The sequence below is a fragment of the Escherichia sp. E4702 genome, assembly GCF_963883545.1.
GTDB lineage: Bacteria > Pseudomonadota > Gammaproteobacteria > Enterobacterales > Enterobacteriaceae > Escherichia.
The window spans coordinates 1-57222 of sequence record NZ_CAWORF010000003.1 but is presented as its reverse complement, the minus strand read 5'-3'; the positions used below and the strand labels follow the sequence as shown (position 1 = coordinate 57222).

Annotated in this window: 54 protein-coding genes, 1 tRNA gene, 2 pseudogenes and 1 riboswitch (1 of these 58 only partly in view); of the genes and pseudogenes, 29 read left to right on the top strand and 28 right to left on the bottom strand. The window is 51.3% G+C overall.

Translation table 11 applies throughout. From position 1 onward, the window contains the following. The 5 genes and pseudogenes from plsC to ygiW form a co-directional block, all read right to left on the bottom strand. On the bottom strand, positions 1 to 673 hold the 5' portion of the coding sequence (gene plsC / locus AACU94_RS00805) for a 1-acylglycerol-3-phosphate O-acyltransferase (protein WP_000965725.1). It extends 65 nt beyond the left edge of the window; 673 of the gene's 738 nt are visible here — the first part of the coding sequence; it begins with the start codon at positions 671 to 673; its stop codon lies beyond the left edge, outside the window. A 234-nt stretch (positions 674 to 907) separates the two neighbouring features. Further along, entirely contained in the window at positions 908 to 3157 is a 2250-nt protein-coding gene (gene parC, locus AACU94_RS00800) for a DNA topoisomerase IV subunit A (protein WP_135488742.1), read from the bottom strand. 137 nt (positions 3158 to 3294) lie between these two features. Next, positions 3295 to 4272, bottom strand: a pseudogene (locus AACU94_RS00795) (ABC transporter substrate-binding protein); the annotation flags it as partial. Between the two features lie 24 nt (positions 4273 to 4296). Beyond that, complete coding sequence (locus AACU94_RS00790; protein WP_135488741.1) at positions 4297 to 4779, bottom strand: AraC family transcriptional regulator; 483 nt, start codon at positions 4777 to 4779, stop codon at positions 4297 to 4299. Between the two features lie 51 nt (positions 4780 to 4830). After that, positions 4831 to 5223: an OB fold stress tolerance protein YgiW gene (gene ygiW / locus AACU94_RS00785; RefSeq protein WP_096251400.1), complete on the bottom strand. Its 393-nt coding sequence runs from the start codon at positions 5221 to 5223 to the stop codon at positions 4831 to 4833. Positions 5224 to 5374: 151 nt separating this feature from the next. Here ygiW and qseB point away from each other — a divergent pair, with 151 nt between their 5' ends. The 4 genes from qseB to AACU94_RS00765 all read left to right on the top strand — a co-directional run bounded on the left by qseB (position 5375) and on the right by AACU94_RS00765 (position 8416). Continuing rightward, entirely contained in the window at positions 5375 to 6034 is a 660-nt protein-coding gene (gene qseB, locus AACU94_RS00780) for a quorum sensing response regulator transcription factor QseB (protein ID WP_130223937.1), read from the top strand. Beyond that, entirely contained in the window at positions 6031 to 7380 is a 1350-nt protein-coding gene (qseC, locus tag AACU94_RS00775; protein ID WP_135488740.1) for a quorum sensing histidine kinase QseC, read from the top strand. The genes qseB and qseC overlap by 4 nt, the downstream gene beginning before the upstream one ends. Before the next feature lie 109 nt (positions 7381 to 7489). After that, positions 7490 to 8071, top strand: coding sequence for an NADPH:quinone oxidoreductase MdaB (mdaB, locus tag AACU94_RS00770; RefSeq protein WP_000065441.1), 582 nt, complete (start codon positions 7490 to 7492; stop codon positions 8069 to 8071). A gap of 30 nt (positions 8072 to 8101) precedes the next feature. After that, positions 8102 to 8416, top strand: coding sequence for a putative quinol monooxygenase (locus AACU94_RS00765; protein ID WP_000633737.1), 315 nt, complete (start codon positions 8102 to 8104; stop codon positions 8414 to 8416). A 44-nt stretch (positions 8417 to 8460) separates the two neighbouring features. On the opposite strand, the gene AACU94_RS00760 is transcribed toward AACU94_RS00765, so the two are convergent. Genes AACU94_RS00760 through AACU94_RS00740 form a run of 5 tightly spaced genes read right to left on the bottom strand, consistent with a single transcriptional unit; the run spans position 8461 to position 13138 of the window. Beyond that, a complete protein-coding gene (locus AACU94_RS00760; protein ID WP_000614953.1) occupies positions 8461 to 9348 on the bottom strand; it encodes a MurR/RpiR family transcriptional regulator in 888 nt (295 codons plus the stop codon). Further along, positions 9345 to 10292, bottom strand: a complete 948-nt coding sequence (locus AACU94_RS00755; protein WP_135488739.1) for an iron-siderophore ABC transporter substrate-binding protein — start codon at positions 10290 to 10292, stop codon at positions 9345 to 9347. The genes AACU94_RS00760 and AACU94_RS00755 overlap by 4 nt, the downstream gene beginning before the upstream one ends. A 10-nt stretch (positions 10293 to 10302) precedes the next feature. After that, on the bottom strand, positions 10303 to 11340 hold the full coding sequence (locus AACU94_RS00750; RefSeq protein ID WP_130258129.1) for a FecCD family ABC transporter permease: 1038 nt from the start codon (positions 11338 to 11340) through the stop codon (positions 10303 to 10305). Positions 11341 to 11348: 8 nt separating this feature from the next. Beyond that, positions 11349 to 12332 (bottom strand): FecCD family ABC transporter permease, encoded by a 984-nt coding sequence (locus AACU94_RS00745; RefSeq protein ID WP_135488738.1) that lies wholly within the window; start codon positions 12330 to 12332, stop codon positions 11349 to 11351. Beyond that, positions 12329 to 13138: an ABC transporter ATP-binding protein gene (locus tag AACU94_RS00740; protein WP_000940874.1), complete on the bottom strand. Its 810-nt coding sequence runs from the start codon at positions 13136 to 13138 to the stop codon at positions 12329 to 12331. Before AACU94_RS00740 ends, AACU94_RS00745 begins: the two co-directional genes overlap by 4 nt. A 373-nt stretch (positions 13139 to 13511) precedes the next feature. Between AACU94_RS00740 and AACU94_RS00735 the strand changes: the two genes are divergently transcribed. After that, complete coding sequence (locus tag AACU94_RS00735) at positions 13512 to 15653, top strand: TonB-dependent siderophore receptor (RefSeq protein ID WP_135488737.1); 2142 nt, start codon at positions 13512 to 13514, stop codon at positions 15651 to 15653. 63 nt (positions 15654 to 15716) lie between these two features. On the opposite strand, the gene parE is transcribed toward AACU94_RS00735, so the two are convergent. From parE to nudF, 5 genes are read right to left on the bottom strand one after another with little or no spacing between them, the layout of a single operon-like run. Continuing rightward, positions 15717 to 17609, bottom strand: coding sequence for a DNA topoisomerase IV subunit B (parE, locus tag AACU94_RS00730; RefSeq protein ID WP_130218204.1), 1893 nt, complete (start codon positions 17607 to 17609; stop codon positions 15717 to 15719). Between the two features lie 28 nt (positions 17610 to 17637). Beyond that, complete coding sequence (yqiA, locus tag AACU94_RS00725) at positions 17638 to 18219, bottom strand: esterase YqiA (RefSeq protein ID WP_000105733.1); 582 nt, start codon at positions 18217 to 18219, stop codon at positions 17638 to 17640. After that, entirely contained in the window at positions 18219 to 19046 is an 828-nt protein-coding gene (gene cpdA / locus AACU94_RS00720; protein ID WP_130218206.1) for a 3',5'-cyclic-AMP phosphodiesterase, read from the bottom strand. Before cpdA ends, yqiA begins: the two co-directional genes overlap by 1 nt. Before the next feature lie 24 nt (positions 19047 to 19070). Further along, complete coding sequence (locus AACU94_RS00715; protein WP_000833390.1) at positions 19071 to 19493, bottom strand: DUF1249 family protein; 423 nt, start codon at positions 19491 to 19493, stop codon at positions 19071 to 19073. Then, positions 19494 to 20123, bottom strand: a complete 630-nt coding sequence (gene nudF, locus AACU94_RS00710) for an ADP-ribose diphosphatase (protein ID WP_021564655.1) — start codon at positions 20121 to 20123, stop codon at positions 19494 to 19496. A gap of 204 nt (positions 20124 to 20327) precedes the next feature. Between nudF and tolC the strand changes: the two genes are divergently transcribed. From tolC to dsbI, 6 genes and pseudogenes are all read left to right on the top strand, one after another. Further along, entirely contained in the window at positions 20328 to 21809 is a 1482-nt protein-coding gene (gene tolC, locus AACU94_RS00705) for an outer membrane channel protein TolC (RefSeq protein WP_130257975.1), read from the top strand. 147 nt (positions 21810 to 21956) lie between these two features. Beyond that, the gene (locus AACU94_RS00700) at positions 21957 to 22628 is read left to right on the top strand and encodes a DUF1190 family protein (protein WP_000831534.1); all 672 of its coding nucleotides are present in this window, start codon (positions 21957 to 21959) and stop codon (positions 22626 to 22628) included. Positions 22629 to 22633: 5 nt separating this feature from the next. Then, positions 22634 to 23794, top strand: coding sequence for a glutathionylspermidine synthase family protein (locus AACU94_RS00695; RefSeq protein WP_130218210.1), 1161 nt, complete (start codon positions 22634 to 22636; stop codon positions 23792 to 23794). A 481-nt stretch (positions 23795 to 24275) separates the two neighbouring features. Next, positions 24276 to 26072, top strand: a complete 1797-nt coding sequence (locus AACU94_RS00690; protein WP_135488736.1) for an aryl-sulfate sulfotransferase — start codon at positions 24276 to 24278, stop codon at positions 26070 to 26072. Between the two features lie 17 nt (positions 26073 to 26089). Then, on the top strand, positions 26090 to 26758 hold the full coding sequence (locus AACU94_RS00685) for a thiol:disulfide interchange protein DsbA/DsbL (RefSeq protein ID WP_000040018.1): 669 nt from the start codon (positions 26090 to 26092) through the stop codon (positions 26756 to 26758). A gap of 14 nt (positions 26759 to 26772) precedes the next feature. Beyond that, a pseudogene (gene dsbI, locus AACU94_RS00680) lies at positions 26773 to 27444 on the top strand (protein-disulfide oxidoreductase DsbI). A gap of 47 nt (positions 27445 to 27491) precedes the next feature. Here the strand turns inward: dsbI and ygiD are convergent. Next, the gene (gene ygiD, locus AACU94_RS00675) at positions 27492 to 28280 is read right to left on the bottom strand and encodes a 4,5-DOPA-extradiol-dioxygenase (protein ID WP_167852517.1); all 789 of its coding nucleotides are present in this window, start codon (positions 28278 to 28280) and stop codon (positions 27492 to 27494) included. Positions 28281 to 28422: 142 nt separating this feature from the next. Between ygiD and zupT the strand changes: the two genes are divergently transcribed. Next, positions 28423 to 29196: a zinc transporter ZupT gene (gene zupT / locus AACU94_RS00670; protein ID WP_001339991.1), complete on the top strand. Its 774-nt coding sequence runs from the start codon at positions 28423 to 28425 to the stop codon at positions 29194 to 29196. A 55-nt stretch (positions 29197 to 29251) separates the two neighbouring features. On the opposite strand, the gene yqiD is transcribed toward zupT, so the two are convergent. After that, positions 29252 to 29422, bottom strand: coding sequence for a protein YqiD (yqiD, locus tag AACU94_RS00665; RefSeq protein WP_165382779.1), 171 nt, complete (start codon positions 29420 to 29422; stop codon positions 29252 to 29254). Positions 29423 to 29685: 263 nt separating this feature from the next. Further along, entirely contained in the window at positions 29686 to 30339 is a 654-nt protein-coding gene (ribB, locus tag AACU94_RS00660; protein WP_113305203.1) for a 3,4-dihydroxy-2-butanone-4-phosphate synthase, read from the bottom strand. 103 nt (positions 30340 to 30442) lie between these two features. Next, a riboswitch (FMN riboswitch) is annotated at positions 30443 to 30591 on the bottom strand. A 121-nt stretch (positions 30592 to 30712) separates the two neighbouring features. On the opposite strand from ribB, the gene ubiK reads away from it, so the two are divergent. Next, positions 30713 to 31012: a ubiquinone biosynthesis accessory factor UbiK gene (gene ubiK, locus AACU94_RS00655; protein WP_064529620.1), complete on the top strand. Its 300-nt coding sequence runs from the start codon at positions 30713 to 30715 to the stop codon at positions 31010 to 31012. 34 nt (positions 31013 to 31046) lie between these two features. Here the strand turns inward: ubiK and glgS are convergent, their stop codons facing one another. After that, positions 31047 to 31247, bottom strand: coding sequence for a cell surface composition regulator GlgS (gene glgS / locus AACU94_RS00650; RefSeq protein ID WP_130210460.1), 201 nt, complete (start codon positions 31245 to 31247; stop codon positions 31047 to 31049). Positions 31248 to 31513: 266 nt separating this feature from the next. Here glgS and AACU94_RS00645 point away from each other — a divergent pair, with 266 nt between their 5' ends. The 5 genes from AACU94_RS00645 (at position 31514) to ibsE (ending at position 34881) form a co-directional block, all read left to right on the top strand. Beyond that, the gene (locus AACU94_RS00645) at positions 31514 to 32143 is read left to right on the top strand and encodes an OB-fold-containig protein (protein WP_130210458.1); all 630 of its coding nucleotides are present in this window, start codon (positions 31514 to 31516) and stop codon (positions 32141 to 32143) included. Positions 32144 to 32169: 26 nt separating this feature from the next. Continuing rightward, positions 32170 to 33831, top strand: coding sequence for a flotillin family protein (locus AACU94_RS00640; protein ID WP_130218218.1), 1662 nt, complete (start codon positions 32170 to 32172; stop codon positions 33829 to 33831). Positions 33832 to 34069: 238 nt separating this feature from the next. Further along, the gene (locus tag AACU94_RS00635) at positions 34070 to 34129 is read left to right on the top strand and encodes a type I toxin-antitoxin system Ibs family toxin (protein ID WP_001387081.1); all 60 of its coding nucleotides are present in this window, start codon (positions 34070 to 34072) and stop codon (positions 34127 to 34129) included. Positions 34130 to 34445: 316 nt separating this feature from the next. Then, positions 34446 to 34505, top strand: coding sequence for a type I toxin-antitoxin system Ibs family toxin (locus AACU94_RS00630; RefSeq protein ID WP_100733770.1), 60 nt, complete (start codon positions 34446 to 34448; stop codon positions 34503 to 34505). Positions 34506 to 34821: 316 nt separating this feature from the next. Then, complete coding sequence (gene ibsE, locus AACU94_RS00625; protein WP_001387082.1) at positions 34822 to 34881, top strand: type I toxin-antitoxin system Ibs family toxin; 60 nt, start codon at positions 34822 to 34824, stop codon at positions 34879 to 34881. Between the two features lie 119 nt (positions 34882 to 35000). Here ibsE and hldE read toward each other — a convergent pair whose 3' ends face one another. From hldE to ygiF, 3 genes are read right to left on the bottom strand one after another with little or no spacing between them, the layout of a single operon-like run. Further along, positions 35001 to 36434, bottom strand: coding sequence for a bifunctional D-glycero-beta-D-manno-heptose-7-phosphate kinase/D-glycero-beta-D-manno-heptose 1-phosphate adenylyltransferase HldE (gene hldE / locus AACU94_RS00620; protein ID WP_130218220.1), 1434 nt, complete (start codon positions 36432 to 36434; stop codon positions 35001 to 35003). Between the two features lie 47 nt (positions 36435 to 36481). After that, complete coding sequence (gene glnE, locus AACU94_RS00615; protein ID WP_135488735.1) at positions 36482 to 39322, bottom strand: bifunctional [glutamate--ammonia ligase]-adenylyl-L-tyrosine phosphorylase/[glutamate--ammonia-ligase] adenylyltransferase; 2841 nt, start codon at positions 39320 to 39322, stop codon at positions 36482 to 36484. Positions 39323 to 39344: 22 nt separating this feature from the next. Continuing rightward, positions 39345 to 40646, bottom strand: coding sequence for an inorganic triphosphatase (gene ygiF, locus AACU94_RS00610; protein ID WP_135488734.1), 1302 nt, complete (start codon positions 40644 to 40646; stop codon positions 39345 to 39347). Positions 40647 to 40889: 243 nt separating this feature from the next. Here ygiF and AACU94_RS00605 point away from each other — a divergent pair, with 243 nt between their 5' ends. Next, on the top strand, positions 40890 to 41510 hold the full coding sequence (locus AACU94_RS00605) for a TIGR04211 family SH3 domain-containing protein (protein ID WP_130210468.1): 621 nt from the start codon (positions 40890 to 40892) through the stop codon (positions 41508 to 41510). A 63-nt stretch (positions 41511 to 41573) separates the two neighbouring features. Beyond that, positions 41574 to 42812 (top strand): fused tRNA nucleotidyltransferase/2',3'-cyclic phosphodiesterase/2' nucleotidase/phosphatase Cca, encoded by a 1239-nt coding sequence (gene cca, locus AACU94_RS00600; RefSeq protein WP_135410472.1) that lies wholly within the window; start codon positions 41574 to 41576, stop codon positions 42810 to 42812. 181 nt (positions 42813 to 42993) lie between these two features. On the opposite strand, the gene bacA is transcribed toward cca, so the two are convergent. Further along, entirely contained in the window at positions 42994 to 43815 is an 822-nt protein-coding gene (bacA, locus tag AACU94_RS00595) for an undecaprenyl-diphosphate phosphatase (protein ID WP_001305111.1), read from the bottom strand. Positions 43816 to 43905: 90 nt separating this feature from the next. Further along, positions 43906 to 44274, bottom strand: a complete 369-nt coding sequence (gene folB / locus AACU94_RS00590; protein WP_010347879.1) for a bifunctional dihydroneopterin aldolase/7,8-dihydroneopterin epimerase — start codon at positions 44272 to 44274, stop codon at positions 43906 to 43908. A gap of 104 nt (positions 44275 to 44378) precedes the next feature. Here folB and plsY point away from each other — a divergent pair, with 104 nt between their 5' ends. Then, positions 44379 to 44996, top strand: coding sequence for a glycerol-3-phosphate 1-O-acyltransferase PlsY (gene plsY, locus AACU94_RS00585; protein ID WP_130210442.1), 618 nt, complete (start codon positions 44379 to 44381; stop codon positions 44994 to 44996). Between the two features lie 12 nt (positions 44997 to 45008). Here plsY and ttdR read toward each other — a convergent pair whose 3' ends face one another. Continuing rightward, positions 45009 to 45941 (bottom strand): L-tartrate utilization transcriptional activator TtdR, encoded by a 933-nt coding sequence (gene ttdR, locus AACU94_RS00580; RefSeq protein WP_130218229.1) that lies wholly within the window; start codon positions 45939 to 45941, stop codon positions 45009 to 45011. 206 nt (positions 45942 to 46147) lie between these two features. Between ttdR and ttdA the strand changes: the two genes are divergently transcribed. Genes ttdA through ttdT form a run of 3 tightly spaced genes read left to right on the top strand, consistent with a single transcriptional unit; the run spans position 46148 to position 49172 of the window. Beyond that, positions 46148 to 47059 carry a L(+)-tartrate dehydratase subunit alpha gene (ttdA, locus tag AACU94_RS00575; protein WP_130223898.1) on the top strand — a complete coding sequence of 304 codons (912 nt, stop codon included), beginning with the start codon at positions 46148 to 46150 and terminating at the stop codon, positions 47057 to 47059. Beyond that, positions 47056 to 47661, top strand: a complete 606-nt coding sequence (gene ttdB, locus AACU94_RS00570) for a L(+)-tartrate dehydratase subunit beta (RefSeq protein WP_000722957.1) — start codon at positions 47056 to 47058, stop codon at positions 47659 to 47661. The genes ttdA and ttdB overlap by 4 nt, the downstream gene beginning before the upstream one ends. Positions 47662 to 47708: 47 nt before the next feature. Next, positions 47709 to 49172 (top strand): L-tartrate/succinate antiporter, encoded by a 1464-nt coding sequence (gene ttdT, locus AACU94_RS00565; protein ID WP_135488733.1) that lies wholly within the window; start codon positions 47709 to 47711, stop codon positions 49170 to 49172. A gap of 42 nt (positions 49173 to 49214) precedes the next feature. On the opposite strand, the gene tsaD is transcribed toward ttdT, so the two are convergent. After that, on the bottom strand, positions 49215 to 50228 hold the full coding sequence (gene tsaD, locus AACU94_RS00560; RefSeq protein WP_001264352.1) for a tRNA (adenosine(37)-N6)-threonylcarbamoyltransferase complex transferase subunit TsaD: 1014 nt from the start codon (positions 50226 to 50228) through the stop codon (positions 49215 to 49217). Positions 50229 to 50465: 237 nt separating this feature from the next. Here tsaD and rpsU point away from each other — a divergent pair, with 237 nt between their 5' ends. The 3 genes from rpsU (at position 50466) to rpoD (ending at position 54573) form a co-directional block, all read left to right on the top strand. Beyond that, entirely contained in the window at positions 50466 to 50681 is a 216-nt protein-coding gene (gene rpsU, locus AACU94_RS00555; RefSeq protein WP_001144069.1) for a 30S ribosomal protein S21, read from the top strand. A 110-nt stretch (positions 50682 to 50791) separates the two neighbouring features. After that, positions 50792 to 52537, top strand: a complete 1746-nt coding sequence (dnaG, locus tag AACU94_RS00550; protein WP_000918810.1) for a DNA primase — start codon at positions 50792 to 50794, stop codon at positions 52535 to 52537. Between the two features lie 194 nt (positions 52538 to 52731). Then, positions 52732 to 54573 carry an RNA polymerase sigma factor RpoD gene (rpoD, locus tag AACU94_RS00545; protein WP_130223894.1) on the top strand — a complete coding sequence of 614 codons (1842 nt, stop codon included), beginning with the start codon at positions 52732 to 52734 and terminating at the stop codon, positions 54571 to 54573. A gap of 78 nt (positions 54574 to 54651) precedes the next feature. Here the strand turns inward: rpoD and mug are convergent, their stop codons facing one another. Then, on the bottom strand, positions 54652 to 55158 hold the full coding sequence (mug, locus tag AACU94_RS00540) for a G/U mismatch-specific DNA glycosylase (protein WP_130260138.1): 507 nt from the start codon (positions 55156 to 55158) through the stop codon (positions 54652 to 54654). A 125-nt stretch (positions 55159 to 55283) separates the two neighbouring features. On the opposite strand from mug, the gene AACU94_RS00535 reads away from it, so the two are divergent. Then, positions 55284 to 55359 (top strand) — tRNA-Ile (locus AACU94_RS00535). A 53-nt stretch (positions 55360 to 55412) separates the two neighbouring features. Here the strand turns inward: AACU94_RS00535 and nfeF are convergent. Next, positions 55413 to 56177 (bottom strand): NADPH-dependent ferric chelate reductase NfeF, encoded by a 765-nt coding sequence (nfeF, locus tag AACU94_RS00530; protein WP_135488732.1) that lies wholly within the window; start codon positions 56175 to 56177, stop codon positions 55413 to 55415. 276 nt (positions 56178 to 56453) lie between these two features. On the opposite strand from nfeF, the gene nfeR reads away from it, so the two are divergent. Next, positions 56454 to 57077, top strand: a complete 624-nt coding sequence (gene nfeR, locus AACU94_RS00525) for a DNA-binding transcriptional regulator NfeR (RefSeq protein ID WP_130218239.1) — start codon at positions 56454 to 56456, stop codon at positions 57075 to 57077. The last annotated feature ends 145 nt before the right edge of the window (positions 57078 to 57222 follow it).

Sequence of the window (57222 nt, the reverse complement as noted above, 5' to 3'; positions counted from 1 at the left end):
TTATCGAACGACAATGGGCCGCCAGCTCGCGAACCTGATCTTTACCATATTGACTGACATCAATTGGCGGCAGCATTTCTACGATCACTAAACCATTATTCAGTCGGTTAAGATTAATCTTATTCGAAGTCGTGGAAACACACACGGGAATAATCGGCACACCTGCTGCAATTGCCGCGTGAAATGCCCCGGTCTTGAACGGTAGCAGGCCGCGACCACGACTGCGGGTACCTTCCGGGAACATCCAGATGGAAATACGGCGTTTTTTGAAGTGATTCACCACTTCCGCGATAGTGCCGTGTGCCTTAGTACGGTTGTTTCTGTCGATCAATAAGTTACCGGTTAACCAGTACAACTGCCCAAAGAAGGGGATCCACAGCAAACTCTTTTTACCTACAGTGACTGTCGGCGGCTGCACGATGTTTGATGCCGTCACCATGTCATAGTTGTTCTGATGGTTAGCAATATAGATAGCATTACCGTAGCTTTCGGCATCAGCAGGTTTGCGACATTCGACCTTCAGGCCGTACAGCGGCGCAAGACGACCAAACATATGCCCGAAGGTAGCCACATGCTTCGGATTACGCGGGCTGAAAAGGCAGTAAATGGAGCCGAATACACAGACTAAGATGCTGTAAATAACGGTAATAATAAGACGAAAGATATATAGCATAACACCCTCTGAAGATCTGAGAGACTGGCATTGTACGTCACCTGAAATCAGGTTAGGGCATTGTTAAAAGCCGCTCTCTGGAAAAACGTATTGTTAATCGCAACGCATGAATAAACAACGGTTTCAAGGGAATTTTTATTGTTTATACAGACTAAATGCGGCACCGGATGACGACTTCAACGTTTCATCCGGTTCACCTTTTTGACAGGAGAAGGTACGGCCCTCTCCTGCATTTTACTCTTCGCTGTCAGCGCGTCGCGGAGCGTCAATCTCGACGCGGTCGATACGCTGTAAACCACGCATCAAGGTGCCGCGACGGCCACGCTCACCGGTCACTTTCAGCAACTCTTCCGGGCGCAGTTTGATTTTGCGTTTCCCGACATGAATCGTCAGCGTACTTTGTGGGGGCAGGACATACAGATGTGCAAGACCATCCTCGCCACGAGCGGCTTCTGCCGACGGGATGTTAATGATCTTGTTGCCTTTACCCTTCGACAGTTGCGGGAGCTCACTGACCGGGAACATCAGCATACGTCCAGCCAGAGTAATCGCCAGCAACATATCGGAAGGATCCTGAATCACCACTGGCGGCATAACATGCGCGTTTTCTGGCAGATTAATCAGTGCTTTACCTGCACGGTTACGCGCCACCAGATCGTTAAAGGTACAGACGAATCCGTAACCTGCATCGGAAGCCATCAACAGTTTCTGATCGTCGCTTTCCATTAGCATGTGATCAACGGTAGCGCCTGGCGGCAACGTCAGTTTACCGGTGAGCGGTTCGCCCTGACCACGCGCTGAAGGCAGCGTAATGGGGTCGATGGCGTAGCTGCGTCCAGTAGAGTCTACAAACACCACAGGCTGGTTACTCTTACCTTTCACCGCAGCTTTGAAACTATCACCTGCTTTGTAGTTCAGACCAGGGGCGTCGATATCATGACCTTTGGCACTACGCACCCAGCCCATCTGCGACAACACAATGGTAACCGGCTCAGACGGCAACATGTCGTGCTCGCTCATCGCTTTCGCTTCTTCGCGTTCCTGCAACGGCGAACGGCGATCGTCGCCATACGCTTGTGCGTCGGCCTGTAGCTCTTTCTTCAGCAGGTTATTCATTTTGCGCTCGGAAGCCAGAATGCCCTGCAACTGATCGCGCTCTTTTTCCAGCTCGTTCTGCTCACCGCGAATCTTCATCTCTTCCAGTTTGGCGAGGTGACGCAGTTTCAGTTCGAGAATCGCTTCCGCCTGAGTTTCCGTAATGCCAAAGCGCGACATCAGCGCCGGTTTCGGTTCATCTTCATTACGAATGATCTCAATCACTTCGTCGATGTTGAGAAACGCCACCAGCAAACCTTCGAGGATATGCAGGCGCTTGAGGACTTTCTCCAGACGATAGTTCAGACGGCGGCGTACGGTATCACGACGGAACACCAGCCATTCAGTGAGGATTTCCCGCAGGTTTTTCACCGCCGGACGCCCATCCAGACCGATCATATTGAGGTTAATACGATAGCTCTTTTCCAGATCGGTGGTGGCGAAGAGGTGATTCATCACCTGCTCCATATCCACGCGGTTGGAACGCGGCACGATCACCAGACGGGTCGGGTTCTCGTGGTCAGATTCATCGCGCAGATCGTCAACCATCGGCAGCTTCTTGTTGCGCATTTGCGCAGCAATCTGCTCCAGCACGCGCGCGCCAGAAACCTGATGCGGTAGTGCGCTGATAACCACCGCGCCATCTTCTTTCTTCCACACCGCGCGCATCCGCACAGAACCGCGACCGTTCTCGTAGATTTTACGGATCTCGGCACGGGAGGTAATGATTTCCGCTTCGGTCGGGTAGTCCGGCCCCTGCACGATATCCAGTAACTGGTCGAGCGTGGTATTGGGCTGCTCAATTAAGGCAATTGCCGCCTGCGCGACTTCACGCAGGTTGTGCGGCGGAATATCCGTCGCCATGCCGACGGCAATGCCGGTGGTGCCGTTAAGTAAAATATTCGGCAAGCGGGCGGGGAGCATTTTCGGCTCTTGCAACGTGCCGTCGAAGTTTGGCACCCAATCTGCCGTTCCTTGCCCCAGTTCACTTAATAAAAGCTCGGAATATTTCGACAGGCGGGATTCGGTGTAACGCATTGCTGCGAACGATTTCGGATCGTCCGGCGCCCCCCAGTTCCCCTGCCCGTCCACCAGCGGATAACGGTAAGAGAATGGCTGCGCCATCAGCACCATCGCTTCATAGCAGGCGCTGTCGCCATGCGGATGGTATTTACCCAGTACGTCACCGACAGTACGAGCCGACTTTTTAAATTTGGCGGTCGCATTCAGGCCCAGTTCTGACATCGCATACACAATGCGGCGTTGAACGGGTTTCAGACCATCACCAATAAACGGCAACGCACGGTCCATGATCACGTACATGGAGTAGTTTAAGTAGGCGTTCTCCGTAAACTCATGCAGCGCAAGGCGCTCTGCCATATCGCTCATTAATTCTGATTCCTCAACTTATTCGCCAGCCTTCAAAGGGGCAATATTGCTGGAGATACTACATTATCTGCCGCGTCGAGTCACAGGAGATCAGCGTCATTAGCGCCGCCGGACGTGCTCCGGCGGCGATAAAGGCATCAATGTGCCTTGATATACAACTCTTTGCTGTAGACATAATCCTGAGGATTATGCAGCGGGAAACCGCCAACGTAGGGTTTAAGCAGTTTGATCAGCGGTTGATAGTAGATGGGAATGAGCGGAGCCTGCTGGTTGATAATGGCCTCGGCCTGTTGATACAGCGCATTACGTTTCCCCGCATCGGTGGTTTGCGCCGCCTGATTCAATAACGCGTCATACTGCGTGTTTTTCCAGTGACCGACGTTCTCTTCACTATCGCTTTTAAGCGTGTTCAGGAAGGTGGAAGCATCATTATACGTCGCATCCCACGACTGCCGCGACAACATGAAATCACCGCTACGCCGGGCATCAAGATACGTTTTCCACTCCATCGTGCGCAGCGTCACCTGTGCGCCAAGCCATTTTTTCCATTCGGAAGACAAGGCTATCGCCGTTTTCTCATGCAGATCGTATTTGTTGTAGAACAGTTCAAAGCGTAGCGGGTGAGAGGCGTCGTATCCCGCCTGTTTCAGCAATGCTTTTGCCGTCGCCACGCGCTCACTCATTGGCTGTTGCAGTTCATCGAACGTCGCCGCACTAAAAACTTCTACCTCTGGCGGCGTCAGCGTGGTTGCAGGCGTTCGCAGCCCGAGTACCTTTTGCGCGATTAACGGCCTGTCGACCGTCAGATATAGCGCCCGCCGGACACGAACATCGTCAAACGGCGGTTTCCGCGTGTTGAAATTGTAATATTCGCTGTTCAGACGCGGGATAATCTGCATCTCGCCAGGCCGTGATTTTTCAATAGCGGGAATTTGCTGCGCCAGAACCCAGGTAAGATCGACCTCTCCCGCGCGATAGCGGTTATAGCCAGTGACCGAATTATCCAGGGCCAGATACTCGACCTGCTGCAAAACGGTATGCTCTGCATCGCGGTACTTAGAATTTTTGCGAGCAGTAATCTTTTCGTTAACCACCCATTTATCAAGCACAAAGGCACATTTGGCTCACAAGATTCCCCATCACACCAACGGCACATAAACATCCGTTTCCAGTCGCTGCTCTGTCATCCCTTCGGCAAGATTGGTGTAGTGAAACAGGAGCGGTGCTTTACGCATTTTCTCGCCGCTTTCAGGAAGCCAGTTGCGAATGATGGTCCAGATAGTGTGAGATATGTTATCCAGGTCGCCAACATGGCGGGCTACGGCATAACGTCCCGAAGTAAGTTCACCATTACTCACGCCATAACGATTATCCGGAATCGGTTCGTTAACGCTGCCACAGATATCAAAGCGAAATGCTTCAGGCGCGGTGGTGGCAGGATCGTCCCAGGCGACGCCAAAAGTCTGGCTTTGGTTAACAGGAGAAAGCCCCGTCTCTTTGCGCCACATGATAAATTTTGCCACGCTGTAGTTAAGCAACTCAGGGCTACAGCGATGTGGCAACATCGCCACATGGGTGGATGGAAAATCGATAACACTTACTTTCAAGGTCTGGTTTTTCATTTTGCCTCCCTGCGAAATTATTCCCGGGAACGCGTCCCGGGAGCGGTAAAATTACGGGTTTACTTTGCGGATCTGTTTAACGTCAATTTCAACAGAGTTCCAGTCTTTATCCACTTCGCCCTGAATCTCAACCGTATCTTTCGGCGTTACCGTCACACCGTTCCAGCGTTTGTGGTCGATATCTACATTGATGGTGCCGCTGGCATCTTTGAACAGGTACAGATCGTCAGAGATGCGCTCAACGATATTCCCGCGCAAGGTTACCCAGGTGTCGTCACGCAGAGATTTCGCGTTTTCTACGTTAGTTACGCTGCCGTTCGGCCCCTGGAATCCTCCGGTCTGACTTTGTGTTGCCGATGGGCCAGAAAAACCACCCTGCTCTGCTGCCATTACCGGTGCGCTGCACAGGGCCATTACTGCAATTGCTGCTGCGAATTTTTTCATGTTTGTTACTCCCTTTAATGTCTGTTTCCGAGCATTAAACAAGATAGTCCTTAACAACTTCTTAAGGAAAAAAAAGAAAATTTAGGGCTGTACAGAGCACGTTACAACACGGTTTACTTGCAACAAATACAGTTATCGCAGGGATGAAAAGATGCGAATTTTACTGATAGAAGATGACATGCTGATTGGCGATGGCATCAAAACAGGTCTGAGTAAGATGGGTTTTAGCGTCGACTGGTTTACGGAAGGCCGTCAGGGAAAAGAGGCGCTTTATAGCGCGCCTTATGACGCGGTGATCCTTGATCTCACCTTACCGGGAATGGATGGTCGCGATATTTTACGCGAGTGGCGGAGTAAAGGTCAGCGTGAACCGGTACTGATTCTCACCGCTCGCGACGCTCTGGCCGAACGCGTGGAAGGTTTGCGCCTGGGAGCCGACGATTATCTATGCAAACCTTTTGCGTTGATAGAAGTCGCCGCCAGGCTGGAAGCTCTGATGCGCCGAACCAACGGCCAGGCCAGCAACGAGCTGCGCCACGGTAACGTCATGCTCGACCCCGGCAAACGTATCGCCACGCTGGCTGGCGAACCCTTAACGCTGAAACCAAAAGAATTTGCCCTGTTGGAATTACTGATGCGTAACGCTGGTCGGGTACTGCCACGCAAACTGATTGAAGAAAAACTGTATACCTGGGACGAAGAGGTCACCAGTAATGCCGTTGAAGTGCATGTGCATCATCTGCGGCGCAAACTTGGCAGTGACTTTATTCGTACCGTTCACGGTATAGGCTACACATTAGGTGAGAAATGAAATTTACCCAACGTCTTAGTCTGCGAGTCAGGCTGACGCTAATCTTTTTAATTCTGGCCTCGGTGACCTGGCTGCTTTCCAGCTTTGTCGCCTGGAAGCAAACAACGGATAACGTCGATGAACTGTTCGACACCCAACTGATGCTGTTTGCCAAACGGTTAAGTACGCTCGATCTCAACGAGATTAACGCTGCGGATCGCATGGCACGGACACCAAATAAATTAAAACATGGTCATGTGGATGACGATGCGTTGACCTTTGCCATCTTTACCCACGACGGCAAAATGGTGCTCAATGATGGCGATAACGGAAAAGACATTCCCTACAGCTATCAACGTGAAGGATTTACTAACGGTCAACTGGTAGATGAAGATGATCCCTGGCGTTTTGTCTGGATGACGTCGTCTGATGGTAAATACCGCATCGTTGTAGGTCAGGAATGGGAATACCGCGAAGACATGGCGCTGGCGATTGTCATCGGACAACTGATCCCGTGGCTTATCGCGCTGCCCATTATGTTAATCATCATGATGGTACTACTGGGGCGTGAACTCGCGCCGCTGAACAAACTGGCGCTGGCGCTACGTATGCGTGACCCTGACTCGGAAAAACCACTCAATACTACTGGCGTACCCAGCGAAGTACGTCCACTGGTCGAGTCGTTGAATCAACTGTTCGCCCGCACACATGCGATGATGGTCCGTGAGCGCCGCTTTACCTCTGATGCCGCTCACGAACTGCGTAGCCCGTTAACAGCGCTGAAAGTACAAACCGAAGTCGCACAGCTTTCTGACGATGATCCGCAGGCACGGAAAAAAGCACTGATGCAATTACATTCGGGGATCGATCGCGCCACACGCCTGGTTGATCAGTTGCTCACCCTGTCGCGGCTCGACTCGCTGGATAACCTTCAGGATGTCGCGGAGATCCCGCTTGAAGACCTCCTGCAATCGTCAGTGATGGATATTTACCATACAGCGCAGCAGGCAAAAATTGACGTGCGGCTGACGCTCAATGCCCGCGGCATCAAACGCACCGGACAACCGCTATTACTAAGTCTACTGGTACGAAATCTGCTGGATAACGCAGTACGTTACAGTCCACAGGGCAGCGTGGTGGACGTCACTCTAAATGCAGATAATTTCACCGTAAGAGACAACGGCCCCGGTGTGACGCCAGAGGCGCTTGCGCGAATTGGTGAACGTTTCTACCGCCCACCAGGACAAACCGCTACCGGCAGCGGGCTTGGTCTATCGATTGTCCAGCGAATCGCCAAATTGCATGGCATGAATGTTGTGTTTGGGAATGCGGAACAAGGTGGATTTGAGGCGAAGGTGAGCTGGTAGTGGTGATATTTTTGCAAAATTCGCAAAAGACTTTGCACATTTTGCTAATTTCACCGCACCGCTCTGTGACGTACCATAGTCGGCAAACGTCTCACCTTGAGGATAAAAAATGAGCAACATCCTGATTATCAACGGCGCGAAAAAATTCGCCCACTCCAATGGTCAACTGAACGACACCTTGACCGAAGTCGCGGATGGTACGCTGCGCGACCTCGGGCATGATGTCCGCATCGTTCGCGCCGAGAGCGACTACGATGTCAAAGCCGAAGTACAAAACTTTCTCTGGGCTGATGTGGTGATCTGGCAGATGCCAGGTTGGTGGATGGGCGCACCGTGGACGGTGAAGAAATATATCGATGATGTGTTCACCGAAGGTCACGGCACGCTGTATGCCAGCGATGGTCGTACCCGCAAAGATCCGTCAAAAAAATACGGTTCTGGCGGCCTGGTACAGGGCAAAAAATATATGCTTTCCCTGACCTGGAACGCACCAATGGAAGCCTTCACCGAAAAAGACCAATTCTTCCACGGCGTTGGCGTTGACGGCGTGTATCTGCCGTTCCATAAAGCAAACCAATTCCTGGGTATGGAACCGCTGCCGACATTTATCGCTAATGATGTGATAAAAATGCCTGATGTTCCCCGCTATACTGAAGAATATCGCAAGCATCTTGTAGAGATTTTTGGTTAACTAGGGCTCTGGCTTTAGAAGGAGTTAACCATGATTACAGTAATCGCAGAAATCCGTACTCGTCCTGGTCAACATCACCGTCAGGCGGTATTGGATCAGTTTGCTAAAATCGTTCCAACCGTACTGAAGGAAGAAGGTTGCCACGGCTATGCGCCGATGGTGGATTGCGCTGCTGGCGTGAGTTTCCAGTCTATGGCGCCGGACTCTATCGTGATGATTGAGCAGTGGGAAAGCATCGCGCATCTTGAAGCGCACTTGCAGACCCCGCACATGAAAGCGTACAGCGAGGCCGTAAAAGGCGATGTGCTGGAGATGAATATCCGCATCCTGCAACCGGGGATTTAACATTCCTGAAAAGAGGCCGGTTTTGCTACCGGCCTCAGGTCAGATTAGCCATTCTTTCTTCCCGTTTTCAACCCCCGATGGAAATCGTTAATTCGCTTAATGGTTTTAACCGCACGCTGCGGCATCGCGGAAGCCACCGACCAGACAATCATTTCCAGGCACAACAATACCGTACCATGTAGCGGCGTTTTCCCCTTTTCATCCCCGCGCGGAACATGAATCACGATACTGGCGTCTTTGCTAAAACGTGAATCCAGCGCGTTTGTCAGCAAAATAACAGGGATCCCCAGCCGTCTCGCTTCACGCAGCGTTGTCAGTCCTTCCCGGTGCGCAGATTTTTGCGCCATCATGATCAGAACATCGCCACGTTGAAGCGCGATCAGTTGCTCGGCAAGGCCAATACCCGTACGGTTTAGTGCCGTGGCAGGTAAGCCTATGCGGTTGAATAGTCGTGCGGTATAGTCCGCCAGAATACCCGAAGCGCCAATGCCAAAAATTGCGACTTGCCGTGCCTGCACCAACAACGCTACCGCTTGCGCAAGCGCGTGGCGGTTTTCAGGCTCTGACAGGACATTACAGGTATACAAATGCCCTTCAAGAACAAAGTCGATTGCGGTGTTAACATCGCTCGTCAAGTTACTCACCGTCGTAGACATCTTTTCGCTGGAACTAAGGGCTGGACCAAGCCACTGTTCCAGAGTGCGTTTCAGATCACGCAGCCCGGCAAACCCCAGAGCCTGTATAGCCCTGATAACTGTGGCATCGGAAGTGTTCAACGTGGCCGCAATTTCCATCGCCGTTTGCTCGAGTACCACTTCACGATGCTCATTAATGTAGCTGGCGACAGCTCTTAACCCAGGCGTTAACTGACTCGCGCGAGTGCGAAAACGCTCACCATAAATATCAACCCGCGTTTTGTCTTTCTGGATCATTTAGCCTCCGGTAGAGGTCGTCCCGCAATTTGTGATTGTATCTGCGCAGCCATCAGCCCCAGAGATGCAAAGGAGTTAGAAATCGCCTCTTCACGAGAAATCAGCACATAGCGCCCGGAACGACAGGCCGTCAGAAACTGACACCATCCCGGCATGACTTTTTCCATTGCTGCCAGCTCATCCTGAGGTTTACCACCGGTGTCACCACGCCAGGTTGCAAAAATAAAATCGGCATCCAGTTCAGGTAAACGCTCCGCGCTCACATCCATTCGCCCACCTTCAGGAATGCTCTCAATCAGCGGCGGAAAACGAAAACCAGCATCGCGTAATACCCGCCCCAGCGAATGATAGCTATGCATCACATTAATTTTTCCCTGATTTGCCTGAATCACCGATACCGTTATTTTTTGGCTGTCCAGCGTCACCTTCAGCGCATTGATTTGTGCCTGATAGCGGCGTTCAAGTATCGCCAGCTGCGACTGCGTTCCTGTAAGTTCTGCCAGCTTGCGGTAGATTTCTGGCGCGCCCCCTTTGAGATGATCAATGCTCACCGTGGGCGCAATTTTTTCCAGTTGTTCAATGGGCGTATTACGGGTCGGTTCTGTGATGATCAGATCAGGCTTTGCCGCCACAATCGCTTCAATATCAATATCAGCGGTGCCAATAAAAGCGATCGATGAATTATCAAAGTCGACACCAGTCAATAACGCGCCTGATCGAATGAAATGGCTACCGTCAGGCCGGGTTCGCCCGTGGCTGGCGACAGGTGGTACACCGAGCTCAATCAGAGGGATAGTGATATCAAGATCGTGTAAAGAGACAATTCTCTTTGGATGAGCAGGAACAGTGACTTTGCGCCCTAAATCATCAGTAAAGACCTGAACAGGTTCTGTCGCGCGGGCAAAGAATGACAACAGTATCAGCAGAGAAAAAAATAAACGCATATAACTCCCGTTAAAAACTGTTCCTGCGCTGCCAGAGCAGTAACAAAAAGAATGGTCCACCAATCAATGAAATAATGATTCCGGCAGGCAGTTGCAAAGGCAAAAAAGCCAAACGACCAATGCTATCCGCCAGGATAACTAACAACGCCCCCGATACGGCGCTCCCCAGCAGTAATGTCGTCTGCCCGCCACGTAGAATAAAACGTGATATATGGGGTGCTATCAATCCGACAAAACCGATGTTACCAACACACGAAACGCAGACGGCTGTCAGGATTATTGGTGCGGCGACACGTAGCAACGCCAGACGAGAACTATTCACGCCTAACCCGGTGGCAACCTGGTGACCAAGCAGAGCGATATCCGCCGTCCGAGCGGTAAACAGCAATAAAAGAGCGGCTGGCAACATCCAACAGGCTGAAATACCGACTAACATCCAGTTAGCTGCATGCAGGCTTCCCGATAGCCACATCAATGCAGTTTGTACATCTCGAACATCTGCAGTGGTCATAAATACACCGATACCGGCGGCGAAAAACCAGGAAACACCAATGCCAATCAGAACAAATCGCGGACGGGAAATATCGCGCGCGCAAAAAATCACGATTAAAGCCACCAACAAGCCACCAGCAAGACCAGCCACTGGACGCCAGAACATTCCCAGCATGGGAAACTGGAAGATCAGCCACAGCACCGCCACGCTACATCCTTCTTTGACGCCGATTAAACCGGGATCGGCAAGGCCGTTACGCGCAATGGATTGCATTGCGGCCCCCGCCATACCTAACATGGCCCCGCATAGCAATGCCATGATGGCTCTCGGCAAGCGAATATCCTGCACAATATAACGTGCGTCTGTGCTTACGTTTTCAGGAGAGAACAATGCTCGTCCTACTTCCGATGCCGGGACGGAGAAAGAGCCATGCATCAGACCGAATATCAGTATTCCAACCGCAAACAGAAACAGCCCACCAAGCAACACCAGATTTTTAGGGCGTACCAGTGTCGAAAACTTACCAACACGTAGTGGGCGTAGCCCGACGTTCATTATCCGACTCATTTGAACATCCTCGTCGCCATAATGACAAAAACAGGCGCACCAACTAACGCCGTCATGACACCGGTCGCTAACTCATGGGGCGTGAAAAGCGTCCGGGCAATAATATCTGCCAGTAATAGCAGTAAGGCACCGACACAGGCTGAAAGAGGGAGCAGAACGCGCAGATCCACTGATACCAGACGCCGGACAATCTGCGGTACTAGCAGGCCGACAAAACCAATGGGGCCAGCAATTGATACGGCTGCGCCACAGAGCAACGCGATCGCAAGCAGGGCGAATGTTCGCGTGCGCAGTACCGAGACGCCCAGCCCCTGCGCCATGCGATCGCCCAGTGCCAACATGTTAAGAGAGGGCGCAAGGTAAAGGGCTAACACAAATCCCCCCAGAGAAAACCAGGCGGACGTACCCAGCGTCGCCCAATCCTGCCCCGCTAAATCACCCGCTAACCATGTCCGCATTGCCAGCAGCGTTTGTTCGTCAAGAATCAGGATTGCAGCCGTTATTGAGGAAACAAACGCCGATAGCGCCACGCCGCATAAAGTAACTTTCATTGGCGTTAACCCTGAACGCCCTGCGGAGGAAAGCAGCAATATCAACAGAAACAATAACGCGCCTCCCGCAGATGCCAATAGTGGGCGTCCAACAGGAAAGGCCAGTCCAAGCGCACTGGCGGCAACGACAGCAAGAGCGGCTCCGGCATTTAAGCCTAAAATATGTGGCTCCCCCAATGGGTTACGAATGACAGCCTGCAACAAAGCACCGGCAACACCAAGAGAAGCACCGGTAAGCAATGCTGCCGCTAAACGCGGCAAACGGAGTCTTACAATTACGTTGTGATCGAAGTTTTGCGGATCAAAATGAAGAAATGCCTGCAACACCGTTTGTGGTGCAATAAATCGGGCACCAATCCCTGGATATACCACGCATCCCACCAGCAGTAAGGCGAGGAAAATTACAGTAACCAGTCCTGTGCGCATCATACTTTTTCTACACCACGAAACGGCATGAAAAACGGCTTTCCCGTCAGAGGATTTATTGATGCGTGAACATCAACGTCAAAGACAGCTTTTACCAGCTCAGGCGTGCAATGCTCCCCCTCATTCAATACACGCACCACTTTTCCCTGGCGTAAAAATATCAACGTATCGCCATAATTGACGGCAAAATTCAGATCATGCAACACCACGACGACTGTACGCCCGTGATGACGCGTTAAATCATGTAATAACTCAAGAATTTCAACCTGATAACGTAAATCAAGCCAGGTTGTGGGTTCATCCAGCAGGATATAAGGCGTCTTTTGCGCTAATACCATCGCAATCCAGCAACGCTGGCGCTGCCCACCAGAGAGTTTTTCAACAGGTAAATGTGCAAACTCCTGCGTACCGGTTAATTTCAGGGCCTCTTCTACCGCCTGCTCGTCGGCGTCGCTCCATTGACGTATGAAATTCTGCCAGGGAAAACGCCCACGCGACACCAGTTCATAAACGGTTAAGCCCTCCGGCAATAATGGCGACTGCGGCAAGATCCCAAGTCTACGGGATAACGCTTTCGTTGGTTGCTCGTGAATCGCTTTACCATCCAGCAATATCGAGCCGCCCATAGGTTGCAAGATACGTGCAATGGTGCTGAGCAACGTCGACTTTCCACAGCCGTTTGCCCCAACCAGAACGGTCATTTTTTCTGTGGGAACGGAGAAAGAAACACCATCAACAATGATTTTCTTGTGATACCCGGCAGAAACATTGTCGAGGATCAGCCCCTGCCCTTTTGCGTTATGTGCCACGTGTACGCCAACTTAATCAAAGACAAACAAAAATAAAACTCATTCTCCTTTGAGAGTTTGACGCCACAAAATGTAGTAGTCAAGAAGTTAAAAGCCATACAAAAACAAGGTAAATAACAGGTGAAATATTTTTAAAAATAAAAATAAAACCATTAAATATTAATAATTTGCCATCAATTGAATTGCATTAACCTCTCATAAAAATACATGTAGCAATTTTTTGTTATTTCTCATTTACTACTACATCACCTCATGATTGAATGATTCTCAATTACATATCCGATGGCGAAATAACAAACGGATAGTGCTTAGTGAGCAACAAGAAACAATTTTCACTCACGACAATCCGTGAGTTTTTGGGATAACAGACTAAATGGCTAAGTTCACACCTTCATTCTCAGGAATCAAAGGTCGGGCGCTCTTTTCACTGCTCTTTGCAGCACCAATGATTCATGCAACCGACACTGCAACGACCAAAGATGGCGAAACAATCACTGTTACAGCGGATGCAAATACCGCAACTGAGGCGACCGATGGTTATCAACCTCTGAGCAGCTCCACGGCGACATTAACCGATATGCCGATGCTGGATATCCCGCAAGTGGTCAATACGGTTAGCGATCAGGTTCTGGAAAATCAGAATGCGACAACGCTGGATGAGGCGCTTTATAACGTCAGTAACGTGGTACAGACCAATACATTAGGCGGAACTCAGGACGCCTTTGTACGTCGTGGGTTTGGTGCTAACCGGGATGGATCCATCATGACCAACGGTCTGCGAACCGTACTTCCTCGCAGCTTCAACGCTGCAACAGAACGTGTAGAAGTGCTAAAAGGTCCGGCCTCCACGCTGTATGGCATTCTCGATCCTGGCGGACTGATTAACGTCGTGACAAAGCGCCCGGAAAAAACATTCCATGGTACTGTCTCAGCCACTTCCTCCAGTTTTGGCGGAGGCACTGGGCAACTGGATATCACAGGTCCCATTGAAGGCACTCAGCTGGCATACCGCCTGACGGGGGAAGTGCAGGATGAAGATTACTGGCGGAATTTCGGTAAAGAGCGCAGCACATTTATTGCCCCATCACTCACCTGGTTTGGTGATAATGCAACAGTAACCATGCTCTATTCACATCGGGATTATAAAACGCCGTTCGATCGTGGAACGATTTTCGACCTTACGACGAAACAGCCCGTAAACGTTGATCGAAAAATACGTTTCGACGAACCGTTTAATATTACAGATGGTCAGTCCGATCTGGCGCAACTCAACGCAGAATATCATCTCAATAGCCAGTGGACAGCGCGCTTTGATTACAGCTACAGCCAGGATAAATACAGCGATAATCAGGCTCGTGTTACCGCGTATGATGCAACGACAGGAACGCTGACACGGCGTGTTGATGCAACTCAGGGATCTACACAGCGTATGCATTCTACTCGTGCGGATCTGCAAGGGAATGTTGATATTGCCGGATTCTATAATGAGATTCTGGGTGGGGTGTCATATGAATATTATGATCTTCTGCGCACAGATATGATTCGCTGTAAAAACGCTAAAGATTTCAATATCTACAACCCCATTTATGGCAATACCAGCAAATGCACAACGGTTTCGGTGTCGGACAGCGATCAGACGATCAAACAGGAGAGCTACTCAGCTTATGCACAGGACGCACTCTATCTGACCGATAACTGGATTGCCGTCGCCGGGATCCGCTATCAGTATTACACGCAATATGCGGGTAAAGGCCGTCCTTTTAATGTCAATACTGACAGCCGCGATGAACAATGGACGCCCAAACTGGGGTTGGTCTACAAACTGACGCCATCGGTATCCTTATTTGCTAATTATTCGCAAACATTTATGCCGCAATCGTCAATTGCCAGCTACATTGGCGATCTTCCACCGGAATCATCTAATGCTTACGAAGTCGGGGCAAAATTCGAGCTGTTCGATGGTATAACCGCAGATATTGCGCTGTTTGATATCCATAAACGTAACGTGCTGTATACCGAAAGTATTGGTGATGAAACCATCGCCAAAACGGCAGGCCGCGTTCGTTCAAGAGGGGTAGAAGTCGACCTTGCGGGAGCATTAACTGAAAACATTAATATCATTGCCAGCTACGGCTATACCGATGCTAAGGTTCTGGAAGATCCTGATTATGCAGGAAAACCATTGCCGAATGTTCCTCGTCATACCGGTTCGCTATTCCTGACCTATGATATTCATAACATGCCAGGCAATAACACACTGACGTTTGGCGGTGGTGGACATGGCGTAAGCCGTCGTTCGGCAACCAATGGGGCTGACTATTATCTGCCAGGCTATTTTGTTGCCGATGCCTTCGCCGCATACAAAATGAAATTGCAGTATCCGGTCACTCTGCAATTAAACGTCAAAAACCTGTTTGATAAAACGTATTACACCTCTTCCATCGCCACAAATAATCTGGGTAATCAGATTGGCGATCCGCGTGAAGTGCAATTCACGGTGAAAATGGAATTTTGATAAAAAAAGCCCGGTATACGCGTGTATACCGGGCTATGTTTTATTCTCCTGACGGGAAGATTATCAGACCTCAATCTCCGCCATGTCACCTTTCTCTTGCAACCAGTTACGGCGATCTTCCGAGCGTTTCTTCGCCAACAGCATATCCATCATCGCGTCGGTACGCTGATCGTCTTCATCATCGATAGTCAACTGCACCAGACGGCGAGTGTTCGGGTCGAGCGTGGTTTCACGTAGTTGCAGCGGGTTCATTTCACCCAGACCTTTAAAACGCTGGACATTTGGCTTGCCTTTCTTGCGTTTTAATTGTTCGAGCACGCCCTCTTTCTCTTCTTCCGTCAAGGCGTAATAGACCTCTTTGCCAAGGTCAATGCGGTAGAGCGGTGGTAGCGCTACATATACGTGACCATGTTTCACCAGCGTACGGAAGTGTTTTACAAACAAGGCGCAGAGCAACGTGGCAATGTGCAGACCATCGGAGTCAGCATCCGCCAGGATACAGATCTTGCCATAACGCAGTTGGCTAAGATCATCGCTGTCAGGATCGATACCGATCGCTACCGAAATATCGTGCACTTCCTGCGAAGCCAGCACTTCGTCGGAAGAGACTTCCCAGGTGTTAAGGATCTTACCTTTCAGCGGCATGATCGCCTGATATTCACGATCGCGCGCCTGCTTGGCAGATCCGCCTGCGGAGTCACCTTCCACGAGGAACAGTTCGGTACGGTTAAGGTCCTGCGCGGTACAGTCTGCCAGTTTGCCAGGCAGTGCCGGGCCGCTGGTCAGCTTTTTACGCACCACTTTTTTGGCCGCACGCATACGGCGCTGGGCGCTGGAAATCGCCATCTCCGCCAGCAGTTCAGCCGCCTGAACGTTCTGGTTCAGCCACAAGGTGAAGGCATCTTTCACCACGCCCGAAACGAATGCCGCGCACTGACGCGAAGAGAGACGCTCTTTGGTCTGCCCGGCAAACTGCGGATCCTGCATTTTTACTGACAGCACATAGGCACAGCGATCCCAGATATCTTCCGCCGACAGCTTCACGCCGCGCGGCAGGATGTTGCGGTATTCGCAAAACTCACGCATCGCATCCAGCAGCCCCTGACGCAGGCCATTAACATGCGTACCGCCCTGCATCGTTGGGATCAGGTTGACGTAACTTTCGGTCAGCAGTTCGCCACCTTCCGGCAGCCACAGCAGCGCCCAGTCAACGGCTTCCGTTTCACCGTTAAAGTTACCGATAAACGGTTTTTCCGGCAGTGTCGGCAGGCCGTTTACCGCTTCCGCCAGGTAATCATTCAGACCGTCCTGATAGCACCAGCGTTGTTCGGTATTGTTGATCTCATCTTTAAAAGTGATCTCAACGCCAGGACACAATACCGCTTTGGCTTTCAGCACATGTGTAAGGCGTGAAACAGAGAAGCGCGGGCTGTCAAAGAAGGTTTCATCCGGCCAGAAGTGCACGCTGGTACCGGTATTGCGTTTACCGCAAGTGCCGACAACCTGCAAATCCTGCACCTTTTCGCCATTTTCAAAGGCGATGTTATAAATCTGACCATCGCGGCGCACGTTAACTTCTACGCGCTTTGACAGGGCGTTAACCACCGAGATCCCCACGCCGTGCAGACCGCCAGAGAACTGGTAGTTTTTGTTAGAAAATTTACCGCCCGCGTGCAAACGGCAAAGAATCAGTTCTACCGCCGGAACACCTTCTTCCGGGTGAATATCCACCGGCATCCCACGGCCATCGTCAATCACTTCCAGCGACTGGTCAGCATGTAAAATAACGTCCACGCGTTTTGCGTGACCCGCCAGTGCTTCATCCACACTGTTATCAATGACTTCTTGCCCCAAATGGTTAGGGCGAGTGGTATCGGTATACATCCCCGGACGGCGGCGAACCGGCTCAAGCCCGGTGAGTACCTCAATGGCATCAGCGTTATAAGTTTGCGTCATGGTTTAAGTTAGTAATTCGAGTTGATCGTCAGAGATGGTGCAGACCAAGAAAATCGACGATCGGGTTGAAATAATCTTCGAAGCCCGTGAATGCGTGGTTGCCGCCTTCTATAACAGTCTGGCGGCAGGAAGCGTAGTACGCCACCGCCTGGCGGTAATCCAGCACTTCATCTCCCGTCTGTTGCAGCAGCCAGATCAAATCCGGCGCTTCCAGCGGGTCAATCTGCATGACTTTGAGATCGTAAATATGGCGAGACTCTAGCACATATTGCTGCCCGGTGTAGGGGTTCTCGTTCTGACCGAGATAGTCCGTCAGCAGTTCAAACGGGCGCACCGCCGGGTTTACCACCACTGCGGGCAGCATAAAACATTGCGACAACCAGGTGGCGTAATATCCCCCCAGTGACGAACCGACAATACCCAGCGAATCGCCGCCATGTTCCAGGACAATGGATTCCAGCAGTTCTGCCGCGTCAGAAGGATACGGCGGTAACTGCGGAATAATCATCTCAACGTCAGGGTGATGTTCCGCCAGCCAGTTTTTCAACAAGCTCGCTTTCGCAGAACGCGGCGAACTATTGAAACCGTGTAAATAAAGAAGCGTCGACATCAGTAACCTTCTGAAGCGGTATCTGGTTGGAAACGGGAGTCTGCCAGGCGGTGTACTTCTGTGGTCAGCGTGCCATCGGCATGGAGTTCCAGCGTACGCCAACCGGGCGCGATAGTGTCCAGCGTGAAGTTGGAACAGTGCGGCTTAAACTGCACGCAGGTCGATGGCGTTGCCAGCAGGCGACGACCGTTCCAGTCGAGATCCAGTTCCTGATGGATATGGCCGCATAACAGATATTTGACGTGCGGAAACTTCACCAGCACGTTATCCAGTTCACCCGCGTTACGCAGACTGTGTTGGTCAAGCCAGCTACAGCCCGCAGGCAACGGATGATGATGCAACAAAAGCAAGGTATGGCGCTCTGGCGCATCAGCCAGTTTACGTTCCAGCCACTCGAGTTGAAACTCGCTTAGCTCACCGTGCGGTACGCCAAACACCTGGCTGTCCAGCAACAGGATTTGCCACTGTTCACCGATAAACACGCGTTTCGCTGAAGATATACCCGCGTCCTGTAGCGCGCTGTACATCGCAGGCTGGAAATCATGGTTGCCCGGCAGCCAGACGCAGGGCGCACGAAAACTTGCGATGCCTTCAGCGAAGTGCTGATAGGCCGCAGCCGTTTGATCCTGCGCTAAATCACCTGTCGCGACAATCAGGTCGAATTCGTGCTGGTGTGGGCGAATCGCCTCCAGCACTGCCTGGTAACTCTCCCAGGTGTTAACCCCTAACAGGGCTTCGTGCTTTTGCGCAAACAGGTGAGTATCGGTAATTTGTAAAATCCTGACTCTGGACTCACCAGCCAGAGGAAGGGTTAACAGGCTTTCCAAATGGTGTCCTTAGGTTTCACGACGCTAATAAACCGGAATCGCCATCGCTCCATGTGCTAAACAGTATCGCAACCAGTCCGCTAAAAACTGATTAATTTGATGCTTTTCGTCGCGTTGATGCAACTTTTTATTAGGATAATCATACCGCGCTTTGAAGCGAAAAATCTGCTGACTTGAACACACTTCAGCCACCATCGCGTCATGATACAGACGCACCGTCATCGACGGAAGGCTCCAGTAACTGATCGCGGGCGCAATCTGTTCAATAGTCACCAGGGTAGTGTATCGGGTCGATTCCACAATCGTTAGCCGATATTGTGCGTTTGCCACCTGATAGCTTACAGTTTCACCGGGTGCGTCATTGCGCGGTAACAAACGGCGCAATTGTGAAAAGTTCATCTCGCACAGGCGCATCATTTCAGGAAAGTCAGGTGTGTAACGCTTCATTTATGCCCACTCATTTTTTAACGCTTGATGATGCAGTTGCAGCCATTGCAAAGCGATGACCGACGCTGCGTTGTCGATTTTCCCCTCTTCTACCCATTGGTATGCCTGTTCCCGACTTACCACATGAACGCGAATATCTTCGTTTTCATCAGCCAGACCGTGAATACCGCTTGCGGTCGTGGCGTCCACTTCGCCCACCATAATTGACGAACGCTCGCTGGTGCCGCCCGGGCTTGCCAGGAAACTTAACACCGGTTTGGTCCGTTTCACTTTTAGTCCCGCCTCTTCAATCGCTTCGCGACGGGCAACATCTTCCACACTCTCACCTTCTTCAATCATCCCGGCAACCATTTCCAGTAACCAGGGCGTTTCGCTAGTGTCATACGCGGCGATTCGTATCTGCTCAATCAGTACAACTTCATCGCGCACTGGGTCAAAGGGTAGCAAGACTGCGGCGTGACCGCGTTCAAAAATTTCCCGTCGGACCTCATGACTCATTTGTCCGTTGAATAGACGATGGCGAAATCTATAAAGATCTAATGAAAAAAAGCCGCGATAAAGTGTTTCTCGTGCAATAATTTCTACATCGTTTTTGCCAAATGTAACGGGCAGGTTGTCTGGCTTAAGCATGGCTAATGTCCTGGCACTAATAGTGAATAAAATGTGAATTTCAGAGACGTTTGACTGCCGTTTGAGCAGTCATGTGTTAAATTGAGGCACATTAATGCCCTATGGCACGTAACGCCAACCTTTTGCGGTAGCGGCTTCTGCTAGAATCCGCAATAATTTTACAGTTTGATCGCGCTAAATACTGCTTCACCACAAGGAATGCAAATGAAGAAATTGCTCCCCATTCTTATCGGCCTGAGCCTTTCTGGGTTCAGTTCGTTGAGCCAGGCCGAGAACCTGATGCAAGTTTATCAGCAAGCACGCCTTAGTAACCCGGAATTGCGTAAGTCTGCCGCCGATCGTGATGCTGCCTTTGAAAAAATTAATGAAGCTCGCAGTCCATTACTGCCACAGCTAGGTTTAGGTGCAGATTACACCTACAGCAACGGCTACCGCGACGCGAACGGCATCAACTCTAACGCAACCAGTGCGTCCCTGCAGTTGACCCAGTCCATTTTCGATATGTCGAAATGGCGCGCACTGACCTTGCAGGAAAAAGCTGCCGGTATTCAGGACGTCACTTACCAGACCGATCAACAAACTTTGATCCTCAACACCGCGACCGCTTATTTCAACGTGTTGAATGCCATTGACGTGCTTTCTTATACTCAGGCACAAAAAGAGGCAATCTACCGTCAGTTAGATCAAACCACCCAACGCTTTAACGTGGGCCTGGTGGCGATCACCGATGTGCAGAACGCCCGCGCACAGTACGATACCGTGCTGGCGAACGAAGTGACCGCACGTAACAACCTCGACAACGCCGTTGAGCAGCTGCGTCAGATCACCGGTAACTACTATCCGGAACTGGCGGCGCTGAATGTCGAAAACTTCAAGACCGACAAGCCACAGCCGGTTAACGCGCTGCTGAAAGAAGCCGAAAAACGCAACCTGTCCCTGTTACAGGCACGTTTGAGTCAGGACCTGGCGCGCGAGCAAATTCGCCAGGCGCAGGACGGTCACTTACCGACTCTGGATTTGACGGCCTCTACCGGAATTTCTGACACCTCTTACAGCGGTTCAAAAACCCGTGGTGCGACCGCAGGCCAGTATGACGACAGCAATATGGGCCAGAACAAAGTGGGCCTGAGCTTCTCGCTGCCGATTTATCAGGGCGGAATGGTTAACTCGCAGGTGAAACAGGCACAGTACAACTTTGTCGGTGCCAGCGAGCAACTGGAAAGCGCCCATCGTAGCGTCGTGCAGACCGTGCGTTCCTCCTTCAACAACATTAATGCATCTATCAGTAGCATTAACGCCTACAAACAAGCCGTGGTTTCCGCCCAAAGCTCTTTAGACGCGATGGAAGCGGGCTACTCGGTTGGTACGCGTACCATTGTTGATGTGTTGGACGCGACCACTACGCTGTACAACGCCAAGCAAGAACTGGCAAATGCGCGTTATAACTACCTGATTAATCAGCTGAATATTAAATCAGCTCTGGGTACGTTGAACGAGCAGGATCTGCTGGCACTGAACAATGCGCTGAGCAAACCGGTTTCTACTAATCCAGAAAACGTTGCGCCGCAAACGCCAGAACAGAATGCTATTGCTGACGGTTATGCACCTGATAGCCCGGCACCAGCCGTTCAGCAAGCATCCGCACGCACTAACACCAGTAACGGTCATAACCCTTTCCGTAACTGACGACGACGACGGGGCTTCGGCCCCGTCTGAACGTAAGGCAACGTAAAGATACGGGTTATCTGCCGCATTCTTCCCCCTTCTCGCTTCAATTTCGACCAGCCATCCTCTATTCTGATGGGTATTTACCACTGGTCCTGGAAGACAAAAATGAAACGGACAAAATCCATACGCCACGCATCGTTCCGCAAAAACTGGAGCGCACGCCACCTGACACCTGTCGCTCTCGCTGTTGCTACTGTTTTTATGCTGGCAGGCTGTGAAAAGAGTGATGAAACAGTGTCTCTCTATCAAAATGCTGACGACTGTTCAGCTGCAAACCCAGGCAAAAGCGCCGAATGTACCACCGCGTACAACAATGCGCTGAAAGAAGCAGAACGTACTGCGCCGAAATACGCCACTCGTGAAGACTGTATTGCCGAATTTGGTGAAGGTCAGTGCCAGCAGGCGCCAGCCCAGGCTGGCATGGCACCTGAAAACCAGGCGCAGGCCCAGCAATCCAGCGGGAGTTTCTGGATGCCGCTGATGGCCGGTTACATGATGGGACGTCTGATGGGCGGCGGCGCGGGATTTGCACAGCAGCCGCTGTTCTCCTCGAAAAACCCAGCCAGCCCGGCTTACGGTAAATATACCGACGCGACGGGTAAAAACTATGGCGCAGCCCAGCCAGGCCGCACCATGACCGTACCGAAGACGGCAATGGCACCAAAACCGGCGACCACCACTACCGTTACCCGCGGCGGTTTTGGTGAATCTGTTGCCAAACAAAGCACTATGCAGCGTAGCGCAACCGGCACCTCTTCTCGTTCAATGGGTGGCTGATACCGATGGAAAGAGTCAGTATTACCGAGCGCCCAGACTGGCGTGAGAAAGCTCACGAATACGGTTTCAATTTTCACACCATGTACGGCGAGCCGTACTGGTGTGAAGATGCTTACTACAAGTTGACCCTCGCCCAGGTTGAAAAGCTGGAAGAAGTCACCGCCGAACTGCACCAGATGTGCCTGAAAGTGGTGGAAAAAGTGATCGCCAGCGATGAGCTGATGACCAAATTCCGCATACCGAAACATACCTGGAGTTTTGTGCGTCAGTCATGGCTGACGCACCAGCCGTCGCTTTATTCACGCCTTGATCTGGCGTGGGATGGCACTGGCGAACCTAAACTTCTGGAAAATAATGCCGATACGCCCACGTCACTGTATGAAGCAGCATTCTTTCAGTGGATCTGGCTGGAAGATCAGCTTAACGCGGGCAACCTGCCGGAAGGCAGTGACCAGTTTAACAGTCTGCAAGAAAAGCTGATCGATCGCTTTGTCGAGCTGCGTGAACAGTATGGCTTCCAGTTGCTGCATCTCACCTGCTGTCGTGACACGGTGGAAGATCGTGGCACCATCCAGTATTTGCAGGACTGCGCGACGGAAGCTGAAATTGCTACCGAGTTCCTGTACATCGACGATATCGGTTTAGGTGAAAAAGGTCAGTTCACGGATTTACAGGATCAGGTCATCGCTAACCTGTTCAAACTGTATCCGTGGGAGTTTATGCTGCGCGAGATGTTCTCCACCAAGCTGGAAGATGCTGGCGTACGCTGGCTGGAACCGGCGTGGAAGAGCATTATCTCCAACAAAGCACTTCTGCCGCTACTGTGGGAGATGTTCCCGAATCATCCGAACCTGTTGCCCGCTTATTTTGCGGAAGATGATCATCCAGAAATGGAAAAATATGTGGTTAAGCCAATCTTCTCGCGTGAAGGCGCAAACGTGTCGATTATCGAGAATGGCAAAACCATTGAAGCGGCAGAAGGTCCGTATGGCGAAGAAGGCATGATTGTTCAACAATTCCATCCGCTGCCGAAATTTGGCGACAGCTATATGTTGATTGGTAGCTGGCTGGTGAACGATCAACCCGCCGGAATTGGCATTCGTGAAGACCGTGCATTGATCACCCAAGATATGTCACGCTTCTACCCTCATATCTTTGTTGAATAATACAGCTTAATATTGCCCCGATAATCGGGGCAACTTTTCATAATCCATCATTTATAATCTCCATCAATATATAAAGCCACACATCTCCAACCTTTATTTAACATTAATAACCAATTTAATGTTAAATCGTCATATGTAAGTGATATTGCAATTAAAGTAAGTAAATAAATTACCGCATAACACATTGATATATATTAAATATTTTGTTTTTATCTCTTCATATTTTAATTTAATAATTAAAAAACAATGTCACAGAGATCACACTACGCAATATTGAACATTGTTATTAATATATCGCCACCATACTATCCATTAAAATAAATAGTTGTTTCAACAAATAACAACATATTCAAAAGCAGCAAAACATTCTCATATTTTATTAGAGTCACATTTTTCATTCACAAAACAAATTTATTAGTACCATCTCAACAGTCGATATTCATCATTATTATATATTTGCGTTATATAAGGAGATATATCCATGTTTGATAAATATAGAAAAACACTGGTAGCTGGAACGGTGGCATTAGCTCTGGGATTGTCTGCAACTGGCGTAATGGCGGCGGGTTTTAAACCTGCACCACCTGCCGGGCAACTCGGTGCAGTCATTGTCGACCCCTACGGCAATGCCCCACTGACCGCTCTGGTTGACTTAGATAGCCACGTCATTTCTGACGTCAAAGTTACCGTCCACGGGAAGGGCGAAAAAGGTGTTGAAATCAGCTATCCCGTGGGCCAGGAGTCCCTAAAAACTTACGATGGTGTACCGATTTTTGGTCTTTATCAGAAATTTGCCAACAAAGTGACCGTTGAGTGGAAAGAAAACGGCAAGGCCATGAAAGATGATTACGTGGTGCAAACTTCAGCCATCGTCAACAATTACATGGATAACCGTTCCATCTCTGATCTACAGCAGACCAAAGTCGTTAAAGTCGCACCTGGTTTTGAAGATCGCCTCTATCTGGTTAATACCCACACCTTTACGGCACAAGGTTCCGATCTCCACTGGCACGGTGAGAAAGATAAAAATGCCGGGATCCTCGATGCAGGTCCGGCAACCGGCGCACTGCCTTTTGATATCGCCCCCTTTACTTTCATTGTCGATACCGAAGGTGAATACCGCTGGTGGCTGGATCAAGACACCTTCTACGATGGCCGTGACCGTAATATCAACAAACGTGGTTATCTGATGGGTATCCGCGAAACACCACGCGGCACCTTTACCGCAGTACAAGGCCAGCACTGGTACGAGTTCGACATGATGGGTCAGGTGCTGGAAGATCATAAACTGCCGCGCGGATTCGCTGACGCCACTCATGAATCCATTGAGACGCCTAATGGTACGGTACTGTTGCGCGTAGGTAAGAGTAACTACCGTCGCGATGACGGCGTACACGTCACCACCATTCGTGATCATATCCTCGAAGTCGATAAATCTGGTCGCGTTGTCGATGTATGGGATCTGACGAAGATCCTCGATCCGAAACGTGATGCTCTGCTCGGTGCACTGGATGCTGGCGCAGTTTGCGTTAACGTTGATCTTGCTCACGCCGGACAGCAGGCAAAACTGGAACCAGATACGCCGTTTGGCGACGCGCTGGGTGTAGGGCCAGGTCGTAACTGGGCGCACGTCAACTCCATCGCCTATGACGCGAAAGATGACTCAATTATCCTCTCTTCTCGTCACCAGGGCGTTGTGAAAATTGGTCGTGATAAACAAGTGAAATGGATCCTTGCCCCCTCGAAAGGCTGGGAAAAACCATTGGCCAGCAAATTGCTGAAACCCGTTGACGCTAACGGTAAGCCGATCACCTGTAACGAAAATGGCCTGTGTGAAAACTCAGACTTCGACTTCACCTATACCCAGCATACCGCATGGATCTCCAGCAAAGGTACACTCACTATCTTTGATAACGGCGACGGTCGCCATCTGGAACAACCTGCCTTACCAACCATGAAATATTCCCGTTTTGTGGAATATAAGATTGATGAGAAGAAAGGTACCGTTCAGCAAGTTTGGGAATACGGTAAAGAACGCGGTTACGATTTCTATAGCCCAATCACCTCCATTATCGAATACCAGGCTGACCGTGACACCATGTTCGGCTTCGGTGGCTCCATTCATCTGTTTGACGTCGGTCAGCCGACCGTCGGTAAGTTGAACGAGATCGACTACAAAACCAAAGAAGTGAAAGTGGAAATCGACGTGATGTCTGATAAACCCAACCAGACTCACTACCGTGCGCTGTTAGTCCGTCCAAAACAGATGTTTAAATAATTAAGAAGGGAATAAAAATGTCGAAATTAGGGATCTCATCACTGTTTAAAAGCGTACTACTTACTGCGGCTCTGGCGGTTTCATTTACTGCTTCTGCATTTACCGAAGGCACGGATTATATGGTCCTGGAAAAACCGATTCCGAATGCCGACAAAACGCTGATTAAGGTATTCAGCTACGCCTGCCCGTTCTGTTACAAGTACGACAAAGCGGTTACCGGTCCGGTATCGGAAAAAGTGAAAGATGTCGTTGCTTTCACGCCGTTCCATCTGGAAACCAAAGGCGAATACGGTAAACAGGCGAGCGAAGTCTTTGCTGTCTTGATCAATAAAGATAAAGCAGCAGGTATTTCCTTATTTGATGCTAACTCTCAGTTTAAGAAAGCCAAGTTTGCCTACTACGCGGCTTATCACGACAAAAAAGAACGCTGGTCTGACGGTAAAGATCCCGCGGCCTTTATCAAAACGGGTCTGGATGCTGCTGGTATGAGCCAGGCGGATTTTGAAGCTGCACTGAAAGAGCCAGCGGTACAAGAAACACTGGAAAAATGGAAAGCCTCTTATGAAGTCGCCAAAATCCAGGGTGTTCCAGCTTATGTCGTTAATGGTAAGTACTTGATCTACACCAAGAGCATCAAATCCATCGACGCGATGGCAGACCTTATCCGTGAGTTAGCAAGCAAATAACAGGGAAACAGGCTATGGGTATTAAGGGAATGTGGAAAGACCTTCGCACATCACCAGTCGACACACTGGTCAGATGACAGGAGCAACGCTTTTTGTGGTTGTTAATGGCCGTTGCGATGGGCGCGTTAATTATCCTGGCGCACTCTTTCTTCCAGATCTATCTCTACATGGCCCCCTGTGAGCAATGTGTATACATTCGCTATGCCATGTTGGTGATGGTTATTGGAGGATTGGTTGCGGCGATCAACCCGAAGAACATCATCCTTAAGCTGATTGGCTGCGTGATGGCATTTTACGGCAGCATCATGGGGCTGAAGTTTTCATTCAAACTGAACGATATCCACCATGCGGTGCATAACCCGGATCCCGATTCACTGTTTGGCGTTCAGGGTTGCTCTACCGATCCAACTTTCCCCTTTAACCTGCCGCTGGCACAGTGGGCACCAAACTGGTTCAAACCTACCGGGGATTGCGGCTATGATGCGCCAATCGTTCCCGATGGCGTCACACTGAGCAGTATGCAGCAGTGGTTTGTGGCGATGTATCAGCAATCTGAAGGCTGGTATCTGCTACCGCCGTGGCACTTTATGAACATGGCTCAGGCCTGTATGTTGGCTTTTGGTCTTTGCTTATTGCTGCTATTAGTGATGAGCGGCGCATGGGGACTCAAGCTGCTGAGAAAGTAAGGTAATGCAAACCGAAGCCAGAAATTGGCTTCGGTTTTCTTCATCTATTAACCTACCTGCACCGACAACATACTTAAACTGCCCATTTCTATACCATCGACCGGAATGGTAATTGGCTCCTGCCCATCCCATGCACCTAAAACATACAATAGCGGCAGGTAATGCTCCGGTGTTGGATTCGATAACGCGCCACCTTCATGGTCGAGATAATTCACCAGAGGATGCTGCTCCACCGGTCCTTGCCACGTCAGATTCGCTTTCACATACTCATTAAACGACGTCGCCCACGGATAGGGGGAACTATCGCCATGCCATTTCACCGTGCGCAGGTTATGCACCACGTTACCGCTGGCGACCAACATTATTCCTTCATCTCGCAGCGCTGCCAGTTTACGCCCCATCTCAAGGTGCCAGGCGGCGGGTTTGGTGCTATCAATACTTAACTGCACCATCGGGATATCCGCTTGCGGATACATCTTAATCAGCACCCCCCACGAGCCGTGGTCAAAGCCCCAGGCTTCTTTATCCAGTGTGACAGGCACTGGCGCTAACAGCTCAACCAATCGCTGAGCCAAAGCCGGTGAGCCAGGAGCCGGATAATGGGTGTCGTACAGCGCCTGCGGAAAGCCGCCAAAGTCATGAATCGTTGGCGGCGTCTCCATCGCAGTCACTCCTGTACCACGGGTAAACCAGTGAGCCGAAACCACGACAATCGCTTGCGGGCGTGGCAATGTCATCCCCAACTTCTGCCAGCTGCGGGTATACAAATTATCTTCCAGCACGTTCATCGGACTACCGTGACCTAAAAACAATGCTGGCATACGTGTTGAAGACATGATGATATCCTTAACTAAAGGTGTCATTTTGATATCCTCACAATACGCTCGTTCGGCGGAGTAAGAACCCGGATAACGATGATGATGATCATCAGTTATTTTGACGATCTGCCTGAAGGTGAAGATTTATAAGGAGTTGTCGATGTCAGTACCTCTCATTCTGACCATACTGGCGGGGGCAGCCACGTTTATTGGTGCGTTTCTCGGCGTTCTCGGGCAAAAACCCTCGAACCGACTGCTGGCATTTTCGCTAGGGTTTGCGGCGGGGATCATGTTGCTGATCTCATTGATGGAGATGCTCCCTGCCGCATTAGCCGCCGAAGGAATGTCCCCCGTTCTGGGCTACGGGATGTTTATTTTTGGTCTGCTGGGCTATTTTGGTCTGGACCGCATGTTGCCGCATGCGCATCCGCAGGATTTAATGCAAAAATCGGTGCAACCGTTGCCCAAATCACTCAAGCGCACTGCTATTCTGCTCACTCTTGGAATCAGTCTGCATAACTTCCCGGAAGGGATTGCCACCTTTGTTACGGCAAGCAGTAACCTGGAGCTGGGCTTTGGCATCGCACTGGCCGTGGCTTTGCACAATATTCCTGAAGGTCTGGCGGTTGCGGGGCCGGTTTACGCGGCAACGGGGTCGAAACGCACCGCAATTCTGTGGGCGGGGATTTCTGGGCTGGCGGAAATTCTCGGCGGCGTTCTGGCGTGGTTAATCCTTGGTAGCATGATTTCCCCGGTAGTCATGGCGGCAATCATGGCGGCGGTTGCAGGAATCATGGTGGCGCTCTCCGTGGACGAATTAATGCCGTTAGCCAAAGAGATTGATCCCAATAATAATCCCAGCTATGGCGTGCTGTGTGGGATGTCAGTAATGGGATTTAGTTTAGTGCTGTTACAAACGGCGGGAATTGGTTGAAAACAACTTCAGATGTTGTCCAGCATGGACAACATCTGCAGGCATCGCAGAAGCACTACTCCAGCTTTTCTGCTGTCTCTTCTCTCGCACTGTTTAAGTATTTGTTTCTCGCTTCAAGCAGTGCGTCTCTGTCCTGGCGAAACGCCCGACAATAACGTTTCAAATGCAGGAAATACCCCACCACAACCAGCGCAATCAATACAATCCAGTACCAGGAGATAAACATCCTTTTTACCCTTAATATTTAACAATACCAAACATTTAGCGCATAAATTTCACATATCCATTTTCGGATATATTTATATGGTCGCATAATATCGGAACATTTATATGATTTTGATCATAATGAAAAAGGTTGTCTGATATTAGTGAAATTTACTCATAGATAAAGCGGTGAAATTTACATTCAGCAGGGTAAGGGCAAAATAAAACCGAAGCCTTCTACAGCTTCGGTTTCTTTGATTATCGCACCAGTCTTAGCAGTTATTTTCAGCTAGCTTTGCGCTCATGCGCCTGACGGTATGCAACCAGATCCTCAATAGTGACCAGCGCCATATTGTGTTTGTTGGCAAACTCGATGCACTCTGGCGCGCGGGCCATGGTGCCATCGTCATTAGTCAGTTCACACAGCACACCTGCAGGTTTAAAGCCTGCCAGCGTCATCAGATCAATAGTCGCTTCGGTATGACCGCCACGAGTCAGTACACCACCCGCCTGTGCGCGCAATGGGAAAACGTGGCCAGGGCGATTCAAGTCTGAAGGTTTAGCACCATCAGCAATCGCAGCGCGAACAGTCGTGATACGGTCAGCAGCAGAAACACCGGTAGTCACACCTTCAGCAGCTTCAATGGTCACGGTAAAACCAGTGCCATAGGCGCTGGTATTATTTTCGACCATCATTGGCAGATCGAGTTGTTTACGGCGTTCTTCGGTTATGCACAAGCAAACAATACCGCTACCGTGGCGAATGGTCAGAGCCATCTGCTCAACGGTCATGGTTTCTGCCGGGAAGATCATATCGCCTTCGTTTTCACGGTCTTCATCATCAAGCACCATCACACCGCGTCCTTCACGCAGCGCAGCCAGTGCATTTTCAACACGTTCGAAAGGCGTACCAAAAGAGGAAAGTAGCGTCTGATTCATGGTAAAAAAACCTCACTAAAATTATGGTTACCAGAATCAGGGCAGTCTTAGGAGTGGCGGCATATAGCCAAAATAACGTGAGCGGGTCCATGCCCGACAGAATCGTTACTCTCTCCCATCCGGACTCTAACCGTCGGCCCCGGAATTACACCGGATCTGCTGTCCTTTGAGTTTGCACCCAAAGCGCTCGCGGGCTTTCAACTGAGTTGATTTACCGCCGGTGGGGAATTTCGCCCCGCCCTGAGAATAAGCGGATTCACTATAACGCTAATGATTAGCGGCAGCAACGCATAGGTTCACATAATTCTGGTTTATGACTTACCCTTATCGCACTACAATGGCACCAAACACCTATCAGTACAGGGAAACTACAATGATTGACCCGAAAAAAATTGAGCAAATTGCTCGCCAGGTTCACGAATCAATGCCTAAAGGAATCAGGGAGTTCGGGGAAGATGTGGAGAAAAAAATCCGCCAAACCCTACAAGCACAGCTGACTCGCCTCGATTTGGTAAGCCGCGAAGAATTCGATGTGCAGACGCAGGTCCTGTTACGGACTCGTGAGAAACTGGCGTTACTGGAGCAGCGCATCAGTGAACTGGAAGCTCGTAGTAATCCGGCAGCAGAAGTTCAATCTCCTCCCGCCATCCCGCCAGTTGATAAAGCAGAATAAAGCACCACAAAAACGGGCCTGACGGCCCGTAATATCAATGTTCTAGTTCCAGTTCTCTTGACTGTGTCATTTGCTGGCAATACCAGGCATAACGAGCGCAAAACCAGGTTCTGTGTTCTTCATCCATATTACCAGTGACGGCCAGAATATCGACCGGTCGACCTTCAGCATTCATTCTGGCAAAACTACGCGCCAGGAAATCGAAATTATTTAAAGAATTAAGACCATGATCCATAAGCACATCCTCCGGTTATCGCATACCTTTTAAGGCCATATGCTTTTTCTGATTTCAGTATTCCTTAATCAGTGTAGTGCCTTTAAACATAACGTGCGTAAATATATTGTTTTGGATCACACTTTTTATTGAAAATAATTACAACGTTAAAAGACTTTCCCTTTTAAAATTTCACTAACGCATGTTATTATTAGCAAAGATAAATGTAAGAAAGGAAATCATACCATAGTAAACAATGCGTCACTGAATGGACGATGGAGTGACTGATGATTTTATTTGCCGACTATAACACACCTTATCTTTTCGCTATTTCCTTTGTACTTTTGATCGGCCTGTTAGAAATTATTGCTATTGTCTGCGGTCACATGCTCTCCGGTGCTCTTGATGCACATCTTGATCATTACGATTCCATAACCACAGGTAATATTAGTCAGGCACTTCATTATCTTAATATTGGAAGGCTACCAGCCCTCGTCATCCTCTGCCTGTTAGCTGGTTTTTTTGGCCTTATCGGCATCGTTCTACAGCATGCCTGCGTGACGGTCTGGAAAGCTCCGCTCTCAAACCTGTTGGTGGTTCCTGTTTGTTTACTGCTCACTGTTATTACAGTGCATTATATCGGCAAGGCGATCGCCCCCTGGATTCCTCGCGATCATAGTTCTGCTATTACAGAAGAAGAATATATTGGCTGCATGGCATTAATTACCGGTCATCAGGCAATATCTGGCAGACCCTGTGAAGGAAAACTTACCGATCAATTTGGTCAAATACACTATTTATTACTGGAACCTGAAGAAGGAAAAAACTTCACCAAAGGTGACAAGGTATTGATTATTTGCCGACTTTCTGCAACACGATATTTAGCAGAAAAAAATCCCTGGCCAAATATATTGTAAATATTTAATCAAAAGGAAATTTAATAATGGATGATATTGTTAACTTAGTACCGTCATGGATGTTTATGGCGATTGTTGCCGTATGTGTTCTGTTTATTATCGGTATTATTTTCGCGCGACTTTATCGTCGGGCATCTGCCGAGCAGGCATTTGTTCGTACCGGGTTAGGCGGGCAAAAAGTGGTAATGAGCGGCGGCGCAATCGTAATGCCGATCTTCCACGAAATCATTCCTATCAATATGAATACGCTCAAGCTGGAAGTCAGCCGTTCTACTATTGATAGCCTGATTACGAAAGATCGTATGCGTGTTGATGTTGTAGTGGCTTTCTTTGTACGGGTAAAACCGTCAGTAGAAGGCATCGCCACTGCGGCCCAGACGTTGGGGCAACGCACGCTATCACCAGAAGATTTACGTATGCTGGTCGAGGATAAATTCGTCGATGCCCTACGCGCCACCGCTGCGCAAATGACCATGCATGAGTTACAGGATACCCGCGAGAACTTCGTGCAGGGTGTACAAAATACCGTGGCAGAAGACTTGTCGAAAAACGGACTGGAACTGGAAAGTGTTTCACTCACCAACTTTAACCAGACTTCGAAAGAGCATTTTAACCCGAACAACGCTTTTGACGCCGAAGGTTTGACCAAACTAACCCAGGAGACGGAACGCCGTCGTCGCGAGCGTAACGAAGTTGAACAGGATGTAGAAGTTGCGGTGCGAGAGAAAAATCGAGACGCTCTTTCGCGGAAACTGGAGATTGAACAGCAAGAAGCGTTTATGACGCTTGAGCAGGAGCAGCAGGTTAAAACCCGTACCGCTGAGCAGAATGCGAAAATTGCGGCTTTTGAAGCTGAACGTCGTCGTGAAGCAGAGCAGACGCGAATTCTGGCTGAACGACAGATTCAGGAAACGGAAATCGACCGCGAACAGGCCGTCCGCTCAAGAAAGGTTGAGGCTGAACGTGAAGTTCGCATTAAAGAGATCGAACAGCAGCAGGTCACCGAAATCGCCAACCAGACGAAATCAATCGCCATTGCGGCAAAATCAGAGCAACAATCCCAAGCAGAAGCGCGTGCCAACCTCGCACTTGCAGAAGCGGTAAGTGCGCAACAAAACGTAGAAACCACTCGCCAGACAGCCGAAGCCGATCGTGCCAAGCAGGTGGCGCTGATTGCCGCAGCGCAAGACGCAGAAACCAAAGCGGTCGAACTGACCGTGCGGGCGAAAGCAGAGAAAGAAGCCGCAGAGATGCAGGCGGCAGCGATCGTTGAGTTAGCCGAAGCTACGCGTAAAAAAGGCCTGGCGGAAGCAGAAGCGCAACGTGCGCTGAACGACGCTATCAACGTACTTTCTGATGAACAAACCAGCCTTAAATTCAAACTGGCGCTACTACAGTCGTTACCTGCGGTAATAGAGAAATCCGTTGAACCGATGAAGTCTATCGACGGCATCAAGATTATTCAGGTCGATGGATTGAACCGTGGTGGCGCTGCGGGGGATGCGGCATCAGGCAGCGTTGGTGGCGGAAATCTGGCGGAACAGGCATTGTCTGCCGCCCTTTCTTACCGCACACAGGCACCGCTGATTGACTCCTTGCTCAATGAAATTGGCGTTTCAGGCGGCTCGCTGGCGGCATTGACTTCACCCTTAACCTCAACAACTCCCGTCGCAGAAAACGTAGAATAAATTTTCATCTATGAACATCCCTGGCCCAAAAAGCCGGGGATTTTTTATATCTGCATTCCGCTAAAAAGTGCAAATGATCAGGTTGTTACAGCGTTTTGCGAGTCGACTCGGGGAAGAGAAAACTGCATCAGAGAAAGCGTTGCGTGGGGTCAGGCGCTAATCAACAATCGGGGAGCCAGCAAGGGGCTGAAACGGGAAAGCCCCTCCCGAGGAAGGGGCCTTACAGAAGGAAAGGGTTATGATGAAGCTTGTCATCATACTGATTGTGTTGTTACTCGTAAGTTTCGCAGCTTATTAACAGCCAATCAGAGGGGGGAGAAATCCTCCCTCACCCTTATTCCTTTACTCTAGGTTGAAAAAACAACAGCGTCAAGAAGGTTTCATTAACGCATATCCCTGGCCCAAAAAGCTGGGGATTTTTTATATCTGCGTTCCACTAAAAAGTGCAAATGATCAGTTTGTTACAGCGTTTTACGTGACCGCTCGGGGAAGAGAAATCTGTATCAGGGAAAGCGTTGCGCGGGGTCAGGCGCTCATCAACAATCGGGGAGCCAGCAAGGGGCTGAAACGGGAAAGCCCCTCCCGAAGAAGGGGCCTTACAGAAGGAAAGGGTTATGATGAAGTTCGTCATCATACTGATTGTGTTGTTACTGATAAGTTTCCACGCTTACTAACAGCCAATCAGAGGGGGGGAGAAATCCTCCCTCACCCTTGTTCCTTTACTTTAGGTTGAAAAAAAATCAGCGTCAAGAAGGTTTCATTAACGCATATCCCTGGCCCAAAAGCCGGGGATTTTTTATATCTGCATTCCGCTAAAAAGTGCAAATGATCAGGCTGTTGCAGCGTTTTGCGAGTCGACTCGGGGAAGAGAAAACTGCATCAGGGAAAGCGTTGCGCGGGGTCAGGCGCTAATCAACAATCGGGAAGCCAGCAAGGAGCTGAAACGGGAAAGCCCCTCCCGAGGAAGGGGCCTTATAGAAGGAAAGGGTTATGATGAAGTTCGTCATCATACTGGTTGTGTTGTTACTGCTAAGCTTCCCAACTTACTAACAACTGATCAGAGGGGGGAGAAATCCTCCCTTACCCTTGTTCCTTTACTCTAGGTTGAAAAAACAACAGCGTCAATAGGTCTACCTGACACGAAGCGAGATCTGTGAACCGCTTTCCGGTTAGCCTTTTTTATCCTGTTGGATCTTCTTGATGATGTTAGTGGTCGAGCAACCGTCTTCAAAGTTGAGCACCAGCACTTCGCCGCCGTTGGCCCAGACTTCTTTACTCCCGGCAATCTCTTCTGGTTTATAGTCGCCTCCTTTTACCAGCAGATCTGGCAGGATCCCGGCGATCAGGCGCTGCGGCGTGTCCTCTTCAAACGACACCACCCAGTCGACCGCTTCCAGTGCGCCCAGCACAATCATACGCTGTTCGAGCGGGTTAACCGGGCGAGAATCCCCTTTCAGGCGTTTGGTGGAGGCATCGCTGTTCACGGCGACAATCAAGCGGTCACCCAGCTTGCGGGCATTTGCCAGATAAGAGACATGCCCGGCGTGGAGAATGTCGAAGACGCCGTTGGTCATCACTACTTTTTCGCCACGTTTACGCGCCGCCGCTACAGCCAGCTTCAGCTCATCTTCGGTCATCACGCCAAAACCAGTGTCTGCGCGTCCACGTACTGCGTTTTCCAGCTCGATCGGCGAAACCGTGGATGTCCCCAGTTTGCCGACCACCACACCAGCCGCCGCATTGGCAAAGAAGCAGGCTTCTTCCAGCGAATTACCAGCCGCCAGCGTTGCCGCAAGCACGCCAATCACCGTGTCGCCTGCACCGGTAACGTCATAGACTTCTTGCGCCTGAGTTGGCATATGCAGCGGCTCTTTACCCGGTTGCAGCAGCGTCATCCCTTGCTCGGAACGGGTTACCAGCAGCGCAGAGAGTTCGTAGTCGGCAATCAGTTTCATGCCGCGTTCAACAATCTCTTCTTCGGTTTTACATTTACCAACAACAGCTTCAAATTCCGAGAGATTAGGCGTTAACAGCGTAGCGCCGCGGTAGCGTTCAAAATCGGTGCCTTTTGGATCAATCAGCACCGGAACGCCCGCTTTACGCGCCAGTTGGATCATCTGCTGTACGCTTGCCAACGCACCTTTCGCATAGTCAGAAAGCACCAGCGCGCCAATCGTACCGAGAGCCTGATTAATCCGCTCATGCAGCGGCTGCGGATCAACACCTTCGAAACCTTCTTCGAAATCCAGGCGGATCAACTGTTGGTTACGAGAAAGCACCCGCAGTTTGGTGATGGTCGGATGCGTCGGCACAGAAACGAAGTCGCATTTTACGTTCACGTCGGCCAGCGATTTACTGAGCGCGCGCGCCGCATCATCAATACCTGTCAGCCCCACCAGGCGTGCGTTTGCACCGAGAGAAGCGATGTTCATCGCCACGTTGGCCGCGCCGCCCGGACGTTCTTCGATGGTATTCACTTTAACCACGGGTACTGGCGCTTCCGGCGAGATACGGCTGGTGGGACCGTACCAGTAACGATCCAGCATTACATCACCAACCACCATCACTCCTGCACGTTCAAACTCTGGCAGCGTTACTTTCATTCCTGTCTCCTGAGAGATTCAAAATTTGCGCGCGATAATACCATATTTCATTCCTCCACCAGCCACTTCTGCCAGCTTGCCCGCCCCAGTTCACGCTCTGCGGTAAAGTAATCCTCCGGCACATGGCCCGGCAACTCTTGTAATGCCAGATGATGAAGTTCATCGCGCAGCGTCGTGTAAGCACGGCTCAGCGCCATCGCTTCCTGCTCTTCCATAATGTCGTTTTGCGCCAACAGTTCCAGAATGCGCACGTTGTCTGACCAGCGCGTTAACTTCGGTTTTTCATGGGCGTAGCGCAACACCAGATATTGGGTAATAAATTCGATATCGGTAATTCCGCCTTCATCGGCTTTGATATCAAAGCGATCGCGATGTTTATTGCCGAGATGGGCGCGCATTTTCTCGCGCATTTCCCGCACTTCTGTCTGTAAAGTTTTGCCTTCACGCGGCAGCGTCATAATCTCCCGGCGTACTGCGTCAAATTGAGCGGTCAATTGTGGATCACCATATACCACGCGAGCACGTACCAGCGCCTGATGTTCCCACGTCCAGGCCTCGTTTCTCTGATAATCGGCAAACGCTTCTGCGGAAGTAACCAGCATTCCCGCCGCCCCGGACGGGCGTAGCCGTGCATCCACTTCGTACAAAATACCGGAAGACGTGCGCGTGCTGAACAAGTGCATAATGCGTTGCGCCAGACGCAGGTAAAACTGCCGCCCGTCGATTTCCCGCTCGCCGTCCGTCATTACATCCATCGGGCAATCATGGAGGAAGATCAGGTCAAGATCAGAACTATATCCCAGCTCCCAACCGCCCAGCTTACCGTAGCCAACCACCGCAAAGCCGCGACCTTCACGTTCGTTCAGGTGGGTCGGTTTTCCGTAACGGGCGACCATTTGAACCCACGCCTGCTGAACGACGGCATCTATCATGGCTTCTGCCAACCAGGTTAAGTGATCGCTCACTTTCATTACCGGTAGCGTACCGGCAATATCCGCAGCGGCAATGCGTAACAGCTGCGCCTGTTTGAACTGACGCAGCGCCTCAAGTTGTTGTTCTTCGTCATCTTCTGGCACGCGCAGCAAATACTGGCGCAATTCGTCGCGATAGGCATCCGTCGCTGTCGGCTGGTAGAGGGTGTTCGGATCGAGCAGTTCATCCAGCAATAATGGATAACGCGCCAGTTGACTGGCAATCATCGGCGATGCGGCACACAGAGAAATCAAATGCTTAAGCGCCGCGGGGAATTCACTGAGCAATTCTAAATAGGTGGTGCGGGTAACAATCCCCACCAGCAAGGCGGTAATGCGCGACAGCGTGACAGCAGCGTCTTCACGCGCGCATACGTCACTTAACAAATGCGGCATGAGATGGTCGAGCACCTGACGTCCGCGCGGCCCAATAGTGCGCTTATCCAGCTCTTTGCGGAAATCGGCAATCAGCGTCAGCACCTGTTTGCGATCATCTTCTCTAAGATGCGCCAGCACTGGCGTGGTGTCATCTTCCTGCAATGCATCCTGCCACAGCTCACGCCACTGCTCCGACAGAGTCTCTTCCTGGGTATCGCTTTCGTCGTCACCAATCAGATCGTTAAATACCCGACGCACATTAGCCATATGTCCGCCCAGCGCTCCGGTCAGTTGCTGCCAGTCAGCAAAGTCCATCGCCCACGCCAGCCGCGCACGGTTAAGCTCATCAGAAGGAAGCGTCTGGGTTTGTTCGTCATTAATGCTTTGCAGCAGGTTTTCCAGACGCCGCAGGAACAGATACGCCACTCGCAATTGTTCCGCATCGTTTTCAGAAAGCAGATGCAGCGCGGCAATGGCGCTGAGCGTTGGCAGTAAAGAGCGCGATTGCAGCGACGGTTCGCGCCCGCCGCGAATGAGCTGGAACACCTGGACGATAAATTCAATTTCGCGAATGCCGCCTGCGCCAAGTTTGATGTTGTCGGTCAAACCGCGGCGACGCACTTCACGGGCAATCATCCCTTTCATGTTGCGCAGAGACTGAATCACACTGAAATCGATGTAACGACGAAAAACAAACGGGCGCAGCATCGAACGCAATTCGTTAGCATAAACGCCGTCGCTATCGCCCATAATCCGCGCCTTGACCATCGCGTAACGCTCCCAGTCACGCCCCTGCTCCTGGTAATAATCTTCCAGCGCTGCAAAGCTCAGCACCAGCGGGCCACTTTCGCCAAACGGACGCAGCCGCATATCTACGCGATAGACAAAGCCATCTTGCGTTGGTTGATCCAGCACTTTAATCAACCGCTGCCCCATGCGGGTAAAGAACTGAGCGTTGTCCAGTTCCCGGCGTCCGCCCTGAGTACAACCATGTTCCGGCCAGGCAAAAATCAGATCGATATCTGAGGAGAAATTCAGTTCCCCGCCGCCCAGCTTACCCATGCCTAAAATCAGCAGCGGTTGCGCTTCGCCCTGCGCATTACACGGCGTTCCCCACTCGCGGCAGCATGCGTCATACAACCAGTCACGCGCCGCGACAATCAGCGTCTCAGCGAGATGGCTGAGCTGCTGCAATATGCTCTCTTCAGTAACCAGCGCCAGCGTTTGCGCCCAGGCGATACGTACCATAATGCGCCGCCGGAACAGCCGCAGTTCACGCATTAACCCAGCCTCGTCACTCACGTTACTGAGCGCCTCCTGTAACCACTCGCCGTAATACTGCCATTCATCGGCTTGTGGCGGCTCGCTTTCCAGCTCCGTCAGCCACTCTGGATGCGCAATTACGCTATCCTGCACAAAATCACTAAAAGTAAGTACTGACTTCGCCTGTGCGCTAAGTGATTCCTCGGCTAAAGGCGCTGGCAGCCGCTCAACAACGGTCTGCCAGTACTGCTGTAACGGTGAAGAGAGCGGCTTCATAAGCGATTTTATCCTTGCCTGATTAACGTTTTCCGCTGTGCAACCAGAACGGTTCCTGATTGTTTGCCTCATTACGGAAATGTTCAATTTCAATGCGTTGCCCGGTCGCAATAGCGTGATGCAGCCCCTGCCAGTTCTCCAGCCAGGCTTGCGCGACGACAGGATCGTAGTAACCCGCCAGCAACAGTATTGAGTCAATGTCACGTGTCAGGCGTGGCAACTGGTCACGGTAGCGATCGCCCAGCGGCTGGCAAAAAACGCTTTTCAGTTCAGCAGCATGGCGGGAAAGATGGATATCGGCAAAGCGTTTGAAGGAATCGCTGATTTTGCCCTGCGCTTTGGCATCTAAAAACGGCTGCCAGGCTTTGCTTACCAGCCATTCGGTCAACGCCAGTTTCGCCATTGCCGTTTCGGTAGAATAGACCGCCGTCACGGCAGAAACCGCAGAAGCAATGGTCGCCTCGCATTGAGTCAGCAGATCACGTAAGTGAGTGCTCGCTTTACGCGGCACGATACCGCCGAACAGCATCAGAGTATGGCGAACCAGGCCGATTGCTGCCAGCACCTGCTCTTTCGCCGCCTCGTTGCCGCGTATCCACAACTCTTCATGGTACTGCCATTGCGCTAACGCCAGCTCGAGCGCCGCTTCCAGTCCCTGTTCCACATCGGCTTTTGCCGCAACATGCAAAATGGTGGTGGGTTTGATTTCACGCGCGGGATTTCCCTGCGCCAGATGATAGCCACGCGCCGCCTTGCTCAGGCTGCCCTGGCGTAAACCAGTTTGCGATACCAGTTGGTTTGCCAGTTTCAGCACCGCGCGCGTTTCGCCGCGAAGTAGTTCCAGTTCCAGCTCGCAGATAGGTTCAGCAAATTCTCCGGCTTTCACCTCGCCCTGATCGAGGGCGATTTCAATCCGACTGCCATCGATCTCCACCAGCCATTTTTCGCGATAAAAATCGGTGCTGAACAGCGGTTGTACGCGGGAAGCGAGATCGGCAGGTAACTCGCCGTTCGGCCAGACTTCCGTCGGCAACTGCGCCAGGTCGAGCGTCGGTTCGTTCAACGCCACGTTATATTCCGGGCGCTGGTGTAAACCGCCAGTCACTCGCCCGGCGACTTTCATCGTCATTTCATAGCGACCATTTTCGCCACGAATACGCAAGCCCATATCGTGCCCACGCAGCCAGTTATCCGGCGTTTCGTAGTAAATATTCAGCAACTGCACGGGGTCATGGTGCTCGCCGCCCAGCGTATTGAGATGGTCACGCAACGCCTCAACGGCACTGTGATTAACAATAAACTTTAATTCGATTTCCTGAGCCATGGCCTTTACTTATCCGGTTATGTCACATTAGTGACGATGAACGGCGAACTTAATGCGATCTTTTTTGTCAGTAGATAGTATTTTGCGCCAAATTGCCATGCAACGGGCAATTTGACGGGCGTAAAAGATTGAAGCTGTGGCAAGACCTGACACAGAGGATTCCGATTGATAGCGAATGCTTTGCGTAGCGACACTGATGCCACTACTATCGTTCCACTTTTCCCAGACAATAACGACAGCCTGATGCCAAAATTACGCCTGATCGGATTAACTATACTTGCACTTAGCGCCACTGCCGTCTCGCACGCCGAAGAAAAGCGCTATGTTTCTGACGAACTGAACACCTGGGTCCGCAGCGGTCCGGGGGATAATTATCGCCTCGTGGGCACAGTTAACGCGGGCGAGGAAGTAACCTTATTACAAACTGACGCCAACACCAATTATGCCCAGGTGAAAGACAGCTCCGGCCGTACCGCCTGGATCCCGTTAAAAGAACTTAATACCGAGCCAAGCCTGCGCACTCGTGTACCGGTGCTGGAAAATCAGGTCAAAACGCTGACCGATAAGCTCACCAATATTGATAACACCTGGAATCAGCGCACTGCTGAAATGCAGCAAAAAGTGGCGCAAAGTGACAGCGTGATCAACGGGTTAAAAGAAGAAAATCAGAAGCTGAAAAACGAGCTGATTGTCGCCCAGAAAAAGGTCGATGCCGCCAGCGTGCAGTTAGATGACAAACAGCGCACCATCATCATGCAATGGTTTATGTATGGCGGCGGCGTGCTGGGTCTTGGATTGCTGCTCGGACTGGTATTACCGCACCTGATCCCAACGCGCAAACGCAAAGATCGCTGGATGAACTAAATCGCCTTCTTCGTTGCACTGTCTTATTATTAGGAATTGTGTATTTGACGAAGGGAAGATGGCGTGAAGATTTATCTGGTCGGTGGTGCGGTACGGGATGCATTGTTAGGGCTACCGGTCAAAGACAGAGATTGGGTGGTTGTCGGCAGCACGCCACAGGAGATGCTCGACGCGGGCTACCAGCAGGTAGGCCGCGATTTTCCTGTTTTTCTGCATCCGCAAACGCATGAAGAGTATGCGCTGGCACGTACCGAACGGAAATCCGGTTCCGGTTACACCGGTTTTACCTGCTATGCCGCACCGGATGTCACGCTGGAAGATGATCTTAAGCGTCGCGATCTGACCATTAATGCGCTGGCCCAGGACGATGACGGCGAGATTATCGACCCGTACAACGGTCTGGGCGATCTGCAAAATCGTCTGTTACGCCATGTTTCCCCCGCTTTTGGCGAGGATCCGCTACGCGTGCTGCGCGTGGCGCGTTTTGCTGCGCGTTATGCCCACCTCGGTTTTCGTATTGCTGATGAAACCCTGGCGCTGATGCGCGAGATGACTCACGCGGGCGAACTGGAACACCTGACGCCTGAACGAGTGTGGAAAGAGACGGAAAGCGCCCTCACCACCCGCAATCCACAAGTGTTCTTCCAGGTGCTGCGCGATTGCGGCGCACTGCGCGTTTTATTCCCGGAAATTGACGCCCTGTTCGGCGTTCCGGCCCCCGCCAAATGGCATCCGGAAATCGACACCGGGATTCATACCTTAATGACGCTCTCCATGGCGGCGATGCTAAGTCCGCAGGTCGATGTGCGTTTCGCGACGTTATGCCACGATCTCGGTAAAGGACTGACGCCGCCAGAGCTTTGGCCACGTCATCATGGACATGGCCCGGCAGGTGTTAAGTTGGTGGAACAACTATGCCAGCGTCTGCGCGTGCCAAATGAAATTCGCGATTTAGCCAAACTGGTGGCTGAGTTTCACGATCTCATTCACACCTTCCCGATGCTGAACCCGAAAACCATCGTTAAATTATTTGATTCCATTGATGCCTGGCGTAAACCGCAGCGTGTTGAGCAACTGGCGCTGACCAGCGAAGCTGACGTGCGCGGCAGAACCGGTTTTGAATCGGCGGACTACCCGCAAGGCCGCTGGTTGCGCGAAGCCTGGGAAGTGGCGCAGTCAGTGCCGACAAAAGCCGTCGTTGAAGCAGGATTTAAAGGTGTAGAGATTCGCGAAGAGCTGACCCGCCGCCGAATTGCAGCGGTAGCCAGCTGGAAGGAACAGCGTTGCCCAAAGCCTGAGTGAGTGTTGGGCATTTTGCCGGATGCGACGTGAACGCCTTATCCGGCTACATGTCAACGACGGTTGTAGGCCTGATAAGACGCGCGAGCGTCGCATCAGGCGTTGATTGCCGGATGCGGCGTGAACGCCTTATCCGGCCTACGCAATCGTGGACAATTCCAGGCATCCGACACTATTCTTCACATCAAAAGAACACGACGTACACCGCAGCCGCCACAATAAAGCGATAAATGGCGAATGGGATAAACGAAATCCGCTTAATTAATTGCAGGAAGGTTTTAATCGCTATCAGCGCCACTACGAAGGCAGTGATAAACCCAACGGCAAACATCGGGATATCGCCGGTTGTCAGGAAGCCCCAGCTTTTGTAGAGATCGAGCGCCGTTGCGCCCATCATCATCGGCACCGCCAACAGGAACGAGAACTCGGAAGCAGCGTAACGGCTCACCCCCATCAGCATCCCACCTGAAATGGTCGCCCCGGAGCGAGAGAATCCTGGCCACAGCGCCAGACACTGGAAGCAGCCAATCATAAACGCCTGGCGATAGGTCATATCATCCAGACCCGGCGCACGCGGCTCTTTCGGCTTCAGGCATTCGGCGGCAATCAGCAACAAACCGCCGACAACCAGCGCATACATGACATTTATCGGGTTAAACAATGATTTAATCGTGTCGTGGAACAACAGCCCCAGTACCACCGCCGGAATCATCCCCAGCAAAATGTGGATCAGCGTTAAACGACCTTTGCTTTCTCCTTCGTGCTGCAACGGGCGACCAAAGTGAATGCCAATCAGGCCAAACAGACGCCGCCAGAACATGACAACCACTGCCAGAATTGATCCTAACTGGATCACGACTTCAAAGGTTTTCGCCGTGTCGCCCTCAAACCCCAACAAGTGACCGACAATAATCATATGGCCCGTGCTGGATACCGGCAGAAATTCTGTCAATCCTTCGACCACACCCAATATTGCCGCTATCAGCAGCGAGTGCATATCGCTCATCAATAAACCCCTAAATTATTAAAATGTACCGCTTGTCCGAACTACTGCAGTATGACCAGGTTATAACCGTTTGGTTTAACAGCTGTAAAATTAATTATTTTCTTTCAGATTATTGCCACGCTCAATGATGACGCCAACATTCGCCGCCCGCGCCACTGCGCCTGGCTTGCTAAGTTTGATGCGAACCCACGGCGAATTAAAGCGAGTTAACAGCAGTTCCGCCACCTCTTCCGCCACGCGTTCCACCAGTGCAAAACGCGCCCCTTCGACGTGGCTGACTACCGTTTCTGCAATGTCAGCGTAACTGAGGCAATCCGCCACATCATCACTTTTCGCCGCTTTACGGTTATCCCACGCCATTTCGATATCGAACACCAGCTTCTGTTCGATGGTCTGTTCCCAGTCGTAAACACCAATAGTGGTGATTACCGAAAGTTGCTCTATAAATACAATATCCATCACGTCCTGCCTGCTTTTTGGCTAACCGGATACCACTTCCGGCGAAATGTGCGTATTATCCACAGATTCATCGTTGAACACGAATTTTCAAAACGGAACAGCTTATGAGTGCAATCGCGCCTGGAATGATCCTCATCGCGTACCTCTGCGGCTCCATTTCCAGTGCCATTCTGGTTTGCCGCCTTTGTGGCTTGCCCGACCCGCGAACCAGCGGCTCCGGTAATCCTGGCGCGACCAACGTTTTACGCATGGGTGGCAAAGGGGCAGCCGTAGCAGTGCTGATCTTTGACGTCCTAAAAGGTATGTTGCCTGTCTGGGGAGCATATGAATTAGGCGTCAGCCCATTTTGGCTGGGATTAATTGCGATTGCCGCCTGTCTTGGACACATCTGGCCCGTTTTCTTCGGTTTTAAAGGGGGAAAAGGCGTTGCCACCGCTTTTGGCGCTATTGCTCCGATCGGCTGGGATTTAACGGGCGTGATGGCGGGGACCTGGCTGCTTACCGTGCTATTGAGTGGATATTCGTCGCTGGGGGCGATTGTCAGCGCGCTGATTGCTCCGTTTTATGTCTGGTGGTTCAAGCCACAATTCACCTTCCCGGTTTCGATGCTCTCTTGCCTGATCCTGCTGCGTCATCATGACAACATCCAGCGTCTGTGGCGTCATCAGGAGACAAAAATCTGGACGAAATTCAAAAGAAAGCGCGAAAAGGATCCCGAGTGATTTCTCGCGAGTCTACATAACCTGATAGCCTTCGTCGGGCTTGCCCAGCCGTTGCTGGCACCATGCCGCCAGAAATTCCACGCAGACACGTAATTTCATGCTGCGATAGAGCGGCTCCCGGTAAACAGCCCAGATATTGGCGCTTTGCGCATACTCCGGCAATACTCGCACCAGTTTACCACTCTCCAGAAACGGCAACACATCCCACTCGGAACGCAGCATAATCCCTTTGCCCTCCAGCGCCCATTGCAGCACAATCTCGCCGCTGTTGGAGGAAAGATGCCCACTAACCTTCACCGATTTTTTCTCCTGACCGTTCCCCAACTCCCATATTCCATGGGTCATATCGCGCTCTTTGGTCACCAGACAGTCATGACGACTTAATTCCTGTAAGGATTGTGGCTGCGGATATTTTTGCAGATACTCAGGTGCGGCGCATAATATTCTTTTATTTTTCGTTAACAGATGCGCGATATAATAATCAGGAATTTCGTCATTAATACGAATATCCAGATCAATATTATCCTGCACTAAATCAATTTGCCGATCGAACAATTCAAAATGCACCTGTAATTCAGGGTAATTGCGCATCAGTTCGGTAATGGCTGGCGCAATATAACTGCGCCCAAAGCCAAAGCTGCAACCAATACGAATCATCCCCTCCGGGCGCGTTTTGATTTGCGTGACGTCATCGACCAGTCGCTGATATTGGGTGAGGATTTCCAGCGCATGTTCGTAACAACGTTGGCCACTTTCAGTCAGCGCCACGCCGCGAGCAGAGCGGTTCAGCAGTGTGGTTGCCAACGTATTTTCAAGGATTTGGATCCGCTTGGTGACAAATGCAGGCGTTTGCCCAAGCGTTGCCGCAGCGGCGCTAAAACTCCCGCTATGGACGATTTCCACCAGTACCTGCAAGTCTTTGGCTAAAGGCCAGCTATTTAGCATTGTTAAATATCCGCAGTTTTGATAAACGCAGTGTATTTCGCAAAACATTGCTATTCCCTGCTCTGGCGCAATATTCGTTCTTATTTTCGTGTTGATTAACGAACTGTTAATTACATATTCACGGTGGCAAAAAATATAAAACCACATTTTTAGTGGTAGTTTGTGGCGGTGAATTTTTCCAGACAAATACATAAACTGGAGTTGCCATGATGAGCGAATGTAATAAGCAACAGGCAGTGAAAAAGTTGACGGATATTGTCGCTAACTTTACCGCCATGATTTCTACCCGAATGCCCGATGACGTGGTGGACAAACTAAAACAGCTAAAGGATGCCGAAACGTCGTCGATGGGAAAAATCATCTACCACACGATGTTCGACAACATGCAAAAAGCGATCGACCTGAATCGTCCTGCCTGTCAGGACACCGGGGAGATTATGTTCTTCGTTAAAGTCGGTTCCCGCTTCCCGCTGCTTGGCGAGCTGCAAAGCATTCTTAAGCAAGCTGTGGAAGAAGCAACCGTCAAAGCGCCACTGCGTCACAACGCGGTGGAAATTTTTGACGAAGTAAACACCGGCAAAAATACCGGCAGCGGCGTACCGTGGGTTACCTGGGACATCATTCCCGACGGTGACGATGCGGAAATCGAAGTTTACATGGCAGGCGGCGGCTGCACGCTACCTGGCCGCTCGAAAGTGTTAATGCCGTCGGAAGGCTACGAAGGCGTGGTGAAATTCGTTTTCGAAAATATCTCCACTCTCGCTGTAAACGCCTGTCCGCCAGTACTGGTAGGCGTGGGCATCGCTACCTCAGTAGAAACCGCCGCCGTACTCTCGCGTAAAGCCATTTTGCGCCCGATTGGCAGCCGCCATCCCAATCCAAAAGCGGCAGAGCTGGAGCTACGCCTGGAAGAAGGACTCAACCGTCTGGGGATTGGTCCACAGGGGCTGACTGGCAACAGTTCAGTGATGGGCGTACATATCGAATCTGCCGCCCGCCATCCGTCAACCATCGGCGTTGCTGTCTCTACCGGCTGCTGGGCACATCGCCGCGGCACGCTGCTGGTTCATGCCGATCTCTCCTTTGAAAATCTGTCTCACACCCGGAGCGCGTTATGAAAAAGATCCTGACAACCCCGATCAAAGCTGAAGATCTGCAAGATATTCGCGTCGGCGATGTGATCTACCTGACCGGTACGCTGGTGACCTGCCGTGACGTTTGTCACCGCCGCTTGATCGAACTCAAACGTCCGATCCCTTACGATCTCAACGGCAAAGCGATTTTCCACGCTGGCCCCATCGTGCGCAAAAACGGCGACAAATGGGAGATGGTTTCCGTCGGCCCGACAACCAGTATGCGTATGGAAAGTTTTGAACGTGAATTTATCGAGCAGACCGGCGTGAAACTGGTGGTTGGCAAAGGTGGAATGGGGCCGCTGACCGAAGAAGGCTGCCAGAAATTCAAGGCGTTACATGTGATTTTCCCGGCTGGCTGCGCGGTACTGGCGGCAACCCAGGTGGAAGAGATTGAAGAAGTGCACTGGACAGAGCTCGGGATGCCGGAGTCGCTGTGGGTCTGCCGGGTCAAAGAGTTCGGCCCGCTGATTGTCTCTATTGATACCCACGGCAACAACCTGATAGCCGAAAACAAAAAGCTGTTCGCCGAACGCCGCGATCCCATCGTGGAAGAGATCTGCGAGCACGTCCATTACATCAAATAACCCTCCCGGAGAGGCTCGCCCCTCTCCTTTTTCGCAGGCATAACACGATGAAACCTTCCACTGAATGGTGGCGATACCTTGCGCCGCTGGCGGTCATCGCCATTATTGCTCTACTTCCGGTTCCCGCAGGGCTGGAGAGTCATACCTGGCTCTACTTTGCCGTTTTTACTGGCGTGATCGTTGGGCTGATCCTCGAACCCGTGCCGGGTGCCGTGGTGGCGATGGTGGGTATATCCATCATCGCCATTCTTTCGCCGTGGCTGCTGTTTAGCCCGGAGCAGCTCGCCCAGCCAGGCTTTAAATTCACTGCAAAATCCCTCTCGTGGGCGGTTTCCGGTTTTTCTAATTCGGTTATCTGGCTGATTTTCGCCGCCTTTATGTTTGGTACGGGCTATGAAAAAACCGGGCTGGGGCGACGTATCGCGCTGATTCTGGTGAAAAAGATGGGGCATCGCACGCTGTTTCTCGGCTATGCGGTGATGTTCTCCGAGCTGATCCTGGCACCTGTAACACCGTCCAACTCGGCGCGTGGTGCGGGGATTATCTATCCCATCATCCGTAACCTGCCGCCGCTCTATCAATCACAACCAAACGACAGCAGTTCGCGCAGTATTGGCTCGTACATCATGTGGATGGGGATTGTTGCCGACTGCGTGACCAGCGCCATTTTCCTGACGGCGATGGCTCCTAACTTGCTGTTAATTGGACTGATGAAAAGCGCATCTCACGCCACGCTGAGTTGGGGCGACTGGTTCCTCGGGATGTTGCCGCTCAGTATTTTACTGGCCCTGCTGGTTCCCTGGCTGGCTTACGTGCTGTACCCGCCTGTACTGAAGTCAGGCGATCAGGTGCCGCGCTGGGCAGAGACGGAACTACAGGCAATGGGCCCGCTCTGTTCGCGTGAAAAACGGATGCTGGGGCTGATGGTAGGCGCGCTGGTGCTGTGGATTTTCGGCGGTGATTATATCGATGCCGCGATGGTCGGTTACAGCGTGGTAGCACTGATGCTGCTTCTGCGCATTATCTGCTGGGACGATATTGTCAGTAATAAAGCGGCGTGGAACGTTTTCTTCTGGCTGGCATCACTCATCACCCTTGCCACCGGGCTCAACAACACCGGTTTTATTAGCTGGTTTGGCAAACTGTTAGCAGGCAGCTTAAGTGGTTATTCGCCGACGATGGTGATGGTGGCGTTGATTGTGGTCTTTTATCTGCTGCGCTACTTTTTTGCCAGTGCTACGGCGTATACCTCTGCTCTCGCACCGATGATGATTGCCGCTGCGCTGGCGATGCCGGGAATCCCGTTGCCGGTGTTCTGCCTGATGGTTGGCGCGGCAATTGGTCTGGGGAGCATTCTTACACCATACGCCACCGGACCCAGTCCGATTTACTACGGTAGTGGTTATCTGCCAACGGTGGATTACTGGCGACTGGGGGCGATTTTTGGGCTGATATTCCTCGTGTTGCTGGTGATTACCGGCTTACTGTGGATGCCCGTGGTGTTGCTTTAAGTAAGGACGGTGCCGGAAGTAACTCTCCGGCACCCAATAGTTTTACGCAGCCGGTAACTCCGCCAGCGGCCAGCGCGGACGCACGCTAACGCCGAGATCCGCCGTCGCGCCTGCTTTAAACCGCACCATTCCGGCATAGGCGATCATCGCGCCGTTATCAGTACAAAACTCCGGACGCGCGTAGAACACTTCGCCACGACGCTTTTTCATCATTTCCGCCAGTTTCGCCCGCAGCGTGCGGTTAGCACTCACGCCGCCCGCCATGACCAGTCGCTTAAAGCCCGTCTGATCCAGCGCTCGCTTACACTTAATCATCAACGTATCGACCACCGCATCTTCAAAAGCGCGGGCGATATCAGCACGCGTCTGGTCGTCGGTGCCGTTGTCACGAATGGTATTTGCCGCGAAGGTTTTCAAGCCAGAGAAGCTGAAATCCAACCCCGGACGGTCGGTCATCGGACGTGGAAAGACAAAGCGCCCGGCAGTACCCTGAGCCGCCATTTTCGACAGTAACGGTCCGCCAGGATAATCCAGCCCCAGCAGCTTTGCAGTTTTATCAAACGCTTCCCCGGCGGCATCATCAATAGACTCGCCGAGCAGCTCGTACTGCCCAATGCCAGTCACGCTGATTAACTGCGTATGACCGCCGGAAACCAGCAGCGCGACAAACGGAAATTCTGGCGGGTTATCTTCCAGCATCGGCGCTAACAGATGCCCTTCCATATGGTGTACCGGGATCGCCGGAACGTCCCAGGCAAACGCCAGAGAACGCCCCACGGTCGCGCCAACCAGCAGCGCGCCGACTAATCCAGGACCTGCGGTATAGGCCACAGCGTCAATGTCTTTTGCCGTTAAACCAGACTCCTTCAGCGCCGCCTGGATCAACGGTACGGTTTTACGCACGTGATCGCGGGAAGCCAGTTCAGGCACTACACCGCCGTAGTCAGCGTGCAATTTCACCTGACTATACAATTGGTTGGCTAACAACCCTTTTTCATCGTCGTAAATGGCGATGCCAGTTTCATCGCAGGAAGTTTCAATACCCAGTACACGCATGACTTGTTTTACCTCGCTTTATTACCGCGCAGTGTAGGACCAATGCGGGTTGATGTAAAACTTTGTTCGCCCCTGGAGAAAGCCTCGTGTATACTCCCCACCCTTATAAAAGTCCCTTTCAAAAGAGGCCGCGGTGCTTTACAAAGCAGCAGCAATTGCAGTAAAATTCCGCACCATTTTGAAATAAGCTGGCGTTGATGCCAGCGGCAAACCGAATTAATCAAAGGTGAGAGGCACATGCCGGTAATTAAAGTACGTGAAAACGAGCCGTTCGACGTAGCTCTGCGTCGCTTCAAGCGTTCCTGCGAAAAAGCAGGTGTTCTGGCGGAAGTTCGTCGTCGTGAGTTCTATGAAAAACCGACTACCGAACGTAAGCGCGCTAAAGCTTCTGCAGTGAAACGTCACGCGAAGAAACTGGCTCGCGAAAACGCACGCCGCACTCGTCTGTACTAATTCCCCGAGAGCGTTGCTCTCCGATCAGACCGAGTTGTAGTTGTAAGGCCGTGCTTCCGAAAGGAATGCGCGGCTTATTTTCGTTTATGAATTGCTAAAAATCGGGGCCTATGGCTGGACGAATCCCACGCGTATTCATTAATGATCTGCTGGCACGCACCGACATCGTCGATCTGATCGATGCCCGTGTGAAGCTGAAAAAGCAGGGCAAGAATTTTCACGCGTGTTGTCCATTCCACAACGAGAAAACCCCGTCATTCACCGTTAACGGTGAGAAACAGTTTTACCACTGCTTTGGATGTGGCGCGCACGGCAACGCGATCGACTTCCTGATGAACTACGACAAGCTCGAGTTCGTCGAAACGGTCGAAGAGCTGGCTGCAATGCACAATCTTGAAGTGCCATTTGAAGCAGGCAGCGGCCCCAGCCAGATAGAGCGCCATCAACGGCAAACGCTTTATCAGTTGATGGACGGTCTGAATACGTTTTACCAACAATCTTTACAGCAACCTGTTGCTATGTCTGCGCGCCAGTATCTGGAAAAACGCGGATTAAGCCACGAGGTTATCGCCCGCTTTGCGATTGGTTTTGCGCCCCCCGGCTGGGACAACGTCCTGAAACGGTTTGGCGGCAATCCAGAAAATCGTCAGTCATTGATTGATGCGGGCATGTTGGTCACTAACGATCAAGGTCGCAGTTACGATCGTTTCCGCGAGCGGGTGATGTTCCCTATTCGCGATAAACGCGGTCGGGTGATTGGTTTTGGCGGGCGCGTGCTGGGCAACGATACCCCTAAATACCTGAACTCGCCGGAAACGGACATTTTCCATAAAGGCCGCCAGCTTTACGGTCTTTATGAAGCGCAGCAGGATAACGCTGAACCCAATCGTCTGCTTGTGGTCGAAGGCTATATGGACGTAGTGGCGCTGGCGCAATACGGCATTAATTACGCCGTTGCGTCGCTGGGTACGTCAACCACTGCCGATCACATACAGCTGTTGTTCCGCGCAACCAACAATGTCATTTGCTGTTATGACGGCGACCGCGCAGGTCGCGATGCCGCCTGGCGAGCGCTGGAAACGGCGCTGCCTTACATGACAGACGGTCGTCAGCTACGTTTTATGTTTTTGCCTGATGGCGAAGACCCTGACACGCTGGTACGAAAAGAAGGTAAAGAGGCGTTTGAAGCGCGGATGGAGCAGGCGATGCCGCTCTCCGCATTTCTGTTTAACAGCCTGATGCCGCAAGTTGATCTGAGCACCCCAGACGGGCGCGCGCGTTTGAGTACTCTGGCACTGCCATTGATATCGCAGGTGCCGGGCGAAACGCTGCGAATATATCTTCGTCAGGAATTAGGCAATAAGTTAGGCATACTTGATGACAGCCAGCTTGAACGATTAATGCCAAAAGCGGCAGAGAGCGGCGTTTCTCGTCCTGTTCCGCAGCTAAAACGCACGACCATGCGTATACTTATAGGGTTGCTGGTGCAAAATCCAGAATTAGCGACGTTGGTCCCGCCGCTTGAGAATCTGGATGAAAATAAGCTCCCTGGACTTGGCTTATTCAGAGAACTGGTCAACACTTGTCTCTCTCAGCCAGGTCTGACCACCGGGCAACTTTTAGAGCACTATCGTGGTACAAATAATGCTGCCACCCTTGAAAAACTGTCGATGTGGGACGATATAGCAGATAAGAATATTGCTGAGCAAACCTTCACCGACTCACTCAACCATATGTTTGATTCGCTGCTTGAACTGCGTCAGGAAGAGTTAATCGCTCGTGAGCGCACGCATGGTTTAAGCAACGAAGAACGCCTGGAACTCTGGACATTGAACCAGGAACTGGCGAAAAAGTGATTTAACGGCTTAAGTGCCGAATAGCGATCGGGAAGCCCCCGACAGCCGCACTGAGAGGCAGCGGCAAATATATAAGTACGCCCTCGTAATTATCGTTGGCGGTAAACAGCCGTTGGATTTCAGCGTTAACACCTGAAGGACATCGGGTCAATCGCCCAACACCAACCTCATGAAATAAGTGTGGATACCGTCTTATGGAGCAAAACCCGCAGTCACAGCTGAAACTTCTTGTCACCCGTGGTAAGGAGCAAGGCTATCTGACCTATGCCGAGGTCAATGACCATCTGCCGGAAGATATCGTCGATTCAGATCAGATCGAAGACATCATCCAAATGATCAACGACATGGGCATTCAGGTGATGGAAGAAGCGCCGGATGCCGATGATCTGATGCTGGCTGAAAACACCGCGGACGAAGATGCTGCCGAAGCCGCCGCGCAGGTGCTTTCCAGCGTGGAATCTGAAATCGGGCGCACGACCGACCCGGTACGCATGTACATGCGTGAAATGGGCACCGTTGAACTGTTGACCCGCGAAGGCGAAATTGACATCGCTAAACGTATTGAAGACGGGATCAACCAGGTTCAATGCTCCGTTGCTGAATACCCGGAAGCGATCACCTATCTGCTGGAACAGTACGATCGTGTGGAAGCAGAAGAAGCGCGTCTGTCAGATCTGATCACCGGCTTTGTTGACCCGAACGCAGAAGAAGATCTGGCACCAACCGCCACTCACGTCGGCTCTGAGCTTTCCCAGGAAGATCTGGACGATGACGAAGATGAAGACGAAGAAGATGCTGACGACGATACCGCCGACGATGACAACAGCATCGACCCGGAACTGGCTCGTGAAAAATTTGCGGAACTGCGCGCTCAGTACGTTGTAACGCGTGACACCATCAAAGCGAAAGGTCGCAGTCACGCTGCCGCCCAGGAAGAGATCCTGAAACTGTCTGAAGTCTTCAAACAGTTCCGCTTGGTGCCGAAGCAGTTTGACTACCTGGTCAACAGTATGCGCGTCATGATGGACCGCGTTCGTACGCAAGAACGTCTGATCATGAAGCTCTGCGTTGAGCAGTGCAAAATGCCGAAGAAAAACTTCATCACCCTGTTTACCGGCAATGAAACCAGCGATACCTGGTTCAATGCGGCAATTGCGATGAACAAGCCGTGGTCGGAAAAATTGCACGATGTCTCTGAAGAAGTACATCGCGCCCTGCAGAAACTGCAGCAGATTGAAGAAGAAACCGGCCTGACTATCGAGCAGGTTAAAGATATCAACCGTCGCATGTCCATCGGCGAAGCGAAAGCCCGCCGTGCGAAGAAAGAGATGGTTGAAGCGAACTTACGTCTGGTTATTTCTATCGCCAAGAAATACACCAACCGTGGCTTGCAGTTCCTTGACCTGATTCAGGAAGGCAACATCGGTCTGATGAAAGCGGTTGATAAATTCGAATACCGCCGTGGTTACAAGTTCTCCACCTACGCAACCTGGTGGATCCGTCAGGCGATCACCCGTTCTATCGCGGATCAGGCGCGCACCATTCGTATTCCGGTGCATATGATTGAGACTATCAACAAGCTCAACCGTATTTCTCGTCAGATGCTGCAAGAGATGGGCCGCGAGCCGACGCCGGAAGAATTGGCTGAACGTATGCTGATGCCGGAAGATAAGATCCGCAAAGTGCTGAAGATCGCCAAAGAGCCAATCTCCATGGAAACGCCGATCGGTGATGATGAAGATTCGCATCTGGGGGATTTCATCGAGGATACTACCCTCGAGCTGCCGCTGGATTCTGCGACCACCGAAAGCCTGCGTGCGGCAACGCACGACGTGCTGGCTGGCCTGACCGCGCGTGAAGCGAAAGTTCTGCGTATGCGTTTCGGTATCGATATGAACACCGACCATACGCTGGAAGAAGTGGGTAAACAGTTCGACGTTACCCGCGAACGTATCCGTCAGATCGAAGCGAAGGCGCTGCGCAAACTGCGTCACCCGAGCCGTTCTGAAGTACTGCGTAGCTTCCTGGACGATTAATCGGTAGCCGGATAAAGCGTTTCCGCCGTATCCGGCACTTGTCTCTTTGCACAAACGCCACCTTTTCGGTGGCGTTTTTTATCGCCCACGCACCACCAGTGCCTGATCCAGTTCCCGATACGCCTCCACCAGCTTTTCCAGAGAAACTCGACTTAAACCGCTGGGATTTGGCAGTACCCAAATCTGCGTCGAACCAATGGTGAGCGTTTGTTTCCCCCACTGTGCGCCGCGCTGGCTGAATCCCTGCTCATAGGCCTGTTTGCCCAAAATCGCCAACGCCTGAGGCTGATAATCTTCAATTTTTTCAATCAACTTACGCCCGCCTGCGTGCAGCTCCTGCTTTGAAACTTCATTGGCTTGCACCGTTGGACGGTCAACCAGTTTGGTCACTCCACAACGATAATCCAGCAAATGCTGCGCCTCCTGCGGCTTCAACTGACGGTCGGTAAATCCGGCCTGATAAATCACCTTCCAGAAGCGATTCGCCGGATGAGCAAAAGGAAAGCCAGTATCCGCAGATGAAAGCCCCGGATTGATGCCGCAAAACACCACGCGCAACCCTGGTGCAATAATATCTTCAACCATATTAACCCCTGAACAACACAACCTGGGGAAAGTATAACGAATTGAAAACACATTGTTTATAAAAACAGCAGGCGCGCGGTAATGGCTGGATTGCGACACGGAGTTACTTTATAATCCGCTACCATGGCCCCTTAGCTCAGTGGTTAGAGCAGGCGACTCATAATCGCTTGGTCGCTGGTTCAAGTCCAGCAGGGGCCACCAAATACAGTAAAGGCTGACGAGAAATCGTCAGCCTTTTTCTTTTCATATATCAGTTACTTCGCGTGCCAGTAAGCCGCTGCGCGTACCCGTTGAGGGTCATACTGTTCCTCTTCAAAGCGACGGCTTAAATTCTTCACCACCTTCCCTTCACCGGTTATCCAGATGAAGTAATCATCGGCAGGGATTTGCATCTGCGCCAGACGCGCATCTACCGCCTGCTCATCATGCGCCAACCATTCGATATTAAAACCATCAAGGTGCGCGAGATAATCCTGACAGGCGTTATCCCGCACGCTGACCAGCGCGGTAACTTGCGGTTTAGCAGCAAGTTTGCTCAACGTTTCCAGGCGGCGGCGTAGTGCGGGCATCCCGGACTCATCGCAAAGATACAGCTGATACGCGTAATCTTCCGGCACCACCAGCGAACCGCGCGGTCCTGCCACCGTGAGTTTATCACCCGGTTGCGCCTGCATCGCCCAGCCGCTGGCGACCCCACCGTCGTGAATAAAGAAATCGATCGCCAGTTCATGGCGTTGTTCGTCATACAGCGGCGTATAGTCACGCGACGGTGGACGTGGTCCTTCCGGCCAGACGATCCCCTCTTCCGTTACCGTTGGCGGCACAAAGTGAGCGTCAGATTGAGGAAAGAAGAGTTTGCTGTGATCGTCAAAGCCGCGCGACGTAAAGCCGTCCAGCGCCTCGCCGCCGAGGACAATGCGCTGAAAACCAGCGCTGATGCGCTCAACACGTAACACAGTCAGTTCACGGAAGCGCAGATCATTGCGAACGCGCTGCGGGTAGCGGGGGGAGTTATTCATTGTTATCGCCTTCGTGATGGTAATCAGATATATCTAAATAAATTTCGCAAATGATAATGATTGCTAATCATGATAAATGCAAGCGATTTGTAGAACTGATATATCTGAAGTATGTGAAGGCATTCAGCGCCATAGCAAGGCTGCCGGATGCGGCGTGAACGCCTTATCCGGCCTGGATGTTGAGTACATCTGCGTTTAAAAATCATTTTTACACTTGCAAGAACTCTCACATCAGATATAAATTAGATATATCTAATTAAGCAAAAGGAGGCTGATATGAGCCATCATCACGAAGGGTGTTGTAAACATGAAGGCCAGCCACGCCATGAAGGCTGCTGCAAAGGTGAGAAGTCAGATCACGAGCACTGCGGACACGGTCACCAGCATGAACACGGTCAATGCTGCGGGGGGCGCCACGGTCGCGGCGGCGGTCGTCGGCAACGTTTCTTTGGTCACGGTGAATTGCGTCTGGTGATTCTGGATATTCTCTCGCGCGATGACAGCCACGGTTACGAGTTGATTAAAGCGATTGAGAATCTGACCCAGGGGAATTACACCCCAAGCCCGGGCGTCATCTACCCGACGCTGGATTTTCTGCAGGAGCAGTCGCTAATTACCATCCGCGAAGAGGAAGGCGGCAAAAAGCAGATTGCGTTGACCGAACAAGGCGCGCAGTGGCTGGAAGAAAACCGCGAACAGGTGGAGATGATTGAAGAACGCATCAAAGCGCGTTGCGTTGGTGCGGCGCTGCGCCAGAACCCGCAAATGAAGCGAGCGCTGGATAATTTTAAAGCGGTGCTGGATTTACGCGTCAATCAGAGCGACATCAGCGACGCGCAGATAAAAAAGATCATTGCGGTGATCGACCGCGCCGCGTTTGATATTACGCAACTGGATTAATCACCGATTGCCGGATGCGGCGTGAACGCCTTATCCAGCCTACGCGCCCCGTAGGCCTGATAAGATGCGCCAGCATCGCATCAGGCATCGTGCTCCAACCGCCGGATGCGGCGTGAACGCCTTATCAGCCTACACACCCCGTAGG

What these genes read in the sequence shown, in the direction of transcription:
- parC (WP_135488742.1), bottom strand. Translation starts at nt 3,157, where the DNA reads ATGAGCGATATGGCAGAGCGCCTTGCGCTGCATGAGTTTACGGAGAAC.
- AACU94_RS00790 (WP_135488741.1), bottom strand. Translation starts at nt 4,779, where the DNA reads ATGAAAAACCAGACCTTGAAAGTAAGTGTTATCGATTTTCCATCCACC.
- ygiW (WP_096251400.1), bottom strand. Translation starts at nt 5,223, where the DNA reads ATGAAAAAATTCGCAGCAGCAATTGCAGTAATGGCCCTGTGCAGCGCA.
- qseB (WP_130223937.1), top strand. Translation starts at nt 5,375, where the DNA reads ATGCGAATTTTACTGATAGAAGATGACATGCTGATTGGCGATGGCATC.
- qseC (WP_135488740.1), top strand. Translation starts at nt 6,031, where the DNA reads ATGAAATTTACCCAACGTCTTAGTCTGCGAGTCAGGCTGACGCTAATC.
- mdaB (WP_000065441.1), top strand. Translation starts at nt 7,490, where the DNA reads ATGAGCAACATCCTGATTATCAACGGCGCGAAAAAATTCGCCCACTCC.
- AACU94_RS00765 (WP_000633737.1), top strand. Translation starts at nt 8,102, where the DNA reads ATGATTACAGTAATCGCAGAAATCCGTACTCGTCCTGGTCAACATCAC.
- AACU94_RS00760 (WP_000614953.1), bottom strand. Translation starts at nt 9,348, where the DNA reads ATGATCCAGAAAGACAAAACGCGGGTTGATATTTATGGTGAGCGTTTT.
- AACU94_RS00755 (WP_135488739.1), bottom strand. Translation starts at nt 10,292, where the DNA reads ATGCGTTTATTTTTTTCTCTGCTGATACTGTTGTCATTCTTTGCCCGC.
- AACU94_RS00750 (WP_130258129.1), bottom strand. Translation starts at nt 11,340, where the DNA reads ATGAACGTCGGGCTACGCCCACTACGTGTTGGTAAGTTTTCGACACTG.
- AACU94_RS00745 (WP_135488738.1), bottom strand. Translation starts at nt 12,332, where the DNA reads ATGATGCGCACAGGACTGGTTACTGTAATTTTCCTCGCCTTACTGCTG.
- AACU94_RS00735 (WP_135488737.1), top strand. Translation starts at nt 13,512, where the DNA reads ATGGCTAAGTTCACACCTTCATTCTCAGGAATCAAAGGTCGGGCGCTC.
- parE (WP_130218204.1), bottom strand. Translation starts at nt 17,609, where the DNA reads ATGACGCAAACTTATAACGCTGATGCCATTGAGGTACTCACCGGGCTT.
- yqiA (WP_000105733.1), bottom strand. Translation starts at nt 18,219, where the DNA reads ATGTCGACGCTTCTTTATTTACACGGTTTCAATAGTTCGCCGCGTTCT.
- AACU94_RS00715 (WP_000833390.1), bottom strand. Translation starts at nt 19,493, where the DNA reads ATGAAGCGTTACACACCTGACTTTCCTGAAATGATGCGCCTGTGCGAG.
- nudF (WP_021564655.1), bottom strand. Translation starts at nt 20,123, where the DNA reads ATGCTTAAGCCAGACAACCTGCCCGTTACATTTGGCAAAAACGATGTA.
- tolC (WP_130257975.1), top strand. Translation starts at nt 20,328, where the DNA reads ATGAAGAAATTGCTCCCCATTCTTATCGGCCTGAGCCTTTCTGGGTTC.
- AACU94_RS00700 (WP_000831534.1), top strand. Translation starts at nt 21,957, where the DNA reads ATGAAACGGACAAAATCCATACGCCACGCATCGTTCCGCAAAAACTGG.
- AACU94_RS00695 (WP_130218210.1), top strand. Translation starts at nt 22,634, where the DNA reads ATGGAAAGAGTCAGTATTACCGAGCGCCCAGACTGGCGTGAGAAAGCT.
- AACU94_RS00690 (WP_135488736.1), top strand. Translation starts at nt 24,276, where the DNA reads ATGTTTGATAAATATAGAAAAACACTGGTAGCTGGAACGGTGGCATTA.
- AACU94_RS00685 (WP_000040018.1), top strand. Translation starts at nt 26,090, where the DNA reads ATGTCGAAATTAGGGATCTCATCACTGTTTAAAAGCGTACTACTTACT.
- ygiD (WP_167852517.1), bottom strand. Translation starts at nt 28,280, where the DNA reads ATGTCTTCAACACGTATGCCAGCATTGTTTTTAGGTCACGGTAGTCCG.
- zupT (WP_001339991.1), top strand. Translation starts at nt 28,423, where the DNA reads ATGTCAGTACCTCTCATTCTGACCATACTGGCGGGGGCAGCCACGTTT.
- yqiD (WP_165382779.1), bottom strand. Translation starts at nt 29,422, where the DNA reads ATGTTTATCTCCTGGTACTGGATTGTATTGATTGCGCTGGTTGTGGTG.
- ribB (WP_113305203.1), bottom strand. Translation starts at nt 30,339, where the DNA reads ATGAATCAGACGCTACTTTCCTCTTTTGGTACGCCTTTCGAACGTGTT.
- ubiK (WP_064529620.1), top strand. Translation starts at nt 30,713, where the DNA reads ATGATTGACCCGAAAAAAATTGAGCAAATTGCTCGCCAGGTTCACGAA.
- glgS (WP_130210460.1), bottom strand. Translation starts at nt 31,247, where the DNA reads ATGGATCATGGTCTTAATTCTTTAAATAATTTCGATTTCCTGGCGCGT.
- AACU94_RS00645 (WP_130210458.1), top strand. Translation starts at nt 31,514, where the DNA reads ATGATTTTATTTGCCGACTATAACACACCTTATCTTTTCGCTATTTCC.
- AACU94_RS00640 (WP_130218218.1), top strand. Translation starts at nt 32,170, where the DNA reads ATGGATGATATTGTTAACTTAGTACCGTCATGGATGTTTATGGCGATT.
- hldE (WP_130218220.1), bottom strand. Translation starts at nt 36,434, where the DNA reads ATGAAAGTAACGCTGCCAGAGTTTGAACGTGCAGGAGTGATGGTGGTT.
- glnE (WP_135488735.1), bottom strand. Translation starts at nt 39,322, where the DNA reads ATGAAGCCGCTCTCTTCACCGTTACAGCAGTACTGGCAGACCGTTGTT.
- ygiF (WP_135488734.1), bottom strand. Translation starts at nt 40,646, where the DNA reads ATGGCTCAGGAAATCGAATTAAAGTTTATTGTTAATCACAGTGCCGTT.
- AACU94_RS00605 (WP_130210468.1), top strand. Translation starts at nt 40,890, where the DNA reads ATGCCAAAATTACGCCTGATCGGATTAACTATACTTGCACTTAGCGCC.
- bacA (WP_001305111.1), bottom strand. Translation starts at nt 43,815, where the DNA reads ATGAGCGATATGCACTCGCTGCTGATAGCGGCAATATTGGGTGTGGTC.
- folB (WP_010347879.1), bottom strand. Translation starts at nt 44,274, where the DNA reads ATGGATATTGTATTTATAGAGCAACTTTCGGTAATCACCACTATTGGT.
- plsY (WP_130210442.1), top strand. Translation starts at nt 44,379, where the DNA reads ATGAGTGCAATCGCGCCTGGAATGATCCTCATCGCGTACCTCTGCGGC.
- ttdR (WP_130218229.1), bottom strand. Translation starts at nt 45,941, where the DNA reads ATGCTAAATAGCTGGCCTTTAGCCAAAGACTTGCAGGTACTGGTGGAA.
- ttdA (WP_130223898.1), top strand. Translation starts at nt 46,148, where the DNA reads ATGATGAGCGAATGTAATAAGCAACAGGCAGTGAAAAAGTTGACGGAT.
- ttdB (WP_000722957.1), top strand. Translation starts at nt 47,056, where the DNA reads ATGAAAAAGATCCTGACAACCCCGATCAAAGCTGAAGATCTGCAAGAT.
- ttdT (WP_135488733.1), top strand. Translation starts at nt 47,709, where the DNA reads ATGAAACCTTCCACTGAATGGTGGCGATACCTTGCGCCGCTGGCGGTC.
- tsaD (WP_001264352.1), bottom strand. Translation starts at nt 50,228, where the DNA reads ATGCGTGTACTGGGTATTGAAACTTCCTGCGATGAAACTGGCATCGCC.
- rpsU (WP_001144069.1), top strand. Translation starts at nt 50,466, where the DNA reads ATGCCGGTAATTAAAGTACGTGAAAACGAGCCGTTCGACGTAGCTCTG.
- dnaG (WP_000918810.1), top strand. Translation starts at nt 50,792, where the DNA reads ATGGCTGGACGAATCCCACGCGTATTCATTAATGATCTGCTGGCACGC.
- rpoD (WP_130223894.1), top strand. Translation starts at nt 52,732, where the DNA reads ATGGAGCAAAACCCGCAGTCACAGCTGAAACTTCTTGTCACCCGTGGT.
- mug (WP_130260138.1), bottom strand. Translation starts at nt 55,158, where the DNA reads ATGGTTGAAGATATTATTGCACCAGGGTTGCGCGTGGTGTTTTGCGGC.
- nfeF (WP_135488732.1), bottom strand. Translation starts at nt 56,177, where the DNA reads ATGAATAACTCCCCCCGCTACCCGCAGCGCGTTCGCAATGATCTGCGC.
- nfeR (WP_130218239.1), top strand. Translation starts at nt 56,454, where the DNA reads ATGAGCCATCATCACGAAGGGTGTTGTAAACATGAAGGCCAGCCACGC.